Source organism: Sporomusa sphaeroides DSM 2875 (assembly GCF_001941975.2).
Classification (GTDB): Bacteria; Bacillota; Negativicutes; order Sporomusales; family Sporomusaceae; genus Sporomusa; species Sporomusa sphaeroides.
Genome location: NZ_CP146991.1, coordinates 3035001 through 3092671, shown reverse-complemented (window position 1 = coordinate 3092671; position 57671 = coordinate 3035001). Strand labels below are relative to the sequence as shown.

54 protein-coding genes and 1 other annotated feature are annotated in these 57671 nt (G+C 50.0%); of the genes, 46 read left to right on the top strand and 8 right to left on the bottom strand.

Translation table 11 applies throughout. The features are described 5' to 3' along the window. Positions 1-76: 76 nt before the first annotated feature. From SPSPH_RS23550 to SPSPH_RS14425, 11 genes are all read left to right on the top strand, one after another. Positions 77-151 carry a putative holin-like toxin gene (locus SPSPH_RS23550; protein ID WP_422397036.1) on the top strand — a complete coding sequence of 25 codons (75 nt, stop codon included), beginning with the start codon at positions 77-79 and terminating at the stop codon, positions 149-151. 281 nt (positions 152-432) lie between these two features. After that, positions 433-1101: a DUF1638 domain-containing protein gene (locus SPSPH_RS14470; RefSeq protein WP_075757524.1), complete on the top strand. Its 669-nt coding sequence runs from the start codon at positions 433-435 to the stop codon at positions 1099-1101. Continuing rightward, positions 1091-2932 carry an ASKHA domain-containing protein gene (locus SPSPH_RS14465; RefSeq protein ID WP_075757525.1) on the top strand — a complete coding sequence of 614 codons (1842 nt, stop codon included), beginning with the start codon at positions 1091-1093 and terminating at the stop codon, positions 2930-2932. The genes SPSPH_RS14470 and SPSPH_RS14465 overlap by 11 nt, the downstream gene beginning before the upstream one ends. A gap of 51 nt (positions 2933-2983) precedes the next feature. Continuing rightward, positions 2984-4255, top strand: coding sequence for a PocR ligand-binding domain-containing protein (locus SPSPH_RS14460; protein ID WP_075757526.1), 1272 nt, complete (start codon positions 2984-2986; stop codon positions 4253-4255). Positions 4256-4270: 15 nt separating this feature from the next. Next, complete coding sequence (locus tag SPSPH_RS14455; protein WP_075757527.1) at positions 4271-4930, top strand: corrinoid protein; 660 nt, start codon at positions 4271-4273, stop codon at positions 4928-4930. Between the two features lie 241 nt (positions 4931-5171). Next, positions 5172-5810 carry a cobalamin B12-binding domain-containing protein gene (locus SPSPH_RS14450; protein ID WP_075757528.1) on the top strand — a complete coding sequence of 213 codons (639 nt, stop codon included), beginning with the start codon at positions 5172-5174 and terminating at the stop codon, positions 5808-5810. A gap of 30 nt (positions 5811-5840) precedes the next feature. After that, positions 5841-7220, top strand: a complete 1380-nt coding sequence (locus tag SPSPH_RS14445; RefSeq protein ID WP_075757529.1) for a methyltransferase MtaB domain-containing protein — start codon at positions 5841-5843, stop codon at positions 7218-7220. A 54-nt stretch (positions 7221-7274) separates the two neighbouring features. Continuing rightward, positions 7275-8072 carry a methyltetrahydrofolate cobalamin methyltransferase gene (locus tag SPSPH_RS14440; RefSeq protein ID WP_075757530.1) on the top strand — a complete coding sequence of 266 codons (798 nt, stop codon included), beginning with the start codon at positions 7275-7277 and terminating at the stop codon, positions 8070-8072. A 181-nt stretch (positions 8073-8253) separates the two neighbouring features. Beyond that, a complete protein-coding gene (locus tag SPSPH_RS14435) occupies positions 8254-8847 on the top strand; it encodes a GTP-binding protein (RefSeq protein WP_075757531.1) in 594 nt (197 codons plus the stop codon). Further along, positions 8840-9247, top strand: coding sequence for a hypothetical protein (locus SPSPH_RS14430; RefSeq protein WP_075757532.1), 408 nt, complete (start codon positions 8840-8842; stop codon positions 9245-9247). Before SPSPH_RS14435 ends, SPSPH_RS14430 begins: the two co-directional genes overlap by 8 nt. 45 nt (positions 9248-9292) lie before the next feature. Beyond that, positions 9293-9667 (top strand): helix-turn-helix domain-containing protein, encoded by a 375-nt coding sequence (locus tag SPSPH_RS14425; RefSeq protein WP_075757533.1) that lies wholly within the window; start codon positions 9293-9295, stop codon positions 9665-9667. 66 nt (positions 9668-9733) lie between these two features. Here SPSPH_RS14425 and SPSPH_RS14420 read toward each other — a convergent pair whose 3' ends face one another. Continuing rightward, entirely contained in the window at positions 9734-10273 is a 540-nt protein-coding gene (locus SPSPH_RS14420) for a hypothetical protein (RefSeq protein ID WP_075757534.1), read from the bottom strand. A gap of 437 nt (positions 10274-10710) precedes the next feature. Here SPSPH_RS14420 and nspC point away from each other — a divergent pair, with 437 nt between their 5' ends. The 5 genes from nspC to SPSPH_RS14395 all read left to right on the top strand — a co-directional run bounded on the left by nspC (position 10711) and on the right by SPSPH_RS14395 (position 16687). Then, positions 10711-11814, top strand: coding sequence for a carboxynorspermidine decarboxylase (nspC, locus tag SPSPH_RS14415; RefSeq protein ID WP_075757535.1), 1104 nt, complete (start codon positions 10711-10713; stop codon positions 11812-11814). A gap of 35 nt (positions 11815-11849) precedes the next feature. After that, positions 11850-13109: a saccharopine dehydrogenase family protein gene (locus SPSPH_RS14410; protein ID WP_075757536.1), complete on the top strand. Its 1260-nt coding sequence runs from the start codon at positions 11850-11852 to the stop codon at positions 13107-13109. A gap of 219 nt (positions 13110-13328) precedes the next feature. Beyond that, positions 13329-14483, top strand: a complete 1155-nt coding sequence (locus SPSPH_RS14405) for an HD-GYP domain-containing protein (protein WP_075757537.1) — start codon at positions 13329-13331, stop codon at positions 14481-14483. A 342-nt stretch (positions 14484-14825) separates the two neighbouring features. After that, positions 14826-16388, top strand: coding sequence for an SLC13 family permease (locus SPSPH_RS14400; RefSeq protein WP_233139173.1), 1563 nt, complete (start codon positions 14826-14828; stop codon positions 16386-16388). A gap of 101 nt (positions 16389-16489) precedes the next feature. Next, complete coding sequence (locus tag SPSPH_RS14395; RefSeq protein WP_075757538.1) at positions 16490-16687, top strand: hypothetical protein; 198 nt, start codon at positions 16490-16492, stop codon at positions 16685-16687. Positions 16688-16774: 87 nt separating this feature from the next. On the opposite strand, the gene SPSPH_RS14390 is transcribed toward SPSPH_RS14395, so the two are convergent. From SPSPH_RS14390 to SPSPH_RS14380, 3 genes are all read right to left on the bottom strand, one after another. After that, positions 16775-17782, bottom strand: a complete 1008-nt coding sequence (locus tag SPSPH_RS14390; protein WP_075757539.1) for a methyl-accepting chemotaxis protein — start codon at positions 17780-17782, stop codon at positions 16775-16777. A gap of 273 nt (positions 17783-18055) precedes the next feature. Further along, positions 18056-18874, bottom strand: a complete 819-nt coding sequence (gene dapB, locus SPSPH_RS14385) for a 4-hydroxy-tetrahydrodipicolinate reductase (RefSeq protein ID WP_075757540.1) — start codon at positions 18872-18874, stop codon at positions 18056-18058. Positions 18875-19027: 153 nt separating this feature from the next. Further along, complete coding sequence (locus SPSPH_RS14380; RefSeq protein WP_075757541.1) at positions 19028-19339, bottom strand: zinc-ribbon domain containing protein; 312 nt, start codon at positions 19337-19339, stop codon at positions 19028-19030. 335 nt (positions 19340-19674) lie between these two features. Between SPSPH_RS14380 and SPSPH_RS14375 the strand changes: the two genes are divergently transcribed. Then, entirely contained in the window at positions 19675-20913 is a 1239-nt protein-coding gene (locus SPSPH_RS14375) for a GDSL-type esterase/lipase family protein (protein WP_075757542.1), read from the top strand. Positions 20914-21096: 183 nt separating this feature from the next. Next, positions 21097-21672: an N-acetylmuramoyl-L-alanine amidase family protein gene (locus SPSPH_RS14370; protein ID WP_075757543.1), complete on the top strand. Its 576-nt coding sequence runs from the start codon at positions 21097-21099 to the stop codon at positions 21670-21672. A 109-nt stretch (positions 21673-21781) separates the two neighbouring features. On the opposite strand, the gene fliB is transcribed toward SPSPH_RS14370, so the two are convergent. Further along, positions 21782-22957: a flagellin lysine-N-methylase gene (fliB, locus tag SPSPH_RS14365; RefSeq protein ID WP_143559029.1), complete on the bottom strand. Its 1176-nt coding sequence runs from the start codon at positions 22955-22957 to the stop codon at positions 21782-21784. Positions 22958-23091: 134 nt separating this feature from the next. Here fliB and SPSPH_RS14360 point away from each other — a divergent pair, with 134 nt between their 5' ends. Continuing rightward, positions 23092-24702, top strand: coding sequence for an IS1182 family transposase (locus tag SPSPH_RS14360; protein ID WP_269147940.1), 1611 nt, complete (start codon positions 23092-23094; stop codon positions 24700-24702). Between the two features lie 214 nt (positions 24703-24916). On the opposite strand, the gene SPSPH_RS14355 is transcribed toward SPSPH_RS14360, so the two are convergent. Further along, complete coding sequence (locus tag SPSPH_RS14355) at positions 24917-25336, bottom strand: PaaI family thioesterase (RefSeq protein WP_075757545.1); 420 nt, start codon at positions 25334-25336, stop codon at positions 24917-24919. A 134-nt stretch (positions 25337-25470) separates the two neighbouring features. Between SPSPH_RS14355 and SPSPH_RS14350 the strand changes: the two genes are divergently transcribed. From SPSPH_RS14350 to SPSPH_RS14235, 24 genes are all read left to right on the top strand, one after another. Then, a complete protein-coding gene (locus tag SPSPH_RS14350; protein ID WP_075757546.1) occupies positions 25471-26739 on the top strand; it encodes an MFS transporter in 1269 nt (422 codons plus the stop codon). Positions 26740-27070: 331 nt separating this feature from the next. Next, on the top strand, positions 27071-29077 hold the full coding sequence (locus tag SPSPH_RS14345) for a sigma-54-dependent Fis family transcriptional regulator (protein WP_075757547.1): 2007 nt from the start codon (positions 27071-27073) through the stop codon (positions 29075-29077). A gap of 373 nt (positions 29078-29450) precedes the next feature. Next, positions 29451-30404 (top strand): hypothetical protein, encoded by a 954-nt coding sequence (locus SPSPH_RS14340; protein WP_075757548.1) that lies wholly within the window; start codon positions 29451-29453, stop codon positions 30402-30404. Between the two features lie 89 nt (positions 30405-30493). Then, a complete protein-coding gene (locus SPSPH_RS14335) occupies positions 30494-31549 on the top strand; it encodes a 2,3-butanediol dehydrogenase (protein ID WP_075757549.1) in 1056 nt (351 codons plus the stop codon). 25 nt (positions 31550-31574) lie between these two features. Further along, a complete protein-coding gene (locus SPSPH_RS14330) occupies positions 31575-32387 on the top strand; it encodes an SDR family NAD(P)-dependent oxidoreductase (RefSeq protein ID WP_075757550.1) in 813 nt (270 codons plus the stop codon). Positions 32388-32645: 258 nt separating this feature from the next. After that, complete coding sequence (locus SPSPH_RS14325) at positions 32646-33008, top strand: Lin0512 family protein (RefSeq protein ID WP_075757551.1); 363 nt, start codon at positions 32646-32648, stop codon at positions 33006-33008. Positions 33009-33054: 46 nt separating this feature from the next. Next, positions 33055-34014, top strand: coding sequence for a thiamine pyrophosphate-dependent dehydrogenase E1 component subunit alpha (locus tag SPSPH_RS14320; RefSeq protein WP_075757552.1), 960 nt, complete (start codon positions 33055-33057; stop codon positions 34012-34014). Positions 34015-34041: 27 nt separating this feature from the next. Then, positions 34042-35010 (top strand): alpha-ketoacid dehydrogenase subunit beta, encoded by a 969-nt coding sequence (locus SPSPH_RS14315; protein ID WP_075757553.1) that lies wholly within the window; start codon positions 34042-34044, stop codon positions 35008-35010. 34 nt (positions 35011-35044) lie between these two features. Next, on the top strand, positions 35045-36046 hold the full coding sequence (locus SPSPH_RS14310; RefSeq protein WP_075757554.1) for an NAD(+)/NADH kinase: 1002 nt from the start codon (positions 35045-35047) through the stop codon (positions 36044-36046). A gap of 27 nt (positions 36047-36073) precedes the next feature. Then, positions 36074-37261, top strand: coding sequence for a dihydrolipoamide acetyltransferase family protein (locus SPSPH_RS14305; RefSeq protein ID WP_075757555.1), 1188 nt, complete (start codon positions 36074-36076; stop codon positions 37259-37261). A gap of 37 nt (positions 37262-37298) precedes the next feature. Beyond that, positions 37299-37640: a carboxymuconolactone decarboxylase family protein gene (locus SPSPH_RS14300; protein ID WP_075757556.1), complete on the top strand. Its 342-nt coding sequence runs from the start codon at positions 37299-37301 to the stop codon at positions 37638-37640. A 19-nt stretch (positions 37641-37659) separates the two neighbouring features. Continuing rightward, the gene (gene lipA, locus SPSPH_RS14295) at positions 37660-38523 is read left to right on the top strand and encodes a lipoyl synthase (protein WP_075757594.1); all 864 of its coding nucleotides are present in this window, start codon (positions 37660-37662) and stop codon (positions 38521-38523) included. Between the two features lie 31 nt (positions 38524-38554). Further along, positions 38555-38866, top strand: coding sequence for a DUF6506 family protein (locus SPSPH_RS14290; RefSeq protein WP_075757557.1), 312 nt, complete (start codon positions 38555-38557; stop codon positions 38864-38866). 13 nt (positions 38867-38879) lie between these two features. Next, entirely contained in the window at positions 38880-39563 is a 684-nt protein-coding gene (gene lipB / locus SPSPH_RS14285) for a lipoyl(octanoyl) transferase LipB (RefSeq protein ID WP_075757558.1), read from the top strand. Next, complete coding sequence (locus SPSPH_RS14280; protein WP_075757559.1) at positions 39560-40648, top strand: lipoate--protein ligase family protein; 1089 nt, start codon at positions 39560-39562, stop codon at positions 40646-40648. Before lipB ends, SPSPH_RS14280 begins: the two co-directional genes overlap by 4 nt. Before the next feature lie 30 nt (positions 40649-40678). Continuing rightward, positions 40679-41098 (top strand): glycine cleavage system protein H, encoded by a 420-nt coding sequence (locus SPSPH_RS14275; RefSeq protein WP_075757560.1) that lies wholly within the window; start codon positions 40679-40681, stop codon positions 41096-41098. A 36-nt stretch (positions 41099-41134) separates the two neighbouring features. Further along, entirely contained in the window at positions 41135-42595 is a 1461-nt protein-coding gene (locus tag SPSPH_RS14270) for an FAD-binding oxidoreductase (protein ID WP_075757561.1), read from the top strand. Next, positions 42592-43761 (top strand): (Fe-S)-binding protein, encoded by a 1170-nt coding sequence (locus tag SPSPH_RS14265; RefSeq protein ID WP_075757562.1) that lies wholly within the window; start codon positions 42592-42594, stop codon positions 43759-43761. Before SPSPH_RS14270 ends, SPSPH_RS14265 begins: the two co-directional genes overlap by 4 nt. Positions 43762-43788: 27 nt before the next feature. Beyond that, positions 43789-44208 carry a glycine cleavage system protein H gene (locus tag SPSPH_RS14260; protein WP_075757563.1) on the top strand — a complete coding sequence of 140 codons (420 nt, stop codon included), beginning with the start codon at positions 43789-43791 and terminating at the stop codon, positions 44206-44208. Beyond that, a complete protein-coding gene (locus SPSPH_RS14255; RefSeq protein ID WP_075757564.1) occupies positions 44192-45334 on the top strand; it encodes a lipoyl protein ligase domain-containing protein in 1143 nt (380 codons plus the stop codon). Before SPSPH_RS14260 ends, SPSPH_RS14255 begins: the two co-directional genes overlap by 17 nt. After that, entirely contained in the window at positions 45318-46403 is a 1086-nt protein-coding gene (locus SPSPH_RS14250; protein ID WP_075757565.1) for a geranylgeranyl reductase family protein, read from the top strand. The genes SPSPH_RS14255 and SPSPH_RS14250 overlap by 17 nt, the downstream gene beginning before the upstream one ends. 168 nt (positions 46404-46571) lie before the next feature. Continuing rightward, on the top strand, positions 46572-47645 hold the full coding sequence (locus SPSPH_RS14245; RefSeq protein ID WP_075757566.1) for a radical SAM protein: 1074 nt from the start codon (positions 46572-46574) through the stop codon (positions 47643-47645). Continuing rightward, entirely contained in the window at positions 47638-48522 is an 885-nt protein-coding gene (locus tag SPSPH_RS14240) for a radical SAM protein (RefSeq protein ID WP_083945696.1), read from the top strand. Before SPSPH_RS14245 ends, SPSPH_RS14240 begins: the two co-directional genes overlap by 8 nt. Positions 48523-48634: 112 nt before the next feature. Beyond that, positions 48635-50227, top strand: a complete 1593-nt coding sequence (locus tag SPSPH_RS14235) for a lipoyl protein ligase domain-containing protein (protein ID WP_075757568.1) — start codon at positions 48635-48637, stop codon at positions 50225-50227. Positions 50228-50304: 77 nt separating this feature from the next. Here the strand turns inward: SPSPH_RS14235 and SPSPH_RS14230 are convergent, their stop codons facing one another. Together SPSPH_RS14230 and SPSPH_RS14225 are read right to left on the bottom strand one after the other, a co-directional pair. Then, positions 50305-52218 carry a sigma 54-interacting transcriptional regulator gene (locus SPSPH_RS14230; protein ID WP_075757569.1) on the bottom strand — a complete coding sequence of 638 codons (1914 nt, stop codon included), beginning with the start codon at positions 52216-52218 and terminating at the stop codon, positions 50305-50307. 200 nt (positions 52219-52418) lie between these two features. Beyond that, positions 52419-53372 carry an NAD(P)-dependent oxidoreductase gene (locus SPSPH_RS14225; protein ID WP_075757570.1) on the bottom strand — a complete coding sequence of 318 codons (954 nt, stop codon included), beginning with the start codon at positions 53370-53372 and terminating at the stop codon, positions 52419-52421. A gap of 225 nt (positions 53373-53597) precedes the next feature. Here SPSPH_RS14225 and SPSPH_RS14220 point away from each other — a divergent pair, with 225 nt between their 5' ends. From SPSPH_RS14220 to SPSPH_RS14210, 3 genes are all read left to right on the top strand, one after another. Beyond that, the gene (locus SPSPH_RS14220) at positions 53598-54068 is read left to right on the top strand and encodes a DoxX family protein (RefSeq protein ID WP_181382956.1); all 471 of its coding nucleotides are present in this window, start codon (positions 53598-53600) and stop codon (positions 54066-54068) included. Between the two features lie 174 nt (positions 54069-54242). Then, positions 54243-54538 (top strand) — a binding site (T-box leader). A 54-nt stretch (positions 54539-54592) separates the two neighbouring features. Then, positions 54593-56182 (top strand): L-lactate permease, encoded by a 1590-nt coding sequence (locus tag SPSPH_RS14215; RefSeq protein WP_075757571.1) that lies wholly within the window; start codon positions 54593-54595, stop codon positions 56180-56182. Between the two features lie 80 nt (positions 56183-56262). After that, positions 56263-57609 (top strand): phenylacetate--CoA ligase family protein, encoded by a 1347-nt coding sequence (locus SPSPH_RS14210; RefSeq protein ID WP_233139174.1) that lies wholly within the window; start codon positions 56263-56265, stop codon positions 57607-57609. Positions 57610-57671: the final 62 nt, after the last annotated feature.

Sequence of the window (57671 nt, the reverse complement as noted above, 5' to 3'; positions counted from 1 at the left end):
AGCAGAATATGCTATAATAAACGTAAGGTTGCTCCGGGACGGTTAGCCCCTTCCGTTAAGGAAGGGGGTGGTAGAAATGACAATGTTCGAGGCAATGTATCTCATGATAGCATTCGCAACGCTTGTCGTTTTACTCATAGAAAAGAAATAACCGCACCCCGGCCAAGGTCTGCGGTTATTTCCTGAAATAATCAAAGCTTGGGCTAACCGTTTACCGGTTAGGCAACCTGCAGGGGCTGACGTGCTAGCAACACGTCAGTCCTTTTCTTATATTATACCCACAGATTGTAAAATATGCAATTAGTCGGTGAGAATTTTACCGGTACCCAGGCCTTTGACTTTACACGGAAATATGTATATTATTAAATTAACTAATATGGTATAATTTTCTAACTAGTGTTGCTTTCTGTGATTAAGTTGGGGGAGGGCAAAATGAGAATTAAATTGCTTGGCTGCTGCTCAACCAGGAATGAAGTGCTGGGACTGGAGTTTGCCACCCGGATGGATTGTGAGTTTCTGGATTTTTCCCTGCATGCATTTCCCGAAAAGCTGCATCAGGAGCTGCAGCGGAGGATTGATGCCGGCCAGGATTATGACCTGATTATTCTGACCTATGGCAGGTGTTCCCATGCCACAGTGGGACTGGTTTCCGCCGCCGTGCCGATGGTGCTGCCCAACGCTCATGATTGCATCAGTTTATTACTGGGGTCGGATCGGCGGCGGCAAACACTGTCTGAACGAAATCCGGCAATCTATTATTTTAGTCAGGGCTGGCTGGACTATGGCCGGGACCCCTATGCGGAATATCTGGAATATGTGGATACATACGGAGAGGCCGATGCCCAATATCTGATTGAGACTCTCTATGGCAGGTACGAACAAGCGGTGTTTATCCGTACACCCTGTGAGGAGGATAAACTGGAGCAATATCGCCAAAAAGTAGCAAAGATTGCCGGCTTTTTTAATTGGACGATCAGTGAGGAAGCCGGAGATCTCGCCTTATTGGCTGCTGTTGTTACCGGTAAGCGTTTGCCGGAGATTGTCCGGGTGCCTCCGGGCACGCCGATAGTATTGGAGGAGGAGAATGAGTATGCTGATTAAGGTTAACTCTGAATCATTGGTTGTAACCGAGGGTGAAAACCTCATGTCCGCCCTGCTGCGCGGTAATTATCCGGTGACTAATATTTGCAACGGGCGGGGAACCTGCGGGAAATGCAAGGTACGAATCATCAGTGCTGCTCCGGAGCCGTCCGTGGTAGAATACGAAAAGCTGAGTGCCGGGGAGCTGGCGACGGGAATTCGTCTTGCCTGTCAGGTTGAACCTCGGCCGGGAATGGCGCTGGTTTGTGGGGATAGTGGTACGGTTGACCGCAAAGCCGGCCTGTTGTTTGCCCCCGAGCAGGCCAACAGTGAGTACTGCGGTTTGCGGCAGGTACAGGTTGAGCTTGACCGGCCAACTCTGGCGGATGAACGGGGGGACCGGGAACGGCTGCTGGCAAAGCTACAGGAAACCGGTTTGCCGGCTAACCTGACGATCGGCCTGACGCAGCTCAAAACTTTATCGTCAATATTACGCCAGGAAAAATTTGCTGTTACGGCAGTTTTATGGGATCAGCACATTCTGGCTGTGCTGCCGGGGAAGGAGAAAGTCCCTGTTTATGGGGCGGCCATTGATATTGGCACAACCAATATCGCGGTTGCGTTGTATGACCTGGAATCCGGGAAAAGAGTACAGTTGGCGGCTGCGGAAAATGGACAAACACGCTATGGAGCTGATGTCATTTCCCGCATTGATTTTGCTAATAAAGGTTCTGACAACCGGGTTTTGCTGCAGGAAGCGGTAGCCGGTACGATTAATCGTTTAGTGGAAGACGTGTGCAAGGCTGCCGGCATTGACAGCAGCCAGATTTACAAAGCGACTGTGGTGGGCAACACCACTATGCATCATTTGTTTTTAGGGCTTGATGTCTCCTATCTGGCCTTGTCGCCTTTTGTGTCGGTGTGTAATACCGCATTGGAGCTGACGGCCGGTGAAGTCGGCCTGGCGCTGCAGCCGCAGGCGAAAGTCGTCTTATTTCCCAATGTGGGTGGTTTTGTTGGCGGCGATACCCTGGGAGCTGTTCTGGGGTCGGAGGAACTCCTGGCAAAGGGGCGTCACCTGCTGATAGATATCGGTACAAACTGCGAATTGTACCTGCAGGACGGAGCCAATATGTGGGCTTGCTCTACTGCGGCCGGTCCTGCTTTTGAAGGGGCTGGAATTAATCATGGTATGCGGGCGCAGCCTGGCGCTATCGAGCGTGTGCTTATCGACGAGCAGGGAGTGACGCTCTCGGTCATCGGTGGCGGGACGGCCACCGGTATCTGCGGCTCCGGACTGATTGAAGCCGTGCAGCAAATGGCCCGGGCCGGGATCATAAGCCGGTCAGGCATGATCAGCAATCCTAATGATCCCGCGGTGCAGGACCAATTGGCACCTGAACTGATAAGCCGGATTCGTGACGGGGAGCAGAAACGGGAATTTGTTTTGGCCTATGGCCCGGACGGTAACGATGTTGTTTTAACCCAGCGTGATATTAGCCAGCTGCAATTGGCTAAAGGGGCGGTTTGTGCCGGTATCCGGACACTCTTAGATATTTCCGGACTTAGTATCGACGATTTGGATTCCATTGTGCTGGCAGGCACCTTTGCGACCCATCTCAATTTGGCAAGTACGGTGGATATCGGTCTGATTCCAGAGTTGAGCCTGCATAAATTGAAGACAGCAGGCAATGCCGCCCACGCCGGAGCCGTTAAGGCCCTGCTTGATCAAAGAACCTTTGCCGGCTTGCAGCAGCAGGCTGGTAATATTCGACACGTAGAATTGGGAGGAAGCGCGACCTTTAGCAACTATTTCATGGAAAGTATGTATATAGAACCATGTAAGCTATAATTGATCTGGCAGCAGTTATCGTATCTTTTTAGATTGGGGTGTTGGAAACCGATGAATGACAGAAATCTGGTTGATCTCCAATATCTCCAGGAAATTTTGGAGAATTTTTCCAAAGCGACCGGTCTACATGTGGCAATTGTCAATAAAAACGGGGAGTCGTTTGGCCTTTTTGATACTGTCGAGCGCTGCGCGTTTTGCCGGTATATCCGCAGTAAACCCAGCGGGGTAGCTAAATGCCGGGCGTCCTATAAACAGGCTACTCAGGAAGCCTCCAAATGGGAAGAGCCTTACTTTTTCCGCTGCCGTGCCGGAATGGTTATTTGGGCGGTGCCCATTAGTTTACGCGGTATTTCCCTGGGAAGTATTATCTGCAGCCAGGTGCTGCTCTGGAAACCGGATAAGTTTTTTTACCAGGAACTGCGCGAACTGAACCCGGAAGTAAATGATTTTGCCGAAATGGAGAGACTGGCAGGGCAGCTGGATGTCGTTGCCCCTGCCCGTTTCCAGGCGGCGGCCGATGTTTTGTATGTTACCGTCAACCAGCTGATGAAGCGGGACCTGCTTGTCCTGGAGAAGGTTGAAACCTATAAGATACAGCAGCGCATTCGCAAAGAGCTGGAAGACCGCAAACGCCAGCAGGACCCGGCAGCCAGGCAGGGGAACGATTATGCTGCTTATCTGCAGCGGGAGAGAAGTTTTCTCCGCTATATCCGTCTTGGTGATAAGGCCATGGCGGAGAAGAATCTGCATACTTTGTTGACCCAGCTGTTTGTGAAGACTACCGGCGAGCAGGCCATCATAAAATTACGTATCAGTGAACTGGCGACCATGGCTTCCCGCGCTGCGGTGGAAGGTGGCGCTGAGGCTGAAACCGTAATGGTACTGCTGGATACCTTCAATGAGAAGATTAATGAATGCCAACGCATGGAAGAATTTTTTTTCCACATGAAAAATCTGGTTATGGTGTTTTTGAATCGAAGTGCGCCGCTTGAGGATAAGAGACACCATGGGCTGGTGGGTGAGGCCAGAAGCTTTATTCTGGAACACTATTCACAGTCAATAAAAATCGACGATGTGGCGGCACAATTATTTATTAGTCCTTCGCACCTGTCACGGCTGTTTCGTCAGGAGCTTAATTGTACGGTTAATGATTATATCACCAGGGTGCGGGTAGAACAGGCTGTTGAGCTGATGAAAAAGCCGGAGCTCAGTGTCGCACAAGTCTCACAGGCAGTAGGTTTTCAAAGCCAGAGTTATTTTGCCAAGGTTTTTGCGAAATATATTGGGGTTGCACCGTTGGTTTACCGTAACAGTTTGTCTTAACTGGAGGGGATTGACGTGATTTATACCGAAATTACCGAGAAAGTCAAGACCGGCGATGCCGAAGCCGTGGTAGAATTGTGCAGTAAAGCGCTGGCGCAAGGGTATCCTGCCCTTGCTATTCTCGAGAAGGGGCTAATTGTCGGCATGGACCAGATTGCCGATAAATACAGTCACCGGCGGGTTATCGTGCCGGAAGTGCTGCTGTCTTCCCGCGCCATGCATGCCGGGTTGTCTGTTGTAGAACCGCAGTTAAAGTATAAGGTGAAGCGGCAGACAGGTACGATTGTCATCGGCACGGTAGCGGGAGATTTACATGATATCGGGAAAAACCTGGTGAAACTAACCGTAATGAGTACCGGCGCCCGGATTGTTGATTTGGGGATTGACGTAACTCCCCAGCGGTTCCTGCAGTGTGTGGAAAAAAACAAAGCTGAGATACTGATGATGGCGGCACTCTTGACTACGACAATGCCTGTTATGAAAAAGGTTATTAATGCGCTGGAGGACAGCGGTATACGTAAGGGCCTGATTGTTGCCGTGGGGGGCGCCCCGGTTGACGAAACCTTTGCCCGGGCAATTGGTGCCGATTGTTATTTTAAATGCGCTAAAGATGCCAAGAGTTTTCTTGAACATAACCTGAACAAAATTGTTATGAGACGGAGATTAGCCACATAACAGCCATAGCTTACCTTGCCAAAACAGAGCCGGCCGGCCCTTCGAGACTGAGGGCCGGCCGTTTTTTGCCTGTCTATTTGTTTTTCTATTCACATATTTACGGATGCACGGATTGTACTCAAAAGAGCAGTAATGGGGCGAATTTTCAGAATAGCAGCAATGCTATAATGAAATCAGTTAAAAGAGAATGTCGAAAGGGTTCATCAAACAAAAGACATAAAAAATAAAAGGAGGAAGAAAAATGGATTTTAATCAACTTTCGCTTTATGTACAACAAGGAAATGGTGTAAAAGTAAAAGAAATGGTATCTGAGGGTTTGGCACAAAAAGTGGATCCCACTGCACTACTAAATGAGGGATTAATTGAGGCTATGGCAGTTATCGGGGAAAAATTCAAAAATAATGAAATATATGTGCCTGAAATGTTAATGGCTGCCAAGGCAATGAATGCAGGGATGCAGGTGCTGGAACCGGTTCTAACCGCCACCGGCGTTAAGCCTATCGGCAAAGCTGTTATCGGTACCGTTAAAGGCGACCTGCATGATATCGGGAAAAACTTAGTCCGCATGATGCTGAAAGGCGCCGGTATCGAAATGTATGACTTGGGCATTGATGTGTCTGCACAGGCATTTTTAAGCAAGGCCCAGGAGGTTGGAGCCGACATGATATGCCTCTCGGCGCTGTTGACGACGACAATGCCTTATATGGACAGTGTAATCAAAGAATTTGAAAAGGCCGGTGTACGGAGCCAGTTCGTATTCATGATTGGCGGCGCTCCTGTCAGCGAGGCCTATGCCAAGAGCATAAATGCCGACTGCTATGCGGAAGATGCTGTAGTGGCGGTTGATGTTGCAAAAAAAATACTGGCGGGAAAACAATAATACGTAATACATTGAAGGAGGTATGGCAAAATGGCAAAAAGCTTTGAAAAATTAGCGTATAATTCGTTAAACGATTTTGTCTATGGCAGTGCTCCCAATCCTGTCAAATGCAAAAACGGGATGGTTATCGGCGGTGGTGAAATTTATCCGGAGCTTAACTTTACTTTGCCGCCCATGGAAGTTACGGCAAGCACTATGCCGGAGATCAAAGAGATTTATACCGAAATGATTAACGGAGTTCTCAAACGGGCCAAAGAGTTATATGCAACCGGACTTGTGGTGGAATTTGAAATGCTGCCGGAGATGACGCTGGTACCGGAATGGGGAATCGAAATCAGTAACCTGCTGCGCAATGCCATGTTTGAGTATGAAGCCAAATATGGGCTGAAAAGCGCTCTGCGCAGCACCCCCGGCGATGTGCGCGAATTTAAACGGCCGCCGTTAATGCGCAGTGGTGAGATCTTTGACAATCTTCTCAGGACAATAGAAGGATCAGCTAAAGGCGGGGCGGATTTTATCGCCATCGAATCCACCGGCGGTAAAGAAATCCATGACGATGCCCTGGTAAATGCCGATTTAACCAAGGTTATCTTTGCGCTGGGCGTTATGGGCACGCGGGATATGAAGTTCCTCTGGGAGCATATTGTGCGCATTGCCGGTGAAAATGGTTCCCAGGCAGCCGGCGATACGGCCTGCGGTTTTGCCAATACTGCCATGGTCCTGGCGCACAAAGGCTTTATCCCTAATGTGTTTGCGGCAGTAGTACGGGTAGCCAGTGTGGCCAGAACTCTCGCCGCTTATGAAGCCGGTGCTGTTGGTCCCAACAAGGACTGCGGTTATGAAGGCGTATATTGTAAAGCCATTGCGGGTGTACCTATTGCTATGGAAGGGAAATCGGCGGCGTGCGCTCATTTAAGCGCTGTCGGCAATATTGCCGCAGCCGTAGCCGATTTGTGGAGCAATGAATCTGTTACGCCGGTACGTCTCTTATCAGATATAGCCCCTGTGGTTTCGATTGAGCAGTTGATTTATGATTGCCGGCTGATGAATGTGGCCAAACAAAAAGGCTATAGCATTACCTTCAGGGATCTGCTCGCCGATTCTGACTCGAAATGGGACCCTCAGGCATATATTTTGCGGCCTGACGTTGTTATGGATCTTAGTAAGGAATTGGTCAAGGCCAAGACGCCTTTCCTGAAGACCAAAGCCGGTGCCAAGCTGGCTATTGATGCCATCAGAAAAGCTGTTGCCAATAATGAAGTGTTAATTGCCGAGCGTGAGAAAAACTGGCTGGATATTATGGATAATCAGGTAGCTGCTATTCCTGATGATGAAGAAAAATTCTGGCATGAAATTAAAGGCGAATTGGATCTGGATACGTTTATCCCTGCCGAGTACGATCTTAAGTAACTGACCGGTCAATTAAGGGGATCGGGGAAGCGCAGGCAGAAGGGGGAATACATCATGAACGTTGTTGGTGAGTTGATCAATTCCAGCCGCAAGGCTATCGCAGCGGCTATCGAGGCGCAGGATACCGCCGCCATTCAAAAAGTAGCCAAAGACCAGTTTGAAGCCGGAGCACATTATATTGATGTTAATGCTGGTATTTTTGTGGGAAAAGAAGCGGAATATCTCAAGTGGCTGGTAAAAATAGTGCAGGAAGCTGTTGATTTGCCGTGTTGTATTGACAGTCCTGACCCCAAGTGTGTGGAGCAGGGACTTGCCGTTCATAAAGGAACGGCGATGGTTAACTCCATCTCTTTGGAAAAAGACCGGTATTATGCGCTATTGCCGGTTATTGCCGGAACCGATCTCAAAGTTGTGGCTTTGTGCATGAGTGATGACGGTATGCCTGAGACTACGGAAGCCAGACTGAAAATTGCCGATAAGCTGATCAATAATCTGGTGCAGCACAATATACCGATTGATAATATCTATGTAGATGCTTTGGTTCAGCCGGTGGCTACCAGTGATTCTTTCGGGATTGAGTTTCTGGATGCCATACAGGTCATTACCGCTAACTTTCCGGGAGTCCATACTATCTGCGGCTTGTCCAATATCTCTTATGGATTGCCTAACCGGAAATTCATGAATCAAATGTTTGCCGTTATGGGAATTGCCAAGGGGTTGGATAGTTTGATTATTAATCCGCTGGATAAGGCTATGATGGCAAGCATAATTACGGCCGAAACGCTGGCCGGCCGGGATAATTTTTGCTGCAACTATCTTGAAGCCTATCGCCGGGATGCATTTGTCTGGTAGTTCTGTGGCAGTTAGGGGTTGTCTCCAAACCTATGGGGATAACCCCTTTACACTATAAACCTATCTATATTATATCGTGCTAACTAGTTTTGCAGGCGGCACCACCCGCCTGAACCTGTCAGATTCTTTAACGCGGAATACAGATGTTGTAAGATTCGGGAGTCTAGAGGAGGAGAAATTTATGCGGATTTTGCTCTTCGGCGGTTTTTTAGGATCCGGCAAAACGACAACCATATTACAGGTAGCCAAATACCTGACAGCTATACGGCAGGAAACGGTAGCCATTATTGAGAACGAGATTGGTGCAGACGGGATTGACGACCAGCTTTTCTCCCATAGCGGCCTGCAAGTAAAACGGTTATTTGGCGGCTGTGTGTGTTGCCAGATCACCAGTGATTTGATTAGTGCTGTCGGCGAAATTTATGAGACAATACATCCGGAATGGGTGATCATTGAGATGACAGGTCTGGCATATCCCTCAAAGACAGCCAAGTCGCTAAAAAAATATAGTAATGTTTACTCTTCATTCAAAACGGTAACTATCGTTGACCGGGGGCGATGGTCGGAGCTGATTGCTATGTTAAAGCCGCTGGTGCTTGGGCAGATAGCAGGCAGTGATTTAATTATCCTGAACAAAGCCGATCTGGACGGTGAGGATATCCGGAAAATTAACCAGGATTTACAGGAATTTGATGAGCGTCTGAAGGTGGTAATTGCCAGCGCAGCCCAGGAGTTGCCCCTTACCGTGCTTGAGGAGGTCGTTCGCTGTGACTGATGACGCTGCAATTTTTAGCCGGCATTACCGGATTCTTTTCGAAAAACCGATGACCACCGCACAAGCCGAGGAGCTATTGCGGGAATGTATCATGACCATTGGCCGGGGAGTAGCCTGTAACAACATCATTTTAGGCCATATCAAAATTCTGGCCAAATTATCAAAACTGGCGGTGGAGCATTTTCTCTTTTTGTCACTTACCCGCTTGGAGCAGGTGGATGTAATTCCTTCAAACTGCTGGAGGAATGTAAGCGGTATTGTCCTGGATTCGCTGGAACTGGAAGTAAATGTTCTGGTATTTGGCCATGCGCTAGGTGAAGTGGAAGCCAAGGTAGGAGAGGCGCTAAGGCAGCTGGGCGGGAGTATGGAAGAGGACAGTGCTATAGGTAGTTGCCGGTAATTTGTTTGGCGGGAGGCTTTATACCGTTTGGGAGGAAAGTAAGGGATGAAGTTTGGTGATAAAGTACGATATATCCGTTCCCGGTTTTCTCTTACTATTGAACAATTGGCTAAGCTGCTCAATGTAACTGAGTCGTACATATCACATATTGAAAACAATCGCCGGCAGTTAAGCCGTGATAAGATTGTAATGCTGGCGAAAAAACTTAATACCCCTGTGGAATTTTTTTTAATCGATGATGTGGAAACCTTGGAAGAAATCGAGCAGGCAGCAAAAGTCAGAACAATGCTGAATGATAAAAATTACTTTAACTATTTTGCTGTAGTGGGTCAGGCAATGGATGCTCGCGTAAGTCCGGAGCAATTAGCTCTGGCGATAGAATTTTTAAAACTTATAAACGGCTATAGACAAAAAAACTAACAACCAGTGGGAGTCGGCTGAAAAACCTTCTCCCGGTTGTTAGTTTTTTTATTTATCATGGAAATACTAGAAATTGTAACTTGCACCAAAGCCTACGCCGTCAAGTCTTGGAGCACCGTCTTCTTTGTAGGATTTGTAGCCAAGATGGAGGGCTGCTTGCTGGTTCAGCTTGTAATTTACGCCTGTTTGCCACTCGGTAGCAATGCTGCTGGAAGTTACCGAGGCATAGCCGTCAAGCTGCGGTGCCAGGTTGGCATTGGCGCCGACACCGTAAAACATTTTGTTTGGGCCGTCACTGTAGTTCCGGTTGCCAAGCATAAGGCGGATGTTTGGGTCCATCTTATAGTGTGCATAGACATCGGTAAAATTGGTGTGATATCCTGGAACCGTAAGGGTGTTTCTTTCGATACCAAGAATTACTCTGTCGGAAACTCCATTTTCCAGATAGAAGTTGTCACTATCAACATCCATCCCGGCTGCATCCAGGTTGTAGTGGTTATAGCCAATACTAGTCTCGTTTTGCTGTAAATCGGTAATAGGTGCGGCAAAACCGACACCGGCTACCAGCAGGCTGCCTGTGAGCAGGGTTGCAATTTTCTTTTTCATTCTATATCCTCCCTTAGAAATTGTTTTGGTTTACGATGGCTGTCAGAGGTTTGTTAGTGCCATCGACTTATCCAAAGCGTACCATGGAAATATGACAAAACTATGACAGCGGCCGGAAAAAAGGTGTAGCCGGGGAGGCTTGTCACTGATTGGCACTTTAGCCAGAGGCTGCCTATTGAAGAATTTTGGCATATTTGCCGCTAACAGAGCAAATAATAGCAAGCTTTGCCGATGTAGAAGGATTTTAAGCATAATTTTTGCTAGTTTTTAAAGAAATATCGACAAATGCGTGGATTTTTGCTATTATTAATGAGTAAAAATAAAAAAGTAGTGGTTACGCAGCAGGATGACACAGCTGCTTGGTTCATCAATCCGGTTTAGCGGGTTGCACAGGGCGAGGTGGCTCGTTTTTATGTCCAATAAAGGAGCGTTGAAGAATGAAAATTGCTACTCCCTACTATCTTATTGATGAGAAAAAATTGCTGCGCAATCTACAAATCATTGAGCAGGTACGTCAGCTATCCGGAGCCAAATCAGTACTGGCGCTCAAGTGTTTTTCCACTTGGTGTGTATTCGACTTGATGCGGCAGTATATGGACGGCACTACCTCCAGTTCTCTGTTTGAAGCCCGCCTGGGCTATGAGAAATTTGGCAAAGAGACTCACGCCTATTGTGTGGGTTATTCTGAGGAGGATATCCGGGAGATAACCGGCTTTGCCGACAAAATTATTTTTAATTCGGTTTCCCAGCTGGAGCGGTATTATGACCTGGCCAAGACTGCTAAACTTGGTTTGCGGGTAAACCCCGGCATCAGCCACTCTCATTTTGATCTGGCCGACCCGGCGCGCAAATATTCACGGCTGGGTGTGGTGGACAAAGCGGTGCTGACACAACAAATTTCCCGTCTCAGCGGCTTAATGTTTCATTATAATTGCGAAAATGATGATTTTGAAGGTTTTGCCGCCCAGTTGGATACCCTTGGCGAATGCTATGGAGATGTGCTCAGACAACTTCAATGGGTAAGTCTTGGCGGTGGGTTGTATTTTACCAAAGAGGGCTATCCGGTTGAAAAGTTTAGTAAAAAACTGGCAGACTTTGCTAATGCGTTTGACGTACAAGTCTATCTGGAACCGGGTGAGAGTGCGATTACCGGCTGTGCCGAACTTGTCACCACTGTGGTTGACTTGGTGCATAATGAGCAGGACATCGCTATTGTCGACGCATCGGTAGAAGGACATATGCTGGATTTATTGATATACAGGCTGTCAGCCAAGCTGGAGGGCGGCGATAACGGCAAGTATCCGTACATGGTTGCCGGACGCTCTTGTTTGGCAGGCGACGTTTTTGGCACTTTTAATTTTAAAGATAAACTGGAGGTCGGCAGTGAAATACGGTTTGCCGATGCCGCCGGTTATACGATGGTAAAGAAGAACTGGTTTAATGGACTCAAGATGCCGGCCATTGCTGTGCGAAGGCTGGATGATACGATAGAGGTTGTCCGCAAGTTTAGTTACGCGGATTTTGTAAATAGTTTATCCTAACAAAATAAATTTTTAGACAAGTGAAGGAGAGAGAAATGAAAAAAAATGTTTTGATCATCGGTGCCGGGGGCGTAGCCCATGTAGTCGCGCATAAATGCGCTATGAACAATGATGTGCTGGGCGATATTTGTATTGCCTCACGTACTCAGCAAAAGTGCGATGCCATTATTGAAAGCGTACTGCGAAAAAATCATTTGAAAGACTCAACAAAAAAACTGTATTCACGGACAGTGAATGCGTTGGATATTCCGTCTTTGATTGATTTAATCAAAGATACTCAGTCGGAAATTGTTATTAATGTAGGGCAGTCGTATATTAATATGTCGGTTTTGGAGGCTTGTATAGAAACCGGTGCCGTGTATATGGATACGGCTATTCATGAAGAACCAGACAAGGTTTGTGAGAATCCGCCCTGGTACGCTAACTATGAGTGGAAACGCAAAGAGCGCTGCGAGCAGCAGGGGATTACCGCAATTTTAGGCATCGGTTTTGATCCCGGGGTGGTTAATGCCTGGTGTGCGCTGGCCCAAAAAGAATATTTTGATACCATTGATACTATTGATATATTGGATGTTAATGCCGGCAGCCATGGCAAGTATTTTGCCACCAACTTCGATCCGGAGATTAACTTCCGGGAATTTAAGAAGGTATGGACCTGGATTGACCGCCAGTGGGTGCTGCAAAAAGTTCATTCCATAAGAATGGATTATGATTTCCCGGTGGTAGGGACCTGCCCGGTATATCTGACAGGTCATGATGAATTGCATTCGCTGTCAAAAAACATTGATGCAAACTCCATTCGTTTTTGGATGGGCTTTGGCGACCATTATCTGAATGTGTTTTCTGTTTTGAATAATATTGGACTGCTTTCGGAAAAACCGGTAAAAGTAGCCGAAGGCATAGAGATTGCGCCGATTAAAGTATTAAAAGCGGTGCTGCCTGATCCGTCGTCTTTGGCTCCCGGCTATACCGGCAAGACTTGCATCGGGAACTTTATCCGGGGTACCAAGGATAAAGCCAAGCGGGAAATCTTTATCTACAATACCTGTGATCATGCCGAATGCTATCAAGAAGTGGAGTCTCAGGCCATAAGCTATACGGCAGGGGTTCCGGCAGCAGCGGCGGCTATTTTGGTGGCCCGCGGCACCTGGGATGTAAAGCATATGGTGAATGTAGAGGAGCTGGACCCCAGGCCGTTTATCGATTTGCTGGATACCATGGGTCTGCCTACGGAAGTTGTTGAGTCTCCGGTACCCTTTACGCCACCGGTTATTACCTCATTAGAATCTGTTTAATAGTAGGCGGGATATATTACCCTCCTGCGGCTGCCATTTGGCAGCTGCAGGAGGGTATTTTGCTGCCGGCGGTTAACCTTCCCAGGCATACGCCAAAGGAGTGTAAGGACCGCATCAGCGGTTTTTTTTTTAAGAATTTTTATTTATCTTCGATAATATATATATAGATATATGTAAAGCTGGTAGGCGGCATGCTTATCATGGGAAGGAGTGGATTCTATGCAGCGCATATCTTTAGATGCAATACAGCCAGGCATGTACCTATCAAAACCGCTTTTTTTAGCCGATGGTACGGTTTTGCTTCATGAGGGCGTAGAAATTAAGGAACGGTATCTTCGGTATCTCCGCAATAAAGGTATTGATTCACTGTTTGTCGGCACACCTGAGTCGCAGGCAGCTGCTATTGAAATAGAGGATTTCAATACGCCCCAGGACCGGCAAGCGGCTATGGCGGCTGCCCGCGAGACCATCAATCAGTTTAGTGTCGGGAAAGGAATAAATCTTAGCCAGGTCAAGAATATGGTTAGTAATTTCATTAATCAGCTGGAGCAGGACCCGGCAATGATGCCTTACCTGCTGGATATACGCCGTAAAGAAGAGTACATGTTTTCCCATGCTGTTAATACTTGCATTTTGTCAGTCATGACAGGGCTTGCCATGGGCTATGATGAAAAACAGCTGCACGAACTGGGACTGGCAGCCATGCTGCATGATATCGGCAAAACTAAATTCTCCAAGCATTTGGCGCGGCAATTTCCTTATTATTTAACCAAATATGAAAAAGAAGAGTATAAGCGGCATTGTTTTTATTCCTTGGAGATATTGCGGGACTGTGATACCTTATCTGTCGATGTGCTTAATGCTTGCTTTCAGCATCACGAGCGCTGGAATGGCAGCGGCTATCCCCTGGGACTGACGGGAACTGCCATTTGCGAGTATGCACAAATTATCGGTATCGCGGATGTATATGACCGTTTGATTGCCGGGGTGCCTTACCGGCGGCCTACGCCGGTGTATTATGCGGTCGCCATTTTAAATCAGGCGGCAGGAAAGTATTTTAATCCGGCCATTGTCGACATCTTCACCCAGAATGTGGCCATCTATCCCATGGGTAAAATGGTGCGGCTCAATAATCAGCAGGGCGGCTTGATTCTGGGAACAGGCATAAACAGCAAAACCATTCCGGTGGTTCGCATTATATCCAGTCAGGACAGCCGTGTGATGAATCAGCTTGTCGAGCTTGACCTGAAGCGAAATCCGGACCTGTTCATTGTCGATTTTGAAGAATTATCCCCCAGTTATGCGCAGGCCTATAATGCCCAAATTTATCATCCGAAAGAACAGCAGACAGCACCGGAAACCTTCCTGACTTGAGTTGCAGTGACAGGTTAACAAGAGCAACCCCTAAGCGAAAATAAGCTTTTGAGGTTGCTCTTATTTATTATCCTGCTTGCGGAAAAATGATTTAAAAGAATACATGATTTTTTTCTGGGAATATATACAATTACACTAAACTGTGATATATTTTATTAATACTGCGAAAATTACAATTTGAGTAACTTCGCAGTATATTTAAGTCCGTAAAGAAAGAACAAAAAACAAGATGAAGACCGGACACGAAACATCAAAGGGGGTGAATACTGATCAAAGGAAGCTGATTAGCCATCATACTTTAATGATATACAGATAGTTACAGGTTAGAAAGGGAGGAGTAAAATGGAACCGACAAAAATGGGGAAAAATAATTCCCCTCAATTGGATTTAAAACTTTCGCAAGAAGAGCAGAAGTTTGATTATTGGCGTAAAACTATTGGTATTTTTCTTGGTCCTGCACTGGCTGTCCTTGTTTATCTTATACCCATAGCCGGGCTAAAGGCGCAGGCGCACGGACTTCTGGCAGTAGTTGTTTTTGTGGCGACCTGGTGGATTACTGAACCTGTTCCCATCCCGGTTACCTCCATGCTGGGGCCTGTTCTTGCCACTTTAATGGGAGTTGTTACTCCGACCCAGGCATTTGCGCCGTTTGCCAATCCACTCATTTTTCTGTTTATGGGCAGCTTTATGCTGGCGTCTGCTATGATGAATCATGGTTTGGACAAACGGTTTGCTTATGCGATTTTGTCAATGAAATGGGTTGGGTCCAGCCCGACTAGAATTTTATTAGCCTTAGGTCTTGTAACGGCACTTTGCTCGGGTTGGGTAAGCAATACGGCGACAACAGCCATGATGTTCCCGATAGCCATGGGCTTGCTAATGGCTATTAAAGATATGCATGCTACGGCTGGCAGGGAGCTTGAGCTTAGTAAGTATACTTATGCTACCGGCATTATGTTAATGGCAGGCTATGCTTCTTCTGTAGGTGGTGTATTAACACCTGTAGGGACTCCCCCTAACCTGATTATGGTCGGTCTCTTAGAACAAATGGGTGGAGTCAGGGTTTCTTTCTTTCAATGGATGATGTGGGGTTCGGTAGCTATGGTTGGGTATTTTATAATAGTCTTTGTTGTTCTTAAAAAAATGTTCCCTGCCGATGTCGATCATATTGAGGGGGCGGAGCAGTTAATCCGTGAACGCAGGGCTAGTCTTGGGCCATGGAAGACAGGGGAAATTAATGCAGTAGTTGCCTTTGCTGTGGCGGTAACCTTATGGGTTTTACCTGGTATTTTATCCATGCTTTACGGATCAGCCCATCCGATTTTGGCTACCTATAACAAATATTTTTCAGAAGCGGTTGTCGCCATGTTGGCCGGATTATTATTATTCCTTTTGCCGACAAGCTGGGCGGAAAGAAAATTTACGTTGTCCTGGGCTGAGGCGGTAAAAGGCATTGACTGGGGAACTCTGATTTTGTTCGGGGGCGGTCTGTCATTAGGTACTATGATGTACGGCACCGGCTTGTCTAAATGGCTTGGCGACGTTATTGTCTCAGCTAGCGGCGCCAACTCAGAAGTCGTTATTATTATAGTATTTTCTTTATTTTCTTTGCTCATGTCAGAGTTAACCTCCCATACTGCGGCCACTAATATGGTTGGCCCTTTAGGCATAACGGTAGCCATCTCGTCAGGCTTCAACCCGGTGCCTGTTGCCGTGGCAATTGCTCTTTCCTCTTCTTTGGGATTTATGCTCCCTGTATCTACGCCGCCTAACGCCATTGTCTATGGCAGTGGATATATTCCCATCACTAAAATGATTAAATCCGGGGCTATTATTGATATAATCGGCATTGTTTTGGTTACCATTCCACTTGTTCTGTATGTTGTTAAGTGGGTTGGTTTTTAAAGAAGGGGAGAGTAATTTACTGAAAGAATACTCATACTAACTGCAGGAATTTTCTGATTTTTGTCGAATACTTTAAAAAATTGGTAAAGGAGATGGTTCTCGTGACGGCTATTAGCTTAGGTTCTGCTAGTTTCTGGTACAGTGAAGACATGGAAGAACAGGTTGTGGTTTTAAACGGTGAATTCCTCTTATTGAATTCCAATACCAGAAGAGTGGAAAAGCTGGGGGGAACCATGGACGAAGCCAGGGAAGCGTTAAAAACATTGGGGAAATTCGAGGAATTTCCTGCGTTTAGTTAATAAAGCAGACTAACCTTCAGGCGGGTTTTACCCATCTGAAGGTTAGTTGCTTTTAGCCGGAATTTAGTCGTCCGAACAAATTTAATTTTAAATGGATGCACTGGCTATTGCTGACCAGTTTTTTCCTTTATAGGCGTTGTAACCGCGCGTATGGGCATAGCCGTAAATTTTGGTATTGCCACTGGGGTCTTTTTTGAAGCTAAAGCCGTAAGTTTCACCCCGCATAGCTTGCCGGGCTGCTTCCAGGTGCTTAAGATTATCGGTTAGAATGCCTTTGCGGCTAGGGTGGGCGATAACATAGCCATCCTTATTAATGATCGAGATATCGCCGTTTTTCCCGACACGGGCTGCGTCTAATATGTCATAAATATAATTCCAGTTAAAGCGGGAGGAGAAATAACCGATAATTTCTCCCGTATCGCTGCGAACCGGACAAGAGTAGGCTACTGTATGGAGTTTTTCTACGGACGAGAGGTATAGGTCGGTTACCGAAATGGCTTTAGCCGCTTTAACCTCTTGAAACCAGCTTTTATCAGCCATATTTTCACCAATGAGTTCACGGCGGACACCGCTGGCTACTATTGTACCTGTTGTATCAATTACATAAAGATCAAAATATACTTCATAAATTTCAACAAGTGTTTGCAGCAGACGGTTCGCCTGCTCAATCCGGTCAGGAGCCGTTGAGCAAAGCGCGTTTTTCACCTGCGAAAAACCTGCCCAGGCTTGCGCATCGCAATTACGCTCAAACAGGTTTCGGTCAATTTTATCAATGGTGTCATAGGCTAAGTCGGCGGTTCGCACGGCCATGACTTCGTTGGCTTTAGACTGAATGTTTTCGATGATTCTGGAACTTTCCTTGGTGGAGGAAAAACTGCGGGTGGCTAATTTTTTGATTTCATCGGCCACAACCCCAAAGCCTCGTCCCGATTCACCGGCCCGGGCAGCTTCGATAGCCGAGTTTAGTGACAGGAGATTGGTTTGCTGGGCAATTTCCTGAATGGTGCGGATAACACTCCCCATATCGTTGTTAGCACTTTTTAATTCACTAAGCAGGATGGATGCGTCGATAGTATGACTATTTGTTTTTTCCATATTTTATTTTCACCTCAAAAAGCATATGAGGCCTGTCTAAACATTAGACAGGCCTCATTGCCGTAATATTTATAATTATAGTAACAAAATGTAGCTTCTGTCAATACAATGCTTATCGGGAATAAACATTACCTAGCAGCCAAACAAAATAAGACTATCTTCCGGCAGGAAGGTAGTCTTATTCTATCTGATAGAAAGCATCACTTTTATCGTGTTACTGTCAGTGATATCCATCGATTAACTAAACACCTCAGTACACTATAGTTTTGTACGTTATGCGGGATCTTCCTTTTCCAATTCAATGGTTTTGGGATGCATGACGGCATGCTGGCGTCGCTGCCGGCGCTCGGAATCAAAAATGTCGCTCATTTCATAAAATCCGGTTTTGCCTGCGATAAACTGGGCCGCTTTATAAGCACCTTGCGCAAAAGCCACTCTGGAGAAGGATTCATGTGAAATTTCAAGTTTGTCAAATTCGCCGCATATTGAAACCTTGTGCTTGCCGACAATACCACCGGCTCTGACAACATGCTCAGGAATCTCTTTCTGCGTTGCCAGCCCGTTGCGAATTTTATTGGCAATCTTCATAGCAGTACCTGATGGCCGATCCTTTTTGTATTTGTGATGCTCTTCAAAAACATCAAAATCATAATCACCCAGTATTTCTGCAGCGATTTCTGCCATCAGCATCAGCACATTAACCCCATAAGTAATATTGGGAGCCATTACGATGCCGATATTTCCCTTATCAGCCAAGGCTTTGAATTTTTCAATCTCGGCCCGGTCATACTCGGTTACCGCTGTTACCACATTTACACCGCACTTAGCCAAGGTGTGAATGTTTTCTTTGAGAAAGTGATGACTGGAAAAGTCAATCAGTACATCAGGCTTCTTGTGAAAAAGCTTTTTTTCTAAATGAGCGGTTGTTTCGAGCATGATTCCTGTGGGTTTGATGTTTAGTAACTCACCCAGATCACTATTGGCACTTAGACTGTTTGGCTTACAAAGTACCATGGCGAGGGCATCCTGTTCCAAAAGATACTCTGCTACAATTCTTCCCGTTCTCCCCAAGCCGACAAGCGCAATTTTCATCCATCTACCCCCCAGAAATTTACTTACAATTATTTACTTACAATTATATTTTACAACAGGAGTTGTTAGTTGTCAATTGGGTCTGCCTGGCCTTTTTTAAAAAAAAAGAGAAATAAAAAAACCCTTGCCGTTAAAGCAAGGGTTTTTGAAATCTTAGTAGCGTCTGCCGCTTTGTTGGTTGAAGCAGTCTCTGCAGTATACAGGACGATCGCTGCTAGGACGGAACGGAACTTGGGTTTCAACACCACAAGCTGCACAGGTTACGTCATGCATTTCACGTTGTTGGAAGCCGGAGTTACGACCAGCGCCACCACGGTTGTTTTGTTGTTTGCGAGCTGCACGGCATTCAGGGCAGCGGCCAGGTTCGTTAGTGAAACCTTTTTCTGCGAAGAAATCCTGTTCAGATGCTGAGAATACGAACTCAGCGCCGCAGTCGCGGCAAGATAAAGTTTTGTCTTGGGCCATGTTAAATGACCTCCTCATAATAGATTACCCTACTTTAGCTTAGAAGATTTACTCATTGGGCTTCTCTAATAATGAGAAGGACTAATGGAAAAATTTCTTGGGCCGCTGGGCTAAGATAACTATACTATTATTTTGGCAAAAAGTCAAAGCTTTTTTCCAAAAATAATGGTAGTAATAATAAAAAAAAACAGAATTTGGGTTGGCGGACTACTAAAGAACGCAGCAGGATGGCGGGGTATACTTTCCAGGGAGGACAAGCAGGAGTTTGCTTATGAATCAAGAATTGTAAATTGTTATCCCATTCTGGATTATGTGATATAAGCGGAGGCGAAGTTTTGAGACTGGTAAAAATAATAGCCATCATGGCAAGTATAGTTTTTTTCACTATAACAACAACCGCACAGGCAGGAAAAATTCAGTTATTATGGCCCAATGCGGTGGATGCGGTAATGTATGAACTGGAAATAGCCGGTATTGCAGTGAGGGAAGATACCCCCGCACCGCAAGAGCAGGTATTTTATACAGCCACTAACGTATATACACCGGGTGTGGAGCTGGACTTGGCTCTGTTTGAGCAACAGGATCTGGAAAAACTGTATTACCGGGTTCGCCCCCTGGATTTGGAGAAGAAGCCGGTAGGGACTTTTACGCGGTCGGTGGCACTCTCGCGGGCAGAATTAAATCCGGGGAAGCCAACTGTGACTACTCTTTTTAGCGGGCATCCGGTTCCGTTATATCCGGTATATGCGTGGATTCCTGTTTTAGGGGCTGCCCGGTATGAGATTGAAGTGACAGACCGGTTGCCGGAAATGCAAAATGGCACTGAACCGTCTCGCTATCGGGTACGGTCTTATTCTATGGGGCCGGGGTTTGATTTTTATGATACAGAACCGTTTACTCAGGACGGCAGGTATTATTGGCGGGTAATAGCTTTGGATCAGGATGATCAGGCTCTGGGAACCTACTCTGAGGCTGTTCCGTTTTCAATAGATACAGGCAGGTATCAATGGGCTATTTACGGCGACAGCATTACCCATGGCGGGGGAGCGGTATCCAACCCGCCTTCTGACGCGCGGTTTGATTATTCCTATTACTTGTCGGTTCCGGTAAAGAATCTGGGTAAAAGCGGTGATACGGCCGAGGCTCTGGTAGAACGGTTTGAAGCCGAGGTTTTGCCTTTTAAGCCGAAGTATTTGCTGATTTTGGGAGGTACAAACAGTATTAGAGGCGGGGCTGCGGCAAAAGAAGTGATTGACTCGTTGAAGGCTATTAAGAAAAAATGCAGGAAAAATGGCATCAAGCCCATCTTTTTGACCCTTCCTCCCTTAAATCCGGATCGCATACAACAGGTGTTTAATCAGGATACTGCCGCAAACTGGCAGCAGGAATTGGCAAAAGTCAATGCCTTTATCAAAACCCAGCCGGACTATATTGACATATACTCTGTTTTGGTGGATGAAAATGGTTTGCTGCCGGTAAAGTATGCGCAGGACGGGCTTCACCCGGATATTGCGGGCAAGCGGCTTATGGGGCAGGCGGTAAATGCGTATATCAGCCATTTTGCCGGATATTAGCAGGCCTGTTTTTTAAAAATCACCTGTTTACTTTTGCTGTAGCAAAAGTAAAAAAACGTTGACGTTTAACAGCAGGGGTGTAAAAGAATATAATATTACAGGTGCTGATAGAAAAATGCTATGTAAAGCTTTTCTTTATACCAGGATTGCTTGTATAGCAACACCTAAAGGAGGAGGTTTTCTGTGGCGAAGATATGTATTGATCCCGGACATGCGGGCGGGAATACCGATCCGGGTGCGGTTAACCCCATAACCGGTTTGCAGGAAGCTGACATAAATCTGGCAGTCGCTAAATTGGTGAAACATTATCTGGAGGTGGTTGGTTATCAGATTTTGTTAACAAGGACTGAGCAGGAGCAGCCTGAAACCGATAGCTTGGGTTACCGGTGCCGGCTTGCCAATGAATGGGATGCTGATTTGGTGGTTTCTATTCATTGCAATTCAGCAACCAGCGCACAAGCTAATGGTACGGAGATCTATACAACCGTGGGGCAGACGCTGAGTGACCGTCTGGCTACCTGTATTATTAATCAGGTGACGGCAACTTTTCCCGATTTGCGGCTGCGGGCCGACTGGGATGATGGCGACCCGGACAAGGAACAGAACTTTTTTATATTAAGATATACAGACGCTCCGGCAGTGCTTTTGGAAATGGCGTTTATTTCAAACCCGAAGGAAGCGGCAAACCTGGCAGATCCGGCTTGGCAAAATGAAATGGCGCGCGCTGTGGCAAGGGGAGTAACTGATTATTATCTATAAGTATTGCGGGAAAGAGCCATTGCGGTAAAACTTGTAAGGGCTGTGTGAAAACTTATCTCTAGGTTTTCACACAGCCCTTATTATGCAATATTTTAATAGAATGTGCCTGTTACAAAAAAGATTGCTCTGGCGGCTGCGCGTAAAACCAATTTTCGTAGAAAATGTTTTCCACATCATAGATTGCCTGGAGCAGAAGTGGTTTATTGACAACCTGGCGGGTGATAATGGCGTAGGCTACGGCAAAGAAGATTACCGCATCATGGAGGAAGGTCATTCTTAAATACGCCGTTTCAAATGTTTGAAAAAAGAAATGCTTGCTGAGTACAAAATTTACCAGATAGTTTTCCAGGAGTGGGCTAACATCCTTTTGGGCCGGGAAATAGTATTTTTCCAGCGTCTGCAAATATTGAGCAGGATTTAGCGGCGGTACTGTCAGCCGTATGGAAAAGGTGGCTTCCTCCAAAGACAAAATGGTATCCAAAGCGACCACCAACAGCAGGCTTCGCAATAACTGGGAGGAGCGCCCCGAACCATGCTCAGACAAATATTTTTGGCAAAATAAGCGAAAGCTGCCAAGCTGCTTATCGGGCGGCAAAGCTTGCGGGCATGAGGAGCAGCCGGCGGCTGCAACCATTATCAACCGTTCGCCGACGGAGTATTCCGTACGCTGTAATATTTGCACCAGAGAGTTTTCGAGGCGGTAGTAATGGTGACGAATGTCATCCGGGGACTGATTTTCCGGAAAATACCACTTGAAGGTGTTGGGCCGGGCAAAATAAAAGGGCGGCTCAGGCTGCTCAGCAGCGTAGGGTAATTCGGTTATGGTGATGGGATGATGGAGCAGGGTGTCGACTGCCGTCCGGCAGGATAGTGACAAGGCAAACTCCCAGCCGCGTTTTGAGGCGAATACCCGCCGGGGATATAGCTTGCATACATCTGGCAGGAATTCTTGTCCAAGCTGTACCTGAATGCTGCAAAGATTATTATCGTCCAGAAAGACGCAGTTGCCGTTGCTGGCAAACCGGACGAACTGGCCGTTGGTTTCAACGCTAATGTTTTTATATAGTTTCTGCTGGCGGCCCAGCAGGCTGTACTGGTCATATAACTTTTCACAGGATGTATCGTCTATTTCTATCCGCCATTTATTGGTGCAGCAACGGGTGCACCGGCTGCAGGAAAAGCCCATGACATGGCTGGGAACCCGTTGGGTCTGGGGATATTGTAACCGGGTCAGAGTAATCGCCCCCTTCAGCAACACTGTAACATTATTATTACTATTCCTCAAGTGCGGCCGGGATACCGCATTTCCGAATTAACGATATAATAGGAAAACGGGGCTGTCGCATTAGGAAAGCCTCACAACAAAAAAATGGCAACCGACAGTAGTCGGGAGCCATTTTTTTGTTGTAAAATCAGTTTGTGCTAACTGAAAAATTACAAGCAAATTATACAACAGATGGAAACATATATCAACTAGTCTTACCCATGGACATCGGAGATATAATCCCGGCAGATGATTCGGTGCGACTACTCAGCGCGGTATTGGAAAGGATGGATTACAGCAAATTAGAGGCCGCGTACTCCCGTCTGGGCAGAATCGAGAGATCACCGAAACGTCTATTCAAAATCCTGGTCTATGGCTACATGAACGGCATCTATTCCAGCCGTAAGCTCGAACAGGCCTGTCGGCGGGATGTGAACTTCATCTATTTGTTGGGACGGGAAAAAGCCCCCGATCACGCGACTATTGCCCGGTTTCGCAGTGAACGACTGACTGAGGTGATAGACGACCTGTTCGCCCAGCTTGTCGGACAGTTGGCCGATGCAGGTGAATTGTCACTGTCGAGCGTATTTATCGACGGCACCAAGCTGGAGGCCAATGCCAACCGCTACAGCTTTGTCTGGAAGAAATCAACACAAAGCAATGAACAAAAGATGCAGGCCAAAATGAAAGTACAATTGCCGGTCCTTGCAGCAAAGCTGGGACTGCGCTTTCACGTCGGCCAGAAGATCAAAGCCAAAGACCTGAAAAAGCTGCGCAAACAGCTCAAAGTGCTGCAGGCGCGACAAGGCATCGTCTTTGTTAACGGTAAGGGGCAGCGTAAAAGTGTGCTGCAGCGGGCGGTGGAAACGGTGGAACAATACCTTCTCCGACAGAAAAAATATGACGACTACAACCACAGCTTCGGGGAACGCAACAGCTTTTCCAAAACCGACCGCGACGCCACGTTCCTGCGGATGAAAGAAGACCACATGAAAAACGGGCAGTTAAAGCCCGGCTACAATGCCACCTTGGCAGTGGATGCCGAATATATCGTAGGTGCCACTATCACTCAGGAGCGAAGCGACAGCCAGACCTTAATTCCAATGCTCAAGAAGCTTCAGGGATTGGGCTATACCAAGCCGGTAGCAGACGCAGGCTTTGAGAGCGAGGAAAACTACACCTGGTGCGAAGAAAACAAACTAACCGCGTTCATTAAACCGGCCAATTATGAAAAGGCCAAAACCCGCAAGTACAAGAGCGATATCGGCAGGCGGGAAAATATGCCCTACGCTGAGAGCAGTGACAGCTATCGCTGCCACAAGGGCCACCCAATCCGGGCGGCATATGAGAAAAAGACCCGGTCTAAGGCGGGCTATGCCATTGTGACAACAGTCTACACCTGCACCGAGTGTGCCGGCTGTGAGCATAAGGCCCAATGCATCAAAGGGAAAAGCAAGACACCGCTTGAAGAGAGGAGCAAGAACCTGTATGTATCCAAAACCTTTCTCCGACAAAGGCGGCAAATGCAGGAGCGTATCCAAAGCAAAGCAGGCATCCTGCTGCGCCTAAACCGTTCCATTCAGGTAGAGGGAGCCTTTGGGGTACTCAAACAGGACATGGGCTTCCGGCGATTTCTGCTGAGGAGCAGCATCAAAGTGCAGACGGAATTTCTCTTACTGTGTATGGGGTACAACCTAAACAAACTCCACAACAAGATCCAAAAGGACCGGTGTGGAACCTATTTACATATTCCTAAAACAGCCTGACAAGCATATACATATTTTTTCTTAGGGGGAAAGCTTTCCTCTGTTTTGTCATGCCCATAAGCCCGCCAGTGGGTTTATTTTTCTGCGTTTGTCTGCCTGTTTCTTGCCTGTTTACTCAAAAAAAGGGCGTCGCTTTGCGTTTTTTTGAAAAAACGTTTTGCGACAGCCCCGTTTTTTTATTGCGGCTGTTTGCTCTATTGCCCGGGAGGGGCATCTACAGAAAGGTTCCTGTTACAAAGAAGGTGGCTCTGGCTTTAACGAGCAAATTGCGGCTGCTGTTAACAATCTCAGCTTCGGCAACCATCGTTGACCTGCCGTTGTGAATTAATGTGCCGGTGGCAATGATGGCTTCCTGGCATTCGACGCCCCGGATATAGTTTAAATTCATATCCAGGGTCACAACTTTTTTGCCGGTAGTGGCGCAGGCCATTCCCATAGCGGTATCGGCCAGGGAAGCCAATGCTCCGCCATGGGCCATATTGTACAGATTGGTATGCTTGTCTGCCAGCACGGGCATCGACAGCTTTACTGTGCCTTCGCCTAATTCTTCAATCTTCATCTGCAGCAGGTTTACAAAAGGATTATGAGCGTAAAGTTCATATAAATGCATTTTAAGCTGCTCTTGCTTGGTCATATTCTGCCTCCAGGAAAGTGATGGTTATTATTGTAACATAGTTTTGGCTGCAGTGCATTAAAGAATAAGCGGCCTCTTGGCGTAGGTAGGATAATTTATTTTGGCAGCGAATAAGTTGTTCAGGGGGGATACCTATGTCAAGCCAAATTATCAAGGCTCTTTACAACCGGAATTACCGGATTTTTTTTGCCGGTCAGGGACTGTCAATTATTGGCACCTGGATGCAGAATATTGCCTTAAGCTGGCTGATTTATCGCCTGACCGATTCGGCGTTTATGCTGGGGCTGGTGGCTTTTATCGGGCAAATTCCCAACTTTGTGCTGGCTCCTTTTGCCGGTGTATGGATCGACCGGCTGGGGAAACGCGGCGTCCTTATCGGCACTCAGGCGTTCAGCCTGCTGCAGGCTTCTCTGCTGACCTGGCTAACCTTAACCAACCGGATTGAAATAGATCATATTTTAGCTTTGAGTCTGCTGCTTGGCTGTATTAATGCTGTTGACGTACCGGCGCGCAACGCCATTTCGGTAGAGATGATGGACAATCAGGAGGAACGGCAAAATGCCATTGCGTTAAATTCAGTTACTTATAATCTGGCACGCCTGGTCGGCCCGGCGATGGGCGGAATTCTTATTCCCCTTGTCGGCGAGGGGTATTGTTTCCTGCTGAATGCTGCCAGTTATTTTGTTTCCATTTTATCGCTTATCGCGCTGCGGCTCAAAGCAAATACGGTCGTACAGCAGCATAATGATATGTTGCTGCAGTTTAAGGAGGGCTATGCATATACCTTTAAACAACTGCCTTTGCGCAATATTCTGCTGCTGCTCGGTATCATCAGTGTGACGGCCATGCCGTACACGGTGCTGCTGCCGGTTTTTGTGACGCAAAACCTGGGTGGCAATGCGGGAACTCTGGGGTTTTTGCTGGCTGTTGCCGGCTGTGGGTCATTCTTGGCTGCCCTGTTTATTGCTTCCCGCTCGGAGTTTCAGGGTCTGGAAAAGCTGTTGGTTGCAGCCGCAGTTACTATTGGCATTAGTCTTATTAGTTTTATGCTGCCGGGCAACTTCTGGTTGTCTGCAATACTGATGTTTTTGCTGGGTATCGGTTTTTTAATCCAGGTGGTTGGCAGCAATACACTGCTGCAGTGTATGGTGGATGATTCCATGCGCGGCAGGGTTATGAGCTTTTACACCATGATTGTGATGGGAGTGGGGCCTATTGGCAGCCTGCTCGCCGGATCGCTGGCCAGCCAGATTGGCGTAGTTTATACCCTGGTGCTGGGAGGTGTGTGTTCGCTGGCCGGGGCATGGTATTTTGCCAGACATCTGTCAGTATTCCGCATTCAGGCCTGTCCCATTTACGTGCAGTCAGGCAGTCTGGCCTCCCGGGAGGAATGCCGGTTTTAATAGGGAAAAAAGTAGTGCAGACTGCGATAGTGCCTCTGGCCGGTGCCGGAGGTGCTTTTATTCGTGCGTATGGATGCAAAATGCGTTAGGCTTGGCTTAAAACTTGCATAAGTTATGATAGTAATGCTCAGACCGGCCTGGTCAAGTCTGAAATTTTCTGTAAATATATTACAATTAGTGGCGAGTATGCTAAAATGTTAAGTAGGACTACACGGCTATTTACATTCAAATGAATTGTGAAGATGATTTTTCTCAGGTAAAAAATGACAGGGGTGATATCAGACCTGTCTGGGAGTCAGCGGGGTTCATATGGGAAAGGAGAGGAGTAGCTGTGGAAAAAAGTGAAATTACCAGTAGAGAACTGATTTGGGAAAAGTTTGTTACCTGTGGTGAAATAGAAAACCATATTATCTTACCCCCAATTGCTGACTCTTGGCTCCGGTGTTCGAAGCAGGGAGTTAATCCTGACGGCGGCAAAAGTGAAAATATCTTAGAATACCGGGATATTGCCGACCTGCTTGAAAGAAAGCGGGAAATTATCAGTATTGCCAAACCCTTTACCCTTAATTTGTACCGGCTCTTTAAAAACTCAGGCTTTATCCTGGTTTTAACCGATGAACACGGCTATGTAATGGATAGCTTCGGTGACAGCGATTCGATGGAAAATGCCCGGAATATTTTGCGGTTTGTTCAGGGAGCCAGCTGGCGGGAGATGGATGTGGGGACCAATGCCATTTCGGTTGCTTTGTCAACCGGCAAGCCGGTTCAGGTATCGGGCGCCGAGCATTATTGCAAGAAACATCATCAATGGACTTGTTCGGCAGCCCCTATTTACGGCTATAACGGCGAGATTGTCGCTGTTCTGGATTTGTCCGGGCCGGCCCAGGCCGCCTATTCCCATACGCTGGGCATGGTAGCGGCGGCAGCCAACGCCATTACCATGCAATTTAATGTTCAGCAAAAGAATTATGAACTGGCATTAATGAATAAACGTCTGACAAGCATATTTAATACCATGTCAGATGGCGTGATTCTGTTTGACCGTTCCGGCATAGTGCGTGAGTCCAATCCCATAGCCGCCCAGCTTCTGGGAAAAAAGGGCAAGAGCACCAATGGAATTCCCGTGGATGTTGCCTTGGGCGGCAATAATGAAATAATCAGCAAACTGCTGCACAATAAAGAAATATATGCCGACCTGGAATTGCCGATTGATACCGAACGGGGCGTAAGCCGGTGTGTGTTGTCCGGTGAGACTATTGTTGACGGCAACGGGGTCATTAGCGGTGGTGTTATCATTTTGCGGCCGGTAGACAAGGTGCATCGCCTGATCAATAAATTCAGCGGCCATTATACCACATTTAAATTTAGTGACATTATTGGCCAGGACCCGAAATTAGCAGAAGCAATCAGGCAGGCCACGATGGCTGCCAATACCTTGTCCAATGTGGTGCTGCTGGGCGAAAGCGGCACCGGCAAGGAAATGTTTGCCCAGGCCATCCATAATCAAAGCTCGCGGCGGAACGGGCCGTTTATTGCCTTGAATTGCGGGGCTATCCCCCGTGAACTGGTAGGCAGCGAGCTGTTTGGTTACGAAGAAGGCGCGTTTACCGGCGCCAGGCGGGGCGGCAGACCGGGTAACTTTGAACTGGCTTCAGGCGGCACCCTGTTTCTGGATGAAATCGGCGACATGCCGTTAGAACAGCAGGTAGCCATGCTGCGAGTGCTGCAGGACCGGAAGGTTGCGCGTATTGGCGGCAATAAGGTTATTCCTGTGGATGTGCGGATTATTTGTGCCACCAATAAGGATTTGTGCAAGCTGGTCCGGCAGGGAACTTTCCGGCAGGATTTGTATTACCGCTTACAAGTATTTACCATTAACATTCCGCCGCTCAGAGAGCGGCGGGAGGATATTGAACTGCTGTTTCGCAGTTTTGTTGAGCAACTTGGCCAGGAACAGGGAACAAGCTTTAGGGTGGCCGCTGCAGTTTGGGACCTTATTATCCGGTATGACTGGCCGGGCAATGTGCGTGAACTGCGTAATGTTGTGGAAAGAGCCTGCAATATGGCGGAAAATGGTGTAATTACCCTGAACTGCCTGCCGCCGGAGCTGCTCCCCGGTATGGCTGCGGACGTTTCGCCGCCGGTAGAGCAGGCGCCAGAGCAAGAGCAGGCAATCAACCGTAATACGCGTAAATTGCTTATGGCGGAAAAAGAACGGCAGGAGATCGTATTATTACTGATGCAGGAAGGCGGTAATATAAGCCGGGTGGCCAGCCTGCTGGGAATAGCGCGCAGCACTCTTTACCGGAAAATGCGGCAGTATTCCATTGCTAATTGAATGAAGCAATATTGTACGAGCGTGTAGCGTTCTACTACAGTGTTTCGCTACACCTTCAAACAGTGGTGCTACACTGCAAATAACAGATTATTAATAAAATTAAAACAATTTATTGAATTCAGAATGGACTTGTCTTTGACCAAAAGATAAGTCCATTTTTTCTTTTGTCTAAAGCCGCAGGATTACAGGCCTGAATGGGGCAACTGGCTGTGGACTGAAATTTGATTGGATAATTCTGGCACAGGAATTGCAAATAAGGGATTTGACAGCGCTATCAGGCGTGTACAAATGTACAAGGGAGGAGTGCTTATGGGCGGGTAGGGTGACAATGGCGGGATGATCCTGAAAACTGGATGACAGAAAGGAGGAAGCAATGGAAACCTGGAGTTTTGACACCTTGCTGCTGGTCTTTGGCGGAGGTATTGTCGGGGCGGCTTTTGGCGGGTTATGGTCTGTTATTATATGTGCCGGTTTGGTCGTTTTAGGCAGCGCTATCGTCTTTGCGGGCGGCCCTGATTATTTGCTGATGCAAGTCGCGCTTGGCCCGGTATTTGGACCACATGTGGGCGGTTTTGCCGCAGGACTGGCTGCCGCTGCCTATGCGGCCGGCATAAGGAACAACCACCCTGGCGGCAGTGCCAAAGATATTTTATCGCCCCTTATCGGAACCTCCTGGGATGTAATGGTGATAGGCGGGATTTTTTCCCTTGCCGGTCACGCCTTGCTGCAACTGGTGGTTTTAATACCGATACTAAATAAGGCTGATGGTGTCGCGGTGGCAGTTATTGTCAGCAGTATGGTCAGCAGGCTGCTTTTTTTCCGGGAAGCTCCCTGGGGCAGCAGGGAATCCATTAAGAAAATCGGCTACTTTAATACCGACAATTATGCAATTTCCTGGGCTCCATGGCAGGCGGCGCCTTCGCGTCACACCGTAGTAGGTTTGGGAATGGGACTAATAGCCGGCGCTTTGGCTCTTGGCCTTAAAGCTGCCCTGGCTCCTTTGGCGGCTACCGGCGCGGTTTCACCTGCAGCCGCTTTTGTCATTCCCTACATTATGGGCTGGGTACTGGCCATTTTAAGCTTAATACCGCTGAATCTCGCCACCGGCACGGTACAACAGGTTCCTGTCGCCCATGCAATGGCTATTTTCGGGTCATTGACGGCTTTGCACACCGGCAGTATCGTCCTGGCCGGCATCGCCGGCATACTTGGCGCCTTGATTCAGGAGTTGCTGGCGAGAATGTTCTACAACCATGGCAGCACCCATATTGACCCACCGGCCTTTGCCATTTTGGTTGGTACAATGGTTTTGAATCTTATCTTCTGACATCATTGGTGTTTTAGGATTACCGGTACCAGACTATTCGGGATTTCATTACTACAAAATTAACTAAATATAAGGGAGGCGTATTTTAAATGAAAGCAGCCGTATGGTATGGCAAAAAGGATATTCGGGTTATGGATGTTCCTGAACCGCCGGCCCCGCCGGCCGGTTGGGTAAAAGTCAAGGTACATTGGTGCGGTATTTGTGGCTCTGACCTGCATGAATATATTGCCGGCCCGATTTTTATTCCGGTCGAGACACCGCATGCGCTTACCGGTGATACAGCTCCTCTCATTTTAGGTCATGAATTTTCCGGCGAAGTCGTGGAAGTCGGCGCCGGTGTTGCCAATGTCAAAGCCGGCGACCGGGTTGCGCCCGATGCCTGCCAGGTATGCTGGGAATGCGCCCGCTGCAAGGAGCATCGTTACAGCCTGTGCGAGAAGCTGGCTTTTACCGGCTTAATGACCGATGGCGCCTTTGCCGAATACGTAAACGTACCTGCCTACACCATTTACAAAATTCCTGATCACCTGCCCTACGATACGGCAGCTCTGGTTGAGCCGCTGGCCGTTGGTTTTCATGCCGTACGGCAAAGCAAGCTGCAGCTGGGGGATACGGCAGTAGTAGTCGGGGCAGGCACCATTGGGCTGGGCACGGTTATGGCCGCCAAGGCTGCCGGTGCCAGCAGGGTTTACTGCGTGGAGGTAGCCAAAGCCCGCAAGGAACTGGCGCTGCAGGTGGGGGCTGACGCTGTCTTTGACCCGAATGAGCTGGATGTTGTCGCCAAAATTAAGGAGCTGACCAATGGTGGCGCCGATGTAGTCATTGAGTGTGTCGGCAGTGACAGGAGCACACCGGTGGCTGTAGAACTTGCCCGTTCGGCCGGCCGGGTAGTTATTGCCGGTATCTACGAAAAAGCCACCAGCCTGAACTTTAACGCGCTGTCATTTACCGAAAGAGAAATTGTCGGTTGCCTGGCCTATTACGGTGAGTTTGCCGCTTGTATCGACCTCATCTCTGACGGCAGAATTGACGTCAAGCCGATGATTACCGGCAGGATAAGCATTGACGACATTGTGGAAAAAGGCTTTGAAGAACTGGTAAACAGGAAAGAGCAAAACATCAAAATACTGGTAAAACCCTTTTAAATTAATTTTATAAGGAGTGGTATCAATGTTGCTGAAAGGGAAAGTTGCTTTGGTTACCGGAGGCGGCACCGGCATTGGCAAAGGTGTTGTCGAGGCTCTTGCCCGCGAAGGGGCGCACATCGCGATAGCGGCGGCTGATTTTGTTGAGTCGGCAGCCAATCAATATGGCAGTAAAAATATTGGCGGGTATACGGCGGCCAAAAAACTGGCTGCCGAATTACAGGCCAACGGCACTGAGGCCATTGCCGTTGAAGCCAATATTACCAAAGTTGCTGATGCTGGACAAATGGTTAAGGCTACGGTGGAACGCTTTGGGCGACTGGATATTCTGATTAATGCCGCCGGTCTGATAACCTGCAAGCAGGTGGCAGACCTGACCGAGGCCGACTGGGATGCTGTTGTTGACACCAATGCCAAAGGCACCTTCATCACTAACCAGGCAGTCATTGCCCAGATGAAGCAGCAGGGCGGCGGGCGAATCATTAATTTTTCCTCAATAGCAGGTAAAACCGGCTATCCCGGCCTGGCTCACTATTGTGCGTCCAAATTTGCCGTAATCGGCTTCACCAATGCCCTGGCCAAAGAACTGGTGAGAGATAATATTACGGTTAATGCCATTGCCCCCGGTATTGTCGCCACTGAAATGTGGGTGAACCTCCGCAAGGCCTGGGCCAATCCCGGGGAAAGCGAGGAGGAAAGCTACCAGCGCAATGTTCAGGCCATGATTCCCCAGGGCGTGGATCAGACGCCGGAGGATATGGCCAAGGCGGTGTTATTCTTTATTGACAGTCCGCATGTTACCGGACAAACGTTAAATGTTGACGGCGGCTGCTCATAACCCTGCCTGCCGGTTATGACCTGTACCTTTTTCTCAAAAGTGTAGCGAAATAAAACAGTGCTGCTACCCACGCTACACTCGGACACCATGAACACTACAACATACAAGCGTATTACCGCTCTGGGCAAGGTGAAAAACCGGGAGCAGCCTGGCTATTTGACAAAATCAGGCTGCCTTCCGTTTTTTTGGCATACTGCTTGCAATAGTATAAAGCGAACAGAAACAGTGAGAGGCAGAGCGGTGAAGGGAGGTGACGAAATGGCGTATAAGCGTTATATTGTTGAGCTGGGATTTGGCGCCGACCTGCATGGCGGCAATGTGACCAAAGCGGCGCAGCGCGCAGTAAAAGATGCGATATCCCGCTGCTGCTTATGCGGTTTGTTTGATATCCTGGGCATTCGTGATCCCAACCAGATGCAGGTGCAAATCCGGCTGGGCTCACCGTATCCGGAGCAATTGAATTTGGCTGAAGTTGAGAGTGTGGTCCCGTTTGGTTCAGTTACGGTGGAAGCGGTTGCAGGAGGGCTGGACGTGCAGGGGCTGCACCTGGCGGCCTTGGGGGAAGGCGACACCATTGTTGCCGTGGCCGCGGCAGTCACTGTCTATGTTAATGTGCCCTAACCGTCAAACAGGCAAGTACAGGCTAGAAGAAAATGGGGGGAGAATTATGGAATTTTCAAAAGAGAAGCTAATCGGAATGTATGAGACGATGCTGACCATCAGAGCTTTCGAAAGCAAAGCCGTGGATTTGTTTGCCGATAACAAACTGCCGGGCTTTGTGCACCTGTATCTGGGTGAGGAAGCGGTGGCTACCGGCGTATGCGCTAATTTGGCAGATAAGGATTTCATCACCAGCACGCACCGGGGACATGGACATTTGCTTGCCAAAGGCGGCAAGGTCGATTTGATGATGGCCGAGTTGTTTGGTAAAGCAACCGGTTATTGCAAAGGCAAAGGCGGCTCCATGCACATTGCCGATGTTGATTTAGGCATTTTGGGCGCTAACGGCATTGTTGGCGCCGGCCAGCCAATTGCCGCCGGTGCGGCTTTTGCCTGCAAATATAAGAAAAGTGATGCGGTGGTAGTATGCTTCTTCGGCGACGGCGCTTCCAACCGCGGCACTCTGCATGAATCCATCAACATGGCTTCCATCTGGCAACTGCCGGTAGTGTATGTATGTGAAAATAATCTATACGGCATTTCCAACTGCCAGCGTAATCACATGGTGGTTAATGATGTTGCCGACCGGGCCGGCGCCTATGGTATTCCCGGTGTCGTAGTGGACGGTAATGATGTTATGGCTGTTACCGAGGCGGCCGCCGAGGCTATTGCCCGGGCGAGAAGGGGCGAGGGGCCCAGCCTGATTGAATGCAAAACCTGGCGGTGGCGCGGCCATTTCGAAGGCGACCCTGGCACATATAAAGATTCGGACGAACAAGCGGAATGGCTGCAAAAAGATCCGATTCCCCGCTTTGCCCGGAAACTGACAGAGCTCAAATATGCTACGCAAGAGGAACTGGAGCAAATCAAAGCTAAAGTGGATCGGCAAATTGAAGCTGCCGTGGAATTTGCCAATACCAGTCCGGATCCCAGTCCGGAAGATGCTTTAACAGACGTCTACGCATAAAAAGTAAACAATGAAAGGGTGAAGAAAATGAAAGAAATGACATATGCTGAGGCCATCCGGGACGGAATGCGGGTGGAAATGCAACGTGATCCCAATGTGTTTTTATGGGGCGAGGATGTCGGTTGTTTTGGCGGCTGCTTCGGTGTTACCGGCAAGCTGTTTGAAGAATTCCCCGGCCGGGTCATAGACACTCCCATTAGTGAGACCGCCATTGTCGGTGCTGCTGTTGGCGCTGCCGCCGCCGGGTTAAGACCTATAGCGGAAATTATGTTTATTGATTTCATGGGCGTCTGCATGGATGAATTATTCAATCAGGCCGCCAAAATGCGCTATATGTTCGGCGGCAAAGCCAAAATTCCTATGGTACTGCGTACCCCCTGCGGTGCGGGCATGTCTGCCGCCGCCCAGCATTCCCAGAGCATGGAAGCCTGGTTTACCCATATTCCCGGTATTAAAACGGTAATGCCCTCCACCCCGGCAGATGCCAAGGGGTTGCTGGCGGCAGCCATCCGTGACGACAATCCGGTGGTATATATTGAGCATAAGCAATTGATGGGCGTCCGCGGCGAGGTGCCGGCAGGCGAATATGTTATTCCGCTGGGCAAAGCCGACATCAAGCGGGAAGGCTCGGATGTGACCATAGTTGCCTGGTCCTGGATGGTACACAAGGCGTTGGCGGCTGCCGAAGCGCTGGCAGCAGAAGGCATTCAGGCCGAGGTGCTTGATCCGCGTACGCTGGTGCCGCTGGATAAAGCGGCTATCCTGCAGTCTGTCGGCAAAACCAACAAACTGGTCATTGTCCACGAAGCCGTGAGAACCGGCGGTTTTGGCGGGGAAATCGCCGCCATTGTGGCCGAAGAAGGTATGGACTATCTGGATGCTCCCATTAAGCGGGTGACTATGCCGGATGTTTGTATTCCCTTCAGCCCGGTACTGGAACAGGCTGTTATACCCAGTGAAGAAAAAATTATTCAGGCAGTTAAAAGCCTGTTTTAATTCCGATTAATTCTCTGAGGCGGTGGATGGAAGTATGGAACAGGTAGGGATTATTGCCAATCCGGCATCAGGCAAGGATATCAGGCGGCTGGTAGCCTACGGCACAGTATTCGACAACCAGGAAAAGGTAAATATTGTGCGCCGGCTGATTTTAAGCCTGGCGGCTGCCGGTATTGACAGGATTGTGTATATGCCGGAATACCATGGCATCGTTACGCGGGCCGTCAATAGCATCGGCCTGCGGCATCGGCCGCAGCTGGAGATTGTCCCGGCCAATATTTGCCTTACAGGCACACAGACCGACAGCCTGCAGGCAGCGGCCGCCATGGCGGCAGACGGTGTCAACGTCATTATCACCATGGGCGGCGACGGCACCAACCGGCTGGTGGCGCAGGGCTGCCGGGATGTACCCATACTTCCCATTTCCACCGGCACCAATAATGTGTTTCCGACCATGGTCGAGGGTACGATTGCCGGTCTGGCTGCCGGGGCTGTCGCCAAAGGACTGGTAAGCGGCCCCCCGGCCATTAATCCCAGCAAACAGATCCTTGTTTATAAGAATGGCCGGATGGTGGACAGCGCGCTGATTGATGCCGTAGTGCTGACAGATACGTTTATTGGGTCCCGGGCGGTATGGGATGTGGCCCGAATCAGGCAAATCGTGGTTACCCGGGGCCAGGCGCATAACATCGGCATCTCAGCCATTGCCGGCCACCTGGCGCCGGTAACGGCGGAGGAAGAACGGGGTGTTGCCATTACGCCGGGCGGCGGCAAGACTCACGTACTGGCGCCGATTGCCCCCGGCCTGCTTGAAACGGTGGCCGTGCAAAGCTATGAGTATATTGCTATCGGCCAGAGGATAGCTGTGGCAACAACGCCCTGCGTAATTGCGCTGGACGGGGAACGGGAAGTCGAGGTCGGAGCAGGCGAAACGGCAGAGCTGCAGCTGACTTTTGACGGTCCCAAAGTCATTCAGGTGGCAGAAACCTTGTACCAGGCGGTGGCCCAAGGCTTTAGCCGGAGAATTTGTGACTAGTGGTTTTACACCAAAGGAGGAAGGTAAATGGCAACTCAGGTTAACATGCCCAAGCTGGGCTTATCCATGAAAGAAGGCATTGTCGGCAAGTGGTTTAAAAAAGAGGGAGAGACCGTTAAGCAAGGCGAAGCCCTGCTGGAAATTATGACAGATAAGATTACCAACAAAGTGGACGCGCCGGCGGACGGGATACTGCTAAAAATTGCCGCTGATAAAAAAGCCAAGCTGCCGGTCGGCGGACTGCTCGGGGTCATCGGCCAGGCCGGCGAGGATATCGGTGCCCTGCTCAAAGCAGCCGTGGCCAGCGGCGCCAAAACTGCCGCCCCGGTGGCAGCAGCGGCTATACAGCCGGCGGCTGTTAAAGTTGCGGCAGGCGGGCGGGTCAAAATTTCCCCCATAGCCCGTAAGCTGGCCGAAGAGAACGGCATAGATTATAGCCTTATTGCCGGAACCGGGCCGGAAGGACGGATCACCAGGGAAGATGTTGAACAGTTTATGAGTCAGCCACCGGCAGATGAGCGGCCTGCCCTGGAAATCATTGCCTACGAGGGCATGCGGCGGGCCATTGGCGATAATATGGCCAATAGCTGGGCCGTAGCTCCCAAGGTTACCCAGCATGTGAGTGTCGATCTGTCGGCCTTGCAGTCTTTGCGGGCCACAATCAACAGCGATGTCAAAGATACGGAAAAAATCTCGGTAACCGACATTTTGGTCAAGGCCGTGGCCAGAGCTCTGGAACGCCATCCCCGGATTAACACCACTTTGTGTGGTGATGAAGAGATAAAGGTGCTGTCCGAGATCAACATCGGTGTGGCTATTGCCCTGCCGGAGGGGCTGGTGGTCCCGGTTGTCAAACAGGCCAATCAGAAAGCGCTGGCTGAAGTAAGTAAGGAAGTTAAAGATTTTGCCAAACGGGCTAAGAAAAATAAACTGGAGCCTGACGAAATGAACGGTGGCACCTTTACGGTCACCAATCTGGGCGGTTACGGCTCGGTGGATTATTTTACCCCGATTATCAACCAGCCGGAGTCGGCCATTCTGGGGGTTGGCCGGACAGTGGAAAAACCGGTTGTCATCGGCGGCCAAATCGTTATCCGGCCCATGCTGGCCCTGTCGCTGGCCTTCGACCACCGGGTAATTGACGGCGCGCCGGCCGCAGCATTCCTCAGCACCTTGCTCAAGCTGATTGAACAGCCGCATAAGATTTTTATCTGAGAATTTATCATTTAAAAAAGGAAAGAGGGAATGGATTATGGCAAACGATCCTATGGAATTAGTCAGTGAGTTACAGACTGGAATCGGCGCTTTGCAAAGCGAAAGCCCGGAGTTGACCGCCGCGTTTATACAGATGGACCAGGCGGCCTATGTGGAAGGCGAACTGGAGCGCAAGCACAAAGAACTTATCGGTATCGGCATTGCGGTGGCCGTACGGTGCGAATACTGCATTAATCTTCATATCAAACAGGCGCTGGCAGAGGGCGCAACCCGGGAAGAAATTCTAGAAGCAGCCGCTGTCGCGGTAGCTTTCGGCGGGTCGCCGGCTATGGCGTATGTAGCTACCAGCGTGCTGAAGGCGCTGGATGCTTTTGAATAACAAAGGGAGCTTTGCTGTCATGGTTCGAGACAGACCGGAATGGTTAACAGTTCCTGCCCCTGACGAACAGGCGCTCGCCGGTATGCAGCAGCTGCTCAGCCAGGGGCGGCTGCATACCGTATGTGAGAGCGCCGATTGTCCCAATATTGGCGAGTGTTTTGGCAATAAAACGTGCACCTTTATGATTTTGGGGAAAAACTGCACCCGCAATTGCCGCTTCTGTGCGGTAACCCATGATGTTCCCGAGCAGGTTGACGCCGATGAGCCGTATATGGTGGCAGCAACAGCCAGGCAGCTGGGTTTGGAGCATGTTGTGGTTACCTCGGTTACCAGAGATGATTTGCCTGATGGCGGCGCCGGACATTTTGCCGCCACCATCCGCGCCGTCAGAGAAGAATTGCCGGAGGCCACTATTGAGGTGCTAATTCCCGATTTTAAAGGCAATAAGAAGGCTGTCAACAAAGTATTGGCGGCTCAGCCTGATATAGTAAATCATAATACCGAAACAGTACCCAGACTGTATCCTGCTGTCAGGCCGCAGGCTGTCTATGCCAGGTCCCTGAAGCTTATCAGCCGGGTGCGTGAGTCTGGTGTGAAAACAATCGCTAAATCGGGTTTGATGCTGGGGTTGGGGGAAACAGTGGATGAAGTCATTGGCGTCATGAAAGACCTGCACCGCGCCGGTTGTCAAATGCTGACCCTTGGGCAATACCTCAGTCCGTCGCCGGCCCATCTGCCGATTGTCGAGTATGTGCATCCCCAGGTTTTCGAGTGGCTTAAAGAAGAGGCGTTTGCGATCGGGTTCTTTCATGTTAATGCCGGACCCATGGTCCGCAGTTCCTATCATGCAGGGGTTACCTTTGCCCAATTGGCTCACAGGTAACCGGCAAAACTATACATAGGGAGGGTATATCATGCTGAAAGCAGCCTTTATTTTTGTGGCACCGGCCGCCGACAACCAAATCCACCGGGCCGTGGTGGCAACACCGGCGGTGGAATTGACTGTGGTGGGAGTCAGCAACTATCAGGCCGCGGTGACGGCCGCCCGGGAGCTCAGCGGGCAGGGCATTGCCGCCATTGAGTTATGCGGCGGTTTTGGCAGTGAAGGTGTGGCGGCCATTAAGCAGGCAGTAAACGGCAAAGCCGTTGTCGGGGTGGTGCGGTTTGACAATCATCCCGGACTGGAAGGCAAGAGCGGTGACGACCTCTTTCAGCGACAGGCATAAATGTCAGGGAGATATGAAGAAGCCAAAAAAAATATGCAGTCTGCTAACCCTGGGGCGGCTGGAGTATGAAGATACCTGGAAAATACAGCAGGAGACAGCCGCCGCCCGCCGCCGTGGCGATACCTGCGACACGCTCATTCTGGTGGAGCATAATCATACCATTACTGTCGGCAGGGCCGGCAGTGAGCGCAATATCCTGGCGTCAGGAAAAACGCTGCTGGAACAGGGGGTAAAAGTCATTGAAGTCGACCGGGGCGGTGACGTCACCTACCATGGGCCGGGGCAAATCGTGGGCTATCCCATTCTGGATTTGAAGGGCTACGGGCAGGACCTGCACCGCTACATCCGGCTGTTGGAGGAAGTCATTATCAAAACGCTGGCCTGTTATGGTCTGAAAGGCTACCGGGAGCCGGGACTGACAGGAGTGTGGACGGCGGCCGGCAAGATTGCCGCCATCGGGATTGGCGCCCGCAGCTGGGTGTCGATGCACGGTTTTGCGCTCAACGTTAACCCGGATATGCGGTATTTTGGCCTGATTAATCCCTGCGGCATTACCGACAGGCCGGTTGTGTCACTGCACGGCCTGGGCATTGAGGCCGGCCTGGAGGAAGTAGCGGCCTGCCTGGCCCGGCAGTTTGCCGCAGTGTTTGCGGTTACATACCGCCCAGGCCGGGTAGAGCGGAGGCTGGTTACATGAAGCTGTACCGGCTCGGGGCTATCCCGTGGGATGAGACACAGGCCATCTATCATGTGCTGGCCCAAGGCCGGCAGGAAGGGCTGGTTATCTGCCGGCCGGCAGGCCGGTGTGTCTGCCTGGGCCTGCATGATGATCTGGAGCAGGAAGTCAATCTGGAGTATTGCCAGGAACATAACATTCCCATCATCAGGCGGGATATCGGCGGCGGCATGGTGCTGCTGGCCGAGGAGCAAATCTTTTTTCAACTGGTATTACGGGCCGACAACCCGCTGTTGACCGGCCGGCGAGAAGCTTTCTTCGGGCAGCTGTTGCAGCCGGCCATCCAAACCCTGGCCGACTTTGCTATTCCGGCTGCCGTTAAGCTGCCTGCCGATATTGTTGTTAACGGCAAAAAGATATCCGGCAACGGTGCCGGCGATATTAACGGCTTTGCGGTATATACAGGCAATATTCTGCTGGCCTTTGACCGGACGGCCATGGCCAATGTCCTAAAGGTTCCCGGCAGCCGGTTCCGCGATCAGCTCAGGCTTTCCCTGGAGCGGTATCTGACAACCATGGAGGAAGAGCTTGGCTGCTTGCCGGACTATGAGGCGGTCGAAGCGCGGTTAGTTCATCATTTTGCCACCTGGCTGGAACTGACGCCGGCGGAATATACTGCGGCTTTAAAGGCCGGTGCCGCTAAGACGGCCAGGTATTTAACCAGCCCGGAGTTTTTACAGCTGCCCGGCAAACGGAGCAGGGTGCGCCAGGTGAAAATCAATGAGGGAACTTATGTCCGTCTGCAGCCGTTTCCCCGGTGCCTTAAGCCAACTCCTGACAGTCAAAACGCTTGCGGCAACCGGAACGGCTCCTGCGCCGGCTACGCCATCCTGGTGCTCCAAAATAATAAAATTATTGAATTTGCCCATTATGGGCCTGCCTGCCTGGAGCCCTGCCGGCTGCAGCTGCTGGCGTCCTTGCTGTCTGGCTGTGCCTGGCACGAGCAGGCGGTCAAGCCGGTGGTGGCAGAGTGGCTCCGCCAGGCTGCCGGCGGCGCGGCCGGAGTCTTGCCGGCTGTCGTGGCCGACTGGATTCTGGCCAGATAGTATACGAAAGAGAAAAGGAGTGTTTTTTTCGTGGCGCAGTATGAGATTCCGCAAGGACTTTACTATACAAGCGATCATGCCTGGGTAAAGGTGGAAGAAAATAAAATCCGTATCGGCATTACCGACTTTATGCAAAAATTAGCCGGGGAAATTACCTTTATCCGTATTCCCCGGGTGGGAAAAACGCTGGCGGCCGGGGCCACGCTCAGTTCCATTCAGTCCGGCAAATGGGCCGGAAAAATTCAGGTGCCGATGTCGGGAACAGTGCTGGAAGCCAATACCGAGCTGCCGGCCAATCCCAAGCTGTTGAACAGCGACAGTTATGGTGCCGGCTGGATTTGTGTCATGGAGCCCGATGATCTGGCAGCAGGGCTGCAAACTCTGATTCACGGCGATGCAGCTGATGCATTTTTCACCGAAGAACATGCCAAGTATGCCAAACCAGAGTAGACGCGCGAGCCAGCCTTGTAAGGGAGGAGGAGAGTTATGGACGCTCAAACGGTGGCAAGTGTAAAGCAAATGTTTGGCGAGCGTGCTACCGACGATTTGTTCGAACGCGGCTTTTATGAGCGGGATCTGGCGCCTGTACCGGATTTTCTGGTAAAACCGGTTGCCAAAACGCTGCCGGATATTGTCGTCAGACCTAAGACTACTGAAGAAGTCGCCTCCATTGTCACGCTGGCCGCTGCCAAGCAGCTTCCGGTCACTACCAGGGCCGGAGGGTCTACCGTCTATTTCAATACGGTATGTACCCGGCAAGGCATACTTGTAGACATAAACGGTATGGACAATATATTAGCCATTGATCAAGTGAACAAGACGGTCCGGGTGGAGGCCGGGCTGACCTGGTGGCGGCTGGAACGGGCGTTAAACCGGGTGGGGCTGGCAGCCTGCTCTTATCCCAGCAGCGCCCAGGCCGCTACTGTCGGCGGCTGGCTGGTTATGATGGGATATGGATTGGGCAGCTTGCCATACGGTCCGGTAGTGGAACAGGTCCTCGCGGCCCAGGTAGTCCTGCCTGACGGCAGCGTGCGGCAATTAAGCCAAACCAGTGAACCGCCGGTTGCCTGGCTTGCCGCCTCTGAGGGAACCCTGGGTATTGTGACTGAGGTCGAACTTAAGGTGCGGTCCCAGCCGGAGAGTGATTGGCATGGCCTGGCCGAGTTTCAGAATGCTGAGCAAATGCAGGATTTTATCGAGCAGGCGGCAGCGTTAGCCAACAAGCCCTTTAACCTGCATTTCAGCGATCCTGGCTGTAACTCACTCAGGCAGCGGCTGGGTATGGCAGACCAACGGGCGGCGCTTGCGTACACGGTGGCCTTTGACGCCGATGGCACCAAAGCCCAAACGGCTGCGGCCCGCCTGGACTATGAGCGCTGCTTGCACCAGGCGGACGGCGGCGATCTGGGGGAAGAAGAGGCCGGGCACGAATGGCAGCACCGGTTTTTTTCCTTAGTCTTAAAACGGGAGGGCCCGTCCCTCCTGGGAGCCGAGTTATGGCTGCCTATTAAAAAGCTGGCCGATTATCTGGCCGATGTGGCTGTGTTTGAAACCCGGAAACAGTTAGGTTTAAAAAGCTACGGCCATATTGTAGCACCAGGTCATGCCATGGTCATGACCATGTTTAATGCCGACGAACGCGATACCATCGGTTATCTGCAGGGGCTGGCGCTGGTAAAAAAACTGCATGATATCGGTGCCCGGCATGGCGGCCAGCCTTATGGCATCGGCCTGTGGAACACGCCGTATGTAAAGCGGTGCCAACCGCCGGCAGAGCTGGCTGCCCTGAAAAAGCGCAAACAATTGCTTGATCCCAACAATATTATGAATCCCGGCAAACGGTATGAGCCGCCTCTGCTGCTGCAGCCGGCACTGTTTGGCCTGGGAATGGATTTGCTGGCAGCCACTACCATGGTATACCAGGGAAGGCGGGGGAATAAGTCATGAGCGCAGACAGTTTTTATAAAGATTTGATCGAGGAATCCCTGATCTGCGGCAGGTGCGGCAATTGCCGCAGTGACTGTCCGGTATACCGGGAAATCGGCTGGGAGTCGGCGGCGCCAAGGGCAAAAATTTCGCTGGCCCGTGAACTGTTTGCCCGAAATGGCGGCGGCTCAATCAGCGAGGACTATGCCAGACGGATTACCCAGTGTACGATGTGCGGCGCCTGTACCCGCGCCTGTGCGGCCAGAATTGATTTGCAGGCCTTATGGCAGGATTTGCGGACCGAACTGGTGGCCCAGGGCAAAGCGCCGGCAGCCTATACCGCGCTGGCCGGGAATTTGAAGAGCAAGAAAAATATTTCCAATTTCGCCAATGCCACCCGGCTGGACTGGGCGGAAGACCTGGAGGAGGTGCCTGAGTATCTGGACCAGGAACCGGGAGCCGACATTGTCTATTTTGTGGGCTGTGTATCCTCCTTTTTTCCCCGGGCCGCGCAAATACCGGTGGCCATGGTGCAACTGCTGGAAAAGGCAAAAGTCAGTTTTACCACCCTGGGGGCGGAAGAATGGTGCTGCGGTTTTCCCCTGCTGGCCGCCGGCCAGGCGGCCGACCTTGCCGAATATGCCCGGCATAATGTCGACAAGGTGCGGCAGCTTGGTTCCGCCACCCTGGTTACCGGCTGCGCTTCCTGTTATCATGTCTGGAGCCATATCTATCCGGAGCTGTTAGGCGAAGATCTTGGTTTTAGAGTGGTTCACGCGACCGAACTGCTGGCCGAACTGCTGGCGCAGGGCAAGTTGGTGCCCCAGGCGCTAACGGCAACGGTTACCTACCATGACCCTTGTGATTTGGGCCGCAACAGCGGGATTACGGCGGCGCCGCGGCAAATTATTGCCGGTATTCCCGGCCTTAATTTCAGAGAAATGGCCACCTGCGGCGAGGAATCCACCTGCTGTGGCGGCGGGGGGAATTTGCAGGGGGCCGACCAGACCCTGGCCGATGCCATTGCCCGGAAACGTATCCGGGAAGCGGCGGCAACCCAGGCGTCTATTGTGGTATCAGCCTGCCAGCAGTGTGAGCAGATGCTGGAAAAGGCAGCCAGGGCGGAAAAACTGCCGCTCCAGGTCATGAATGTTGCCGAATTGTTGTTAATGGCCCTGGATGAATAATGTCAGCTTGAGAAAGGAGCAGGGACGATGGAGGGTACCAGCCGGAATTTTCCGGAGGAACTATTGTATGACACGCATTACCAGTGGATTAAAAGAACAGGCAGTAAAATTTTATTCGGTTTGACTTCTTATGGTCTGGAGATCACCGGGGATGTATTATACTTGTCGCTGCCGCCTGCCGGTACAGCGGTAGAAGGCGGCGGTACCTGCGGCTCGCTGGAAGCGGGCAAATGGGTGGGACGCATCTATGCGCCGGCGAGCGGCAGGATAACCAATGTAAACCAGGCAGTGCTGGCCAGTCCGGCGCTTATTGGCCGCCTGCCTTACCATAGCTGGTTTGCCGAGATTGAGCTGTCCCGGCCGGAAGAGCTTAACGGTCTGATGTCGGCTGCCGGGCTGCGGTCCTGGCTGGTGGAGGCGGAAAAAGCAAATGCCTGCTGCGGATAACGGCACTACTTTCCGGGTCCTGGATTCGGCGCCGCGTACCGCCGCCGAGCACATGGCTTTGGATAAGGTCATTATTGAGGCCCACAGCCGGGGGCTGATTCCCAATACCCTGCGGTTTCTGCAATTTAAGCCGTGCGCGCTGGTGGGGCTGCACCAAAACACTTTTTTAGAAGTGAATGTTCCTTATTGCCGGGAAAACGGCATTGACATCAACCGGCGAATCACCGGCGGCGGCAGTTTGTACTGGGGGCGGCTGGAATTAGGCTGGGAGCTGTATGCCGGCAAAAACACCCCCGGTATTCCCCGGCAGGTGGAGGGCATGTACCGCCTGCTGTGTGAGGCCATGGCCGCCGGGCTGCGGACAATGGGGCTGGAGGCCGCCTATCGCCCGGTGAATGATATTGAAATCAGGGGCCGGAAAATTGCCGGCACCGGCGGCACCGAGCTGGCCGGCTCTTTTGTCTTCCAGTGCAGCCTGCTGGTGGATTTTGACATTGATGAGATGCTGCGAGTATTGCGTTTTCCCCTGGAAAAACTGAGTGATAAAGCCGTCACATCCATGCGGGAGCGGGTAACCTCCCTTACCGGGCAGCTGGGTTATGTACCGCCGGACGCGGTAATCAAGCAGGCAGTGTTAACCGGCCTGCGGCAAACACTGGCCTATGAATTTGTTCCCGGCAAGCTTACTGCCCGGGAAACGGCACTGTTGGCAGCGTATTTGCCGCAGTTTGAGAGCCCGGAGTGGATTTACGGCCAAGCCGGCGCTGTGCTCAATACCGTTGACTGCACGGCCAGCTATAAGGCGCCGGGCGGTCTGATCCGGGTGCAAATGCGTCTGGATGAAGGCGCCCGGGTCATTAAATATTTGTTTATCAGCGGCGATTTCTTTGCCTATCCGGCCAGGGTCATCAATGATCTGGAAACAGCCCTGAAAAATACGCCGGCTGACAGCAGGCGGATTGCCGGCATTATCCGGGATTTTTTCCGCAGCCACCAGGCTGAGATTCCGGGTGTTGGGCCCGAACATTTTATTGAAGCCGTATTGCTGGCTGTTGAGCAGGCCAAAGCGATGCAGCCGGTGCAGCAGAGTCCTCCGGGGGAGGTGTGCTGTGAAGCCGGCCGGTGAACACTATGACGCTGTTGTCGTCGGGGCCGGACCGGCGGGCAGCGCTGCCGCAATCCGTCTGGGCCAGGCAGGGCTCAGGGTGGCCATGCTGGAGCAGCGGCCAAGCATTGGCAGCCAGGTTCAGTGTGCCGAGTTCGTGCCTGTCGTTATGGCGCGCCATACCGTTCTCCGGGAAAGCGATATTGCCCAGCCGGTTCCGGGCATTACCACCTTTATTGGCGGCAGGCCGGCAAGTGTGCTGCGGGCGCCGGGGTATATCCTCAACCGGGGGCTGTGGGAGCAACATCAGGTTGAGCGGGCCAAAGCGGCAGGTGTCAGGGTTATGAGCGCAACCCGGGTGACCGGCATTGACGGTAAGGTGGTAACTGTAGTAACCAACGGCGTTCACACCGCCGGAATCAGCGCCCGGTATATTTTGGGCTGTGATGGTCCGCGGTCGGTTGTCGGCAAAACGCTGGGCAACGCGCCGCAGGAGCTGTGTGCCGCGCTGCAGTATGAAATGCGGTTGACCAAAGCGCTGGCAACTGCGGAAATTCATTTTGATGCCGGCTATTATGGCGGCTATGCCTGGGTGTTTCCGAAAGGCAAAATAGCCAATGTCGGGGTGGCGGTACATCATTCCTGCCAAGGCAGCCTCAAAAGCTTGCTGAAAGATTTTTGCCGCCAGCTGGCGGCCAGGCAAATTGTGCGGGCTGAAGCCGGTTTGGCCGCAACCGGCGGCCTGATACCGGCCGGCGGCCTGGTTCGCTGTGTGGCTGCCGGACAGATGCTGGTGGCCGGCGATGCCGCCGGCTGTACTCATCCCATTACCGGCGCCGGCATTATGAATGCCGTTGTCAGCGGCGGTTTGGCTGCCGGGGCGGTACTCAGGCACCTGGACAGCCGGGGGAAAGAGCCGGTTGCCGCAAGCTATGCCCGTGCGCTTGAGGCAGAGTATGGTCCCCGGTTTGCCGTTGCCTGCGACCGGCTGGTAAGCCGCAATCAGGGCTGGACAGATAACCCCGCCGAATTCACCGCCCTGATCCGGCGCAGCTGGATTGCTTTTCCGGAGTATTTTGCCCAACAGTAAGCGGGTGGTATATATTCGGCAGCAAAGAATCTGGCAGGCAGGCGGGCAGTGCATTGACAACGCTCCAACACTGGCGTTTAACTGCCGCTTTTGCCAACACACTACCCGCCTGCACAAAGCTTTAGTACGTTGTAAATATGTAATATTTGTAGTGAGAGGAGGCCGGTCATGGATAATTCCAGCAGACGGGAAAGCCCCGATTTTGTGCAGACCAGCCTGGCCGGCGCTATGGCGCTGGGCCTGGAGCCGGGCAGTTTTTACCGCAATGCATGTCCGGGCAGCTTAAACTTGTTAATGACTTATCAGGACGGATGCCGCGCCAATTGCAGCTACTGCGGCCTGGCCAGGGAACGGCAGGCCGAGCCGGAGGAAAACACCTTCATCAGGGTAAAATGGCCGGTATACAGCTTGGCGGCTATTATCGACATTTTACGGCAGCCGCCACCGGCGGCCGCCGGTAAAGTCAAAAAACTCGGCCGGATTTGCCTGTCGATGGTTACTCATCCCCGGGCGGCGGCTGATTGTATCGGTATGGTAACAGAACTGAGCGCCCGGACCGATTTGCCGCTCAGCGTTCTGGCATCACCCACCATCCTGCCGGCTGCAACGGCTTTTTTTGAGGCCATTAAAGCCGGTGGCGCCGACCGGGTGGGCATAGCGGTAGATGCTGCGACACCGGAGCTGTTTGCGGCTATGCGGGGGGCGGCAGTTGGCGGGCCGCACCGGTGGGCCAAGTACTGGGAGTCCATTGAGCAAGCGGTTGCCGTGTTTGGCTGTGAACAGGTCAGTGTTCACCTGATTGTCGGCTTGGGTGAAACCGAACAAGCCATGGTTCAGGCCATAGCCAGGGCCAATCAATACGGGGCGCAGGCCCATCTGTTCTCCTTTTGCCCGGAACCCGGCAGCAAGCTGGGCAGCTGTGAGCCGCCGTCCTATGGACAATACCGGCGCATTCAACTGGCGGCCTACCTTTTAAATAAACAACAAATCAGCCTGGCTGATTTGGCCTTTGATCCACAGGGAAAAATCGTGAGTTATGGCCGGCGGCTGGTGGAGCTGTTAGGGGACGATCTGGCGGCAGGCGCGCCCTTCATGACCTCAGGTTGTCCTGACCGGACCGGTTGTGTTGCCTGTAACCGGCCGTATGGAAACGAGCGCCCGGGCCCTGTTTTGCGCAACTACCCGTTTTGGCCGGAAGCGGCCGACCTGACTACTGTCAAAGGGCAGATATGGGATGAATAGTATTGCCTTTTATGCGCCAGGCGCGCGACATTACGACAATGGGTTATTTCAAAACAACGCCCACTCTTTTGCCAATATCAGCATTACCGGTTCTGAGTGCCAGTGCCGCTGCGAACACTGCCGGGGGCACCTGTTAACTACTATGTTGCCGGCGCCTGAGCCTGAACAACTGGTGCAATTGGGCAAAAAGCTGCTGGGGCGCGGCTGCCGGGGAGTGTTGATTAGCGGCGGGGCCTGCCGGGACGGCAGTGTACCGCTGGAGCCCTTTGCCGGCGCGTTAAAAGCAATGACCGGCATGGGGTTGTCTGTAGTTATTCATCCCGGCTTGCTGACAGAAAAAACAGCCAGGCTGCTGGCCGGCGCCAATGTGACCCGGGTGGCGCTTGACCTGATTGGCGACAGTGACACCATTCGTGAGGTCTACCATCTGCCGCATACCCCGGCAGACTATCAGAACAGTCTGCGGGCCGCGCGGCTTGCCGGGCTGAAGGCTTCGCCCCATATTGTTATCGGCCTGCATTACGGTAATATCCGCGGGGAATATGCCGCCCTTGACATGGTGGCGGCAGAAGGGGCGGCAAGTCTGGTGCTGGTGCTCCTCAATCCTTTGGCCAATACTCCCATGCAAGGCGTATTGCCGCCGCCACCTGAACGGGTGGCCGAAGTTTTCCAAACGGCCAGGCGCTTATTGCCGCAGACCCCGCTGGCTTTGGGGTGTGCCCGGCCACCGGGACTATATGCCCGGACGGTGGAGCGGCTGGCGGTGGAAGCCGGTTTTGACGCCATTGCCTATCCGGCCCGGGAAACGGTGGATTATGTACAGTCGCTCGGCTATGAGGTTGTTTATCAGGAAACCTGCTGCGGCATTTTGCCATAGCAAACCGGCCGTGTTTGCGTTAACCGCGCATTTCTCTGATTACGCCGGACAAAACTTGCAGTTCCCGGCTGCGTACTGTAGCTGGGGCCGTCATTGAGGGAGGGAAACCCGGATGAAACCAGGCTGGCGGGTTATAGACACAGGCTGCCTGACGTGTTCCCAAAACATAGCATTGGATAAAGCCTTGCTGCTTGCTGGCCGCGAGCGGTTAATCCCCGATACGCTGCGTTTTTTTCAGTTTACTGCCGGTTGTGTTTTACTTGGACACTATCAGCGTGCTGAACAGGAAGTCAGGCTGGATTTCTGTCAGCAACAGTCGATTGACATTAATCGCCGGCTGACAGGGGGAAACACTGTTTATTGGGACGGTTCGCTGCTGGGCTGGGAAGTGGTATTGCCGCGCGCCGGGCAGGCTGCGGCAAATCAGGCGGACACCCTGCGATACCAAATTGCTGCCGCCATCATCGAGGGATTAAGCCAACTGGGTGTAAAGGCTCAATACCAATACCCTGCGGCCATCGAAGCGGCAGGCCGTCAAATTGCCTGGTTTAGCGGCACACGGCAGGGGCCGGCGTTTTTCTGTCAGGGCTATATCCGTGTCAGTGACAGTGATGTCCACACCCTGCTGCGGGCTTTGCGTATTCCTACCGAAAAACTGGTAAACAAGGAAGTTGATTTGTTTAAACAGAGTCTTGCCAGTCTGGCTTCAGTGCTTGGTGCTCCGCCGCCGCCGGCTGTAATCAAGGCAGCAATCACCGCCGGTTTTTGCCGGATATTCCAGGTTGCCGCCTGTGAGGGAAAAATGACACCTGGGGAAGAAGCCTATTACCAAACGTCCTGTCAGGAAGTTGCTGCAAGGCACTGGGTATTCGGCAGCCGGTCGGTCTCCCGTCCAGCCGGTTATCAATTGCGAAGCACCTTGAAAGAACAGTCGCTAATTACCGTTGCTATGTCTGTGGACAGCAGCCGGCAGCGTATTGACGCTATCTCCATAACCGGTAGTTTCGAGGCCTATCCGTTAGAGGTAATATCCCGGCTGGAAAGTAATTTATTACATATTGCCGCTACCCCTGAGCAGATCAGAAATACGGTAAACGATTGTTTTCGGGAATGCCATGCTTGCATTCCGACGTTGACAGCAGACGATTTCAGCAATACAATACTGAAAGCTCTGGAAAAATTGCAGTTTCTGAACTGGGGCGCCGGTCCGGAAGAACTAAATGAGCTTACTGTGGTTGGTAACTGCGCGATACAAAATATTTTTGAGCAACCGCTGACAACGCTGCTCATTCCCTATTGTGCCAAAGACACAGAGTGCAGGTATCGTTACCGGGAAGGGTGCGGGCAGTGCGGACGCTGTGATGTTGGCGACGCTTATGCACTGGCGGCTGAGTACGGTTTGGCGCCCATTACTATTCAAAACTATGAGATGCTTGAGGAAAACCTGAAAGCTCTAAAACAGGCTGGCTGCAAGGTGTTTATTGGCACCTGCTGTGAAGCTTTTTGGGTAAAGCATGCCAGGGATTTTGCCGAGATCGGCTTGCCGGGTATTCTTGTTAATGTTGATAACAGTACCTGCTATGAGCTGGGACGCGAGCAGGCTGCCCGGCAGGGGCGCTTTGAAAATCAGACTAAACTAAAAAAGCAGCTTATCAGGCAGATAGTAAATGGTATGTTCAATAATCGAGATGCCTCCTACGGTTGATAAGATAAAGGCGGCTAAGTTTCAGATGAGTTACATCCTGTCTGAAACTTAGCCGCCTTGAATTTAAAGCTGCATTGTTAATTGGGTATATTATATTGACTCATTTTTCGATACAGTGTGCTGCGGGCAATTCCCAGCTGTTTGGCTGTATAGCTGATATTGCCATTGCTTTTACGCAGCAGCTCAACTATTTGCCGGCGTTCCTGTTCACTCCGGTTTTGTTTGAACATTTCTCTGGAGCGTAACAGTTCATTTGTTCTTGCCGGCGGCAGAGCGATAGTCAAAGCTGCAGGCTGGATAATCGCTTCAGGTAAATGTTCAACCCTGACGGTATCCTCATTGACAACACTGATAACCCTTTCCACAACATTTTGCAGTTCACGGACATTGCCCGGCCAATGATATTGCTGCAGCAGGGTAATTACTGCGGGGTCAACTTTCTTGATAGGTTTGCCCCACTCGCAGCCCATGGTATGCAGCATATAGTTGAATAACAGCGGGATGTCTTCCGAGCGTTCGCGCAAAGGGGGGATTTTTAGGGAGATAACATGTAAGCGATAGTATAAGTCCTGGCGAAAATTACCTTTGGCAACTTCCTGGGCCAGATTCTTGTTAGTGGCGCAAATAATTCTTACATCAACTGGAATAACTTTATTGTCTCCCATGCGGGTCAGTTTGCGTTCCTGGATTACCCGGAGCAGGGCCACCTGCAGTTCGAGCGGCGTATCGCCAATTTCATCAAGAAAAATGGTGCCGCCGGCAGCAAATTCGAATTTGCCCGGCCTGCCGCCGCGCTTGGCGCCGGTGAAGGCGCCCTCCGTGTAACCAAATAACTCACTTACTATGAGTTCCCGGGGGATGGCGCCGCAATTGACGGCCACGAAAGGTCCCTTGCATCTTGCGCTCTGATTGTGGATGGCCTGGGCAAAGACCTCTTTTCCTGTACCGCTTTCGCCCTCAATGAGAACATTGGACATTCCTGCCGCTGCCCGGGAGGCTAATTGGATGCTTGTGAGAATGGCGGGCGACTGTCCGATAATATTGTCAAACCGGAAAGTAGCCTGGGCTCCGCTTAAACGATTGATAAGCTTATGTACTCTTTTTATCGGACGCAGGATAATAATACCGCCGGACAGCATTCCTTCATCATCCAGTATCGGTCTGCCGGAAGATAAACAGTGGAGGCGCCCCAGCTTGGTGTCGATAAAAATTTCAAAGTCATTATAGGCTGTTTGCTCTTTATAAACCTTCTCGATGAACGGCGCTTGGCTTCCCATCAACTCTTTGACAGATTTATTCAGCAGGGCGGAACCCGGCCGGTCAAAGAGCTCTTCGGTAATCCTGTTGACTTGCTTTATAATGCCGTGATCATCAATGATTAACACGCCGTCAGACATCGTGTTGAATGTATTTTCGAGACGGTTATAGGCCAGGATGATTTCACGGTTATTTTCTTTCAGTTTCAGTGTTTGGTAAGCATTTTTAGATAAAGTGTTGGCCACCAAAAAGAGCACTTTCGCGGCCGATTGGATTTTTTCCCTGCTAACAATGGGAATTTCTTTGATAGCCGCCAGATACTTATCGGTACTGACACCCAATTCCTGGGCATTTTTGCGGCAATGCTCCTCGGACGGCCTTGCAGTCAGCACCTGGCCGCCGAAAATTGTGCCAAGGACTCTGCCGTTAAGGATGATGGGGGCGGCAAAGTCAATTAACCCTGCATGGCATTGGTATACTGCCGGCTTGCCGGTTTGCATAGCTTTGGCCGCTCCCCGCATGTCATTACCCAGGCAGCGTTTTAACCCGACCTCACTGGTCCGGACAATTTCCCGGCAAAAGGTGGAAAAACAACTGGGACAAGTGATGGCCTGTCCTAAATTATCCTCTATTAAACTGGCCACCCCTACGCTTAAGGCGAAGTTATCCTGAAATTCTTGTAAAAACGACAATGTAACCAGGTCTTGTAGTTTTACAGTGCTCAGTTTCGTCATTATCGGCCTCCCTTAATCATGCAAAGTTACGACCAAAGGATTTGGGCAGACATAGGTAGTACCCATTATTATTGTATAGCCAAATTATCCATTTGTCTTGGGAAAAATGAGAAATTTCTGTTTTTAACTAAATGCGCAGCAGCGGGTAGCCATACGAAAACAGGACTGCCGGTATTTTCCGGTCAGCCCTGTTTTTAGACTTAACTTACAACATTAATGAGTTTTCCCTCTATAAAAGCCTGGATGTTGCCTGCCAACAGATTAATCAGCCGCTGCCTGGCCTCAAAAGGTTTCCAGCCGATATGTGGTGTCAGGATCACATTATCCATGTCAAACAGCGGATTGGTCAGTTCCGGCGGTTCAGGGTCCTGGACATCCAGGGCGGCGCCGGCAATTTTTCCTGCCTGCAGGGCGGCAATCAAATCGGTTTCTTTGATGAGAGCTCCTCTGGAGGTATTTATGACAAAGGCCGATGGCTTCATCAGGGATAAGCGGTCCTGGTTGATGAGGTGTTTGGTTTCCGGGGTGAGCGGGCAATGCAGGGAAATAAAATCACTCTGTGTAAGCAGTTCTTCCAGCGCAACAGACTGGATGCCAGGGTCGCTCCAGGATTTGGGCGTTCTATTATACACCAGGATATTCATGCCGAGAGCACGGGCAACTTTGATTACCTGCTGTCCGATAGTGCCTGAACCGATAATCCCCAGGTTTTTATCCTGCAATTCGTAATGCGGCACTACCAGGTGTCTGGTAAAATTATCGTAGTTTTTCTGTTTAAGCATGATTTGCTGCTTTGTCAGCGAAGCGCTCAGACTAAGGACAAAGGTGATGGCCAACTGGGCGACTGCCTCAGTGCTGTAACCCGGAATATTGCAGACCGTGATGCCCTTTTCTCTGGCAGCGGCCATATCAATATTGTTGTACCCTGTACCGGCTTCACAGATGAGTTTGACAGAGGGCGGGAACGCAAGAATTACTTCTCTGCCTACAGGCAGTTCTTTGGTAATGACAATGTTCTGATCCTGGACCCTGGCTACAATTTCCTGGTCGCTGCTGGCAGCATAGGTAGTGACAGTGGTCAAGTTAGCTAGCTGTGAAAAATCAAGTTTGTTGTCAAAGTCCAGTTTGGCTACATTGAGAAATACTGTTTTCATCGCTTATCCCTCCATAAGTCTGCTTAAAGTCCGTCTAAAATTCAGTATATTGTGACAATGAAAATCTGTCAACATTTGGCTGGGAGCAGGAGTGGCTGAGGATTACTATAATTTTGTCTTGAATGAGGTAAACTGTAAATAGATATTTCCGCAAAACGAAAAATGCATACGTTACCACCGGGATTGTCAGGTAAATCGCAGCAAAAATGAGGAGATGTGATTTTTATGAAGCAATTATTGCAGAAGCTTGCGCAATTTCTTTCTCAATTTCTGGATATGGCGCTTCTGGTGTTTCGCTTGGGGTTAGGTGGTATGTTTATGTGGCATGGCTGGCCGAAAATCATTGGCGGCACGGCAAAATGGGCAGGACTTGGCAAGGCGATGGGTACTTTCGGCATTGAGTTCGCGCCGGTATTCTGGGGGTTTATGGCCAGTTTTGCCGAGTTTGGCGGGGGACTTTTGTTTGCCCTGGGCTTATTCTATCGCCCGGCTTGTTTTCTGCTGGTAAGCAATATGTTTGTAGCCTTTTCCAGTCAAATGATAGATGACAAGGGGTTACAGAAAGCTTCTCAGTCATTGGAAGACGGGATAAGCTTTTTCGGGGCGGCTTTTGTGGGGCCAGGAAAATACAGCCTGGATTATTATCTGGGGATTGAAGGCTTTGCAAACAAGGCACATAGAATGAAACGGATATGAGGAAGACAAGTATTGATTTTTCGGGTAAAAAGAGCAAAGCGGAGGATGGAACAAACAGGAATTTTAAGCTTGACAAAGTACAGATGTGCTGTTATATTATACTCAATGTAAACGATTTCTGCTTAAAAAACACAAAAAACAACAAGTGGAATTACAATTGAACATATAGCTATCCTAAAGACTATGAAGAGGAGAAGTAGCATTCAATTACAGCGCAGAGAGCCGGCGGCTGGTGAAAGCCGGACTGGGGTTGAATCGTGAAGTACACCTCGGAGTTGCTAGCTGAAGATTCAGCGACTCATTTTGATGGGTTGAAGAATTGGTAGGTGTGGCCGGAGCTTCCGCCGTTAGCAGGAAGGGGGTATCGGTAAGCAGTATGTCTTGCCCGTACTCTAGTGAGGAGGAGCCGGTAGAATGGTTTGGCGGCTCTACAAGGGTGGTATCGCGGGAATTATACTCCCGTCCCTTATTATAAGGGACGGGAGTTTTTATTTTGTAGAATTTTGCTGGAGAGAAGGGATAAAATGGAGACCTTAGTATTCACACTGCTGCCGGTTGCCGTTATTTTGGCTATGCTTATCATTTGGAAACAGGCAGCAGATATAAGCGGCATTGTCGGATGGTTAGTGATTTCCGTAGTTGCTTATTTTGTATTCCAGACAAGTGTGGAAGTAATACTGCGTTCGACAGCGGCGGGTTTTATCAGATCGTTTGCTGTCTCGCTTATTGTTGCGACCTCCTTGCTGCAGATGGCGTTTATGGAACAGACAGGGGCTCTTAAACGAATTATCATTTTTATTAAAACGATAGCCAGTGAAAACCGGGCAATTCAAATTATGCTGATTAACATTGGGTTTGGTACATTAATGGTATCGGTTGGTGCAACTCCGGTTTCATTGTTGCCGCCGATACTGTTGGCTATGGGTTATTCGACTCAGGTAGCAATCGCTTTGCCGGCAATAGGTTATGACTCTTTGTGCACGTATGCGCTATTAGGGGCCCCTATTGTTGTGTTTGTCGATATTGCCAACAGCTTTTTCGGTAAAGGGCATGAGATTACGCTGGCGCAGGCAGGAATGGCCTTTTATATGTTTTTGCCGGTAGTTTCCACATTAATAGGATTGTGTATGCTCTGGATTGTAGGACGATGGCAGGGAATCAGAGAAGGTTTATTTCCCTGCTTGCTTACCGGAGCGGTTATTGGTGTGGTTTCGTATTTCAGCAATAAATATGACAATTTGGTTGTATTGACAGGGGTATTATGTGGTATTGCCGTTATTATAGCCATGGTAATGTTGCTGCTTGCATTAGGCAAAAAGGTGTTTGATAAGAGTAAACTGAGTGCTGAAGAAATTGCGTATGAGCGTCAATATTCACTGTGGCGGGCGCTAACTCCCTGGATTATATTAGTTGCTTTTATTCTAATTTTAAATGTACCCAAAGATATGTTTAATTTCTTATATAGAGTAGTAAAGCTGCCGGTTGCCGGTATAACGGCTGATGGCAGTGCTATTGATACAAGAGCTTTATGGAATGCGTATACCTGGATTTTTGTTAGTACGATTATGTCGATACCATTTATTCGTCCTACGGGAGAACAGATTAAAAGTACTTTGCGTATCTGGTGGAAACGGGCTCCAAGACCGGTTTTTTCTGCGGCCATATTTTTTTCCATAGGCGAAATCATGAATATGTCTGGCTACAGCATGGTGACTGGAAAGTTTGAAACTGCCAGTATGGTGAAAGTGCTGGCCGATTATTCTGCATTTTATTTTCAGGATGCTTACGGGGCGGTCGTTGCTTTTATTGGTCTATTCGGCGGCTTTATTACCGGCAGTGAGGCATCCACGATCGCGATGTTTGGCAAATATACAATGACAACAGCCAAAAATCTGGATATGTCTTTAGTAGGAACAATTATTATTACGGCTGGCCTGGCTTTTGGTGGCGGTCTGGCAAGTATGATATCTCCGGCCAAATTACAAAACGCGGCAGCTTCCATTGATAAATTAGGACAGGAAAACCAGATCATTCGCACTGCTTTTATATTTTCATTAATTATGACATTGGTTACTTCGCTGTTTGTTTTGTTGTTGCTAAAGGTAGCTGTTTGATTGTTAAGACACGATGAGATGTTTGGAGACAAGGTACTCGGGATTATGTTAGTAGATTACTATGTGAGGAGAAGGATTTTATGTGTATGATATGGGACAAAGACGCCGAATGTATGGCCCGGAAACCGATGGAAGAGCTGCAGCTTGAGCGACTGCGCCAGGTAGTGCAGCGCGTATATGAAAATGTTCCTTTTTACCGGCAGGCTTTGGATACTGCAAAAGTCGGCCTTAATCACATCCGGTCATTACAGGATATAAGCTTGCTTCCTTTCACTACTAAGGATGATATTCGCAATAATTATCCGTATGGCTTATTTAGCTCACCGATGAAGAAGATTGTGCGTTTACATGCTTCTTCGGGCACTACCGGTAAGCCTACGGTTGTCGGCTATACTAAAAATGATATAGAATTATGGGCAGAGATGGTAACACGGCTTGCTGTTGCCGGCGGCGCGACCGATGATGATGTTGCGCAGGTGGCTTTTGGCTACGGTTTGTTTACAGGCGCTTTTGGCCTGCATTATGGGTTGGAACGGCTGGGGGCCGCTATCGTGCCGGCCTCTACCGGTAATACTGAACGGCAAATTATGCTGATGCAGGATTTTGGTACTACCGTGTTGGTGAGTACACCGTCCTATGCCTTATACCTTGCTGAAACAGCCTATAGTATGGGGATTGATGCGAAGTCCTTGAATGTCCGGTTAGGCTTGTTTGGGGCTGAGGGCTGTTCGGAAGAATTGCGGCAAGTCATTGAACGCATGTGGGGCATTAGTGCAGTGGAAAACTATGGTATGAGTGAACTGATCGGGCCTGGTGTTTCCGGCGAGTGTGAATGCAAGGCAGGGTTGCATATTAATGAAGATCATTTTTATCCTGAGATTATTGACCCGGTGACCGGTACGCCATTGCCTTATGGCGAAACAGGAGAATTAGTTATCACCACTATGACCAAGGAAGGCTTCCCGTTGCTGCGCTACCGTACCCGTGACATTACCAGTCTGAATCCGGAGCCTTGCAAGTGTGGCAGAACGCTGGTACGGATGAATAAAGTACAAGGGCGTACCGATGATATGCTTAAAATTCGCGGGGTTAATATCTTCCCCTCCCAAATTGAAAGTGTACTGGTGGGAATCCAGGAAATTGGACCTCACTACAATATTATAGTTCGGAAAAAAGGCTATCTGGATGACCTGGAAGTAATGGTAGAACTGGCAGATGATACGTTATTGGAGGATTTCCGCAAGCTGGAAGGCTTGCAGGATATGATTCGCCATAAGCTGCGGGTTATTCTAGCCATTGATGCTACCGTGCGGCTGGTACAACCGAAGACCATTGCCCGGTCGGAAGGCAAGGCTAAACGCATCATAGACTTAAGAGATAAAGTAGACTTAGCTTCAGGTGGGGTTAAGCCATCGGATAAAAAATAAGGTGGGTTTTTACTAGGATTTGAATTAATTTTCTATTGCGCAAAGAGGATAAAAATGGTATC

Coding starts and splice junctions, on each gene's coding strand:
- SPSPH_RS14470 (WP_075757524.1), top strand. CDS start 433: ATGAGAATTAAATTGCTTGGCTGCTGCTCAACCAGGAATGAAGTGCTG.
- SPSPH_RS14465 (WP_075757525.1), top strand. CDS start 1,091: ATGCTGATTAAGGTTAACTCTGAATCATTGGTTGTAACCGAGGGTGAA.
- SPSPH_RS14460 (WP_075757526.1), top strand. CDS start 2,984: ATGAATGACAGAAATCTGGTTGATCTCCAATATCTCCAGGAAATTTTG.
- SPSPH_RS14450 (WP_075757528.1), top strand. CDS start 5,172: ATGGATTTTAATCAACTTTCGCTTTATGTACAACAAGGAAATGGTGTA.
- SPSPH_RS14445 (WP_075757529.1), top strand. CDS start 5,841: ATGGCAAAAAGCTTTGAAAAATTAGCGTATAATTCGTTAAACGATTTT.
- SPSPH_RS14440 (WP_075757530.1), top strand. CDS start 7,275: ATGAACGTTGTTGGTGAGTTGATCAATTCCAGCCGCAAGGCTATCGCA.
- SPSPH_RS14435 (WP_075757531.1), top strand. CDS start 8,254: ATGCGGATTTTGCTCTTCGGCGGTTTTTTAGGATCCGGCAAAACGACA.
- SPSPH_RS14425 (WP_075757533.1), top strand. CDS start 9,293: ATGAAGTTTGGTGATAAAGTACGATATATCCGTTCCCGGTTTTCTCTT.
- SPSPH_RS14420 (WP_075757534.1), bottom strand. CDS start 10,273: ATGAAAAAGAAAATTGCAACCCTGCTCACAGGCAGCCTGCTGGTAGCC.
- nspC (WP_075757535.1), top strand. CDS start 10,711: ATGAAAATTGCTACTCCCTACTATCTTATTGATGAGAAAAAATTGCTG.
- SPSPH_RS14410 (WP_075757536.1), top strand. CDS start 11,850: ATGAAAAAAAATGTTTTGATCATCGGTGCCGGGGGCGTAGCCCATGTA.
- SPSPH_RS14405 (WP_075757537.1), top strand. CDS start 13,329: ATGCAGCGCATATCTTTAGATGCAATACAGCCAGGCATGTACCTATCA.
- SPSPH_RS14400 (WP_233139173.1), top strand. CDS start 14,826: ATGGAACCGACAAAAATGGGGAAAAATAATTCCCCTCAATTGGATTTA.
- SPSPH_RS14390 (WP_075757539.1), bottom strand. CDS start 17,782: ATGGAAAAAACAAATAGTCATACTATCGACGCATCCATCCTGCTTAGT.
- dapB (WP_075757540.1), bottom strand. CDS start 18,874: ATGAAAATTGCGCTTGTCGGCTTGGGGAGAACGGGAAGAATTGTAGCA.
- SPSPH_RS14380 (WP_075757541.1), bottom strand. CDS start 19,339: ATGGCCCAAGACAAAACTTTATCTTGCCGCGACTGCGGCGCTGAGTTC.
- SPSPH_RS14355 (WP_075757545.1), bottom strand. CDS start 25,336: ATGACCAAGCAAGAGCAGCTTAAAATGCATTTATATGAACTTTACGCT.
- SPSPH_RS14350 (WP_075757546.1), top strand. CDS start 25,471: ATGTCAAGCCAAATTATCAAGGCTCTTTACAACCGGAATTACCGGATT.
- SPSPH_RS14340 (WP_075757548.1), top strand. CDS start 29,451: ATGGAAACCTGGAGTTTTGACACCTTGCTGCTGGTCTTTGGCGGAGGT.
- SPSPH_RS14335 (WP_075757549.1), top strand. CDS start 30,494: ATGAAAGCAGCCGTATGGTATGGCAAAAAGGATATTCGGGTTATGGAT.
- SPSPH_RS14330 (WP_075757550.1), top strand. CDS start 31,575: ATGTTGCTGAAAGGGAAAGTTGCTTTGGTTACCGGAGGCGGCACCGGC.
- SPSPH_RS14325 (WP_075757551.1), top strand. CDS start 32,646: ATGGCGTATAAGCGTTATATTGTTGAGCTGGGATTTGGCGCCGACCTG.
- SPSPH_RS14320 (WP_075757552.1), top strand. CDS start 33,055: ATGGAATTTTCAAAAGAGAAGCTAATCGGAATGTATGAGACGATGCTG.
- SPSPH_RS14315 (WP_075757553.1), top strand. CDS start 34,042: ATGAAAGAAATGACATATGCTGAGGCCATCCGGGACGGAATGCGGGTG.
- SPSPH_RS14310 (WP_075757554.1), top strand. CDS start 35,045: ATGGAACAGGTAGGGATTATTGCCAATCCGGCATCAGGCAAGGATATC.
- SPSPH_RS14305 (WP_075757555.1), top strand. CDS start 36,074: ATGGCAACTCAGGTTAACATGCCCAAGCTGGGCTTATCCATGAAAGAA.
- SPSPH_RS14300 (WP_075757556.1), top strand. CDS start 37,299: ATGGCAAACGATCCTATGGAATTAGTCAGTGAGTTACAGACTGGAATC.
- lipA (WP_075757594.1), top strand. CDS start 37,660: ATGGTTCGAGACAGACCGGAATGGTTAACAGTTCCTGCCCCTGACGAA.
- SPSPH_RS14290 (WP_075757557.1), top strand. CDS start 38,555: ATGCTGAAAGCAGCCTTTATTTTTGTGGCACCGGCCGCCGACAACCAA.
- lipB (WP_075757558.1), top strand. CDS start 38,880: ATGAAGAAGCCAAAAAAAATATGCAGTCTGCTAACCCTGGGGCGGCTG.
- SPSPH_RS14280 (WP_075757559.1), top strand. CDS start 39,560: ATGAAGCTGTACCGGCTCGGGGCTATCCCGTGGGATGAGACACAGGCC.
- SPSPH_RS14270 (WP_075757561.1), top strand. CDS start 41,135: ATGGACGCTCAAACGGTGGCAAGTGTAAAGCAAATGTTTGGCGAGCGT.
- SPSPH_RS14265 (WP_075757562.1), top strand. CDS start 42,592: ATGAGCGCAGACAGTTTTTATAAAGATTTGATCGAGGAATCCCTGATC.
- SPSPH_RS14260 (WP_075757563.1), top strand. CDS start 43,789: ATGGAGGGTACCAGCCGGAATTTTCCGGAGGAACTATTGTATGACACG.
- SPSPH_RS14255 (WP_075757564.1), top strand. CDS start 44,192: ATGCCTGCTGCGGATAACGGCACTACTTTCCGGGTCCTGGATTCGGCG.
- SPSPH_RS14245 (WP_075757566.1), top strand. CDS start 46,572: ATGGATAATTCCAGCAGACGGGAAAGCCCCGATTTTGTGCAGACCAGC.
- SPSPH_RS14240 (WP_083945696.1), top strand. CDS start 47,638: ATGAATAGTATTGCCTTTTATGCGCCAGGCGCGCGACATTACGACAAT.
- SPSPH_RS14235 (WP_075757568.1), top strand. CDS start 48,635: ATGAAACCAGGCTGGCGGGTTATAGACACAGGCTGCCTGACGTGTTCC.
- SPSPH_RS14230 (WP_075757569.1), bottom strand. CDS start 52,218: ATGACGAAACTGAGCACTGTAAAACTACAAGACCTGGTTACATTGTCG.
- SPSPH_RS14225 (WP_075757570.1), bottom strand. CDS start 53,372: ATGAAAACAGTATTTCTCAATGTAGCCAAACTGGACTTTGACAACAAA.
- SPSPH_RS14220 (WP_181382956.1), top strand. CDS start 53,598: ATGAAGCAATTATTGCAGAAGCTTGCGCAATTTCTTTCTCAATTTCTG.
- SPSPH_RS14215 (WP_075757571.1), top strand. CDS start 54,593: ATGGAGACCTTAGTATTCACACTGCTGCCGGTTGCCGTTATTTTGGCT.
- SPSPH_RS14210 (WP_233139174.1), top strand. CDS start 56,263: ATGTGTATGATATGGGACAAAGACGCCGAATGTATGGCCCGGAAACCG.